The 57,671-nt window shown below is 36.8% G+C and carries 53 protein-coding genes and 1 riboswitch (2 of these 54 cut by a window edge); of the genes, 38 read left to right on the top strand and 15 right to left on the bottom strand.

Annotated features, from left to right (window positions below):
* Positions 1 to 152, bottom strand: the 5' end (the start) of a protein-coding gene (locus F4V44_RS22565; protein ID WP_150442264.1) for a CPBP family intramembrane glutamic endopeptidase. It extends 544 nt beyond the left edge of the window; the window shows 152 of its 696 coding nt (coding positions 1–152); the start codon lies at positions 150 to 152; its stop codon lies off the left edge, out of view.
* 467 nt (positions 153 to 619) lie between these two features.
* Here F4V44_RS22565 and groES point away from each other — a divergent pair, with 467 nt between their 5' ends.
* Both groES and groL read left to right on the top strand, forming a co-directional pair.
* On the top strand, positions 620 to 904 hold the full coding sequence (gene groES, locus F4V44_RS22560; RefSeq protein WP_150442263.1) for a co-chaperone GroES: 285 nt from the start codon (positions 620 to 622) through the stop codon (positions 902 to 904).
* Positions 905 to 1,016: 112 nt separating this feature from the next.
* Entirely contained in the window at positions 1,017 to 2,645 is a 1,629-nt protein-coding gene (groL, locus tag F4V44_RS22555) for a chaperonin GroEL (RefSeq protein ID WP_150442262.1), read from the top strand.
* Positions 2,646 to 2,832: 187 nt separating this feature from the next.
* Here the strand turns inward: groL and F4V44_RS22550 are convergent, their stop codons facing one another.
* Positions 2,833 to 3,687: a malate synthase gene (locus tag F4V44_RS22550; RefSeq protein WP_150442261.1), complete on the bottom strand. Its 855-nt coding sequence runs from the start codon at positions 3,685 to 3,687 to the stop codon at positions 2,833 to 2,835.
* Between the two features lie 930 nt (positions 3,688 to 4,617).
* On the opposite strand from F4V44_RS22550, the gene F4V44_RS22540 reads away from it, so the two are divergent.
* The 7 genes from F4V44_RS22540 (at position 4,618) to fsa (ending at position 10,053) form a co-directional block, all read left to right on the top strand.
* Positions 4,618 to 6,108, top strand: coding sequence for a BglG family transcription antiterminator (locus tag F4V44_RS22540; RefSeq protein WP_150442259.1), 1,491 nt, complete (start codon positions 4,618 to 4,620; stop codon positions 6,106 to 6,108).
* Positions 6,098 to 6,535, top strand: a complete 438-nt coding sequence (locus tag F4V44_RS22535) for a PTS sugar transporter subunit IIA (RefSeq protein WP_150442258.1) — start codon at positions 6,098 to 6,100, stop codon at positions 6,533 to 6,535. Before F4V44_RS22540 ends, F4V44_RS22535 begins: the two co-directional genes overlap by 11 nt.
* 11 nt (positions 6,536 to 6,546) lie before the next feature.
* Positions 6,547 to 6,864, top strand: a complete 318-nt coding sequence (locus F4V44_RS22530) for a PTS fructose transporter subunit IIB (protein ID WP_150442282.1) — start codon at positions 6,547 to 6,549, stop codon at positions 6,862 to 6,864.
* 23 nt (positions 6,865 to 6,887) lie between these two features.
* Positions 6,888 to 7,343, top strand: a complete 456-nt coding sequence (locus F4V44_RS22525) for a PTS sugar transporter subunit IIA (RefSeq protein WP_223882007.1) — start codon at positions 6,888 to 6,890, stop codon at positions 7,341 to 7,343.
* A 29-nt stretch (positions 7,344 to 7,372) separates the two neighbouring features.
* Positions 7,373 to 8,461, top strand: coding sequence for a PTS fructose transporter subunit IIC (locus F4V44_RS22520; RefSeq protein WP_150442257.1), 1,089 nt, complete (start codon positions 7,373 to 7,375; stop codon positions 8,459 to 8,461).
* Between the two features lie 137 nt (positions 8,462 to 8,598).
* Positions 8,599 to 9,300 carry a D-allulose 6-phosphate 3-epimerase gene (gene alsE, locus F4V44_RS22510; protein ID WP_150442256.1) on the top strand — a complete coding sequence of 234 codons (702 nt, stop codon included), beginning with the start codon at positions 8,599 to 8,601 and terminating at the stop codon, positions 9,298 to 9,300.
* An 84-nt stretch (positions 9,301 to 9,384) separates the two neighbouring features.
* Entirely contained in the window at positions 9,385 to 10,053 is a 669-nt protein-coding gene (gene fsa / locus F4V44_RS22505) for a fructose-6-phosphate aldolase (protein ID WP_150442255.1), read from the top strand.
* 404 nt (positions 10,054 to 10,457) lie between these two features.
* Here fsa and F4V44_RS22500 read toward each other — a convergent pair whose 3' ends face one another.
* On the bottom strand, positions 10,458 to 11,765 hold the full coding sequence (locus tag F4V44_RS22500; RefSeq protein ID WP_150442254.1) for a sensor domain-containing diguanylate cyclase: 1,308 nt from the start codon (positions 11,763 to 11,765) through the stop codon (positions 10,458 to 10,460).
* 389 nt (positions 11,766 to 12,154) lie between these two features.
* Positions 12,155 to 13,015, bottom strand: a complete 861-nt coding sequence (locus F4V44_RS22495) for a dimethylarginine dimethylaminohydrolase family protein (protein ID WP_150442253.1) — start codon at positions 13,013 to 13,015, stop codon at positions 12,155 to 12,157.
* 314 nt (positions 13,016 to 13,329) lie between these two features.
* Positions 13,330 to 13,431, top strand: a riboswitch (purine riboswitch).
* Positions 13,432 to 13,557: 126 nt separating this feature from the next.
* Between F4V44_RS22495 and F4V44_RS22490 the strand changes: the two genes are divergently transcribed.
* The 4 genes from F4V44_RS22490 (at position 13,558) to F4V44_RS22475 (ending at position 18,475) form a co-directional block, all read left to right on the top strand.
* Positions 13,558 to 14,712: a BMP family lipoprotein gene (locus F4V44_RS22490; protein ID WP_150442252.1), complete on the top strand. Its 1,155-nt coding sequence runs from the start codon at positions 13,558 to 13,560 to the stop codon at positions 14,710 to 14,712.
* Positions 14,713 to 14,839: 127 nt separating this feature from the next.
* Positions 14,840 to 16,372 (top strand): ABC transporter ATP-binding protein, encoded by a 1,533-nt coding sequence (locus tag F4V44_RS22485; protein ID WP_150442251.1) that lies wholly within the window; start codon positions 14,840 to 14,842, stop codon positions 16,370 to 16,372.
* Positions 16,365 to 17,516 carry an ABC transporter permease gene (locus tag F4V44_RS22480; protein WP_150442250.1) on the top strand — a complete coding sequence of 384 codons (1,152 nt, stop codon included), beginning with the start codon at positions 16,365 to 16,367 and terminating at the stop codon, positions 17,514 to 17,516. The genes F4V44_RS22485 and F4V44_RS22480 overlap by 8 nt, the downstream gene beginning before the upstream one ends.
* Positions 17,516 to 18,475 carry an ABC transporter permease gene (locus F4V44_RS22475; protein WP_150442249.1) on the top strand — a complete coding sequence of 320 codons (960 nt, stop codon included), beginning with the start codon at positions 17,516 to 17,518 and terminating at the stop codon, positions 18,473 to 18,475. Before F4V44_RS22480 ends, F4V44_RS22475 begins: the two co-directional genes overlap by 1 nt.
* A gap of 132 nt (positions 18,476 to 18,607) precedes the next feature.
* Here the strand turns inward: F4V44_RS22475 and deoD are convergent, their stop codons facing one another.
* Complete coding sequence (gene deoD, locus F4V44_RS22470) at positions 18,608 to 19,306, bottom strand: purine-nucleoside phosphorylase (RefSeq protein WP_150442248.1); 699 nt, start codon at positions 19,304 to 19,306, stop codon at positions 18,608 to 18,610.
* 326 nt (positions 19,307 to 19,632) lie between these two features.
* Between deoD and F4V44_RS22465 the strand changes: the two genes are divergently transcribed.
* The 11 genes from F4V44_RS22465 to F4V44_RS22415 all read left to right on the top strand — a co-directional run bounded on the left by F4V44_RS22465 (position 19,633) and on the right by F4V44_RS22415 (position 29,716).
* Positions 19,633 to 20,931 (top strand): globin-coupled sensor protein, encoded by a 1,299-nt coding sequence (locus F4V44_RS22465; RefSeq protein WP_150442247.1) that lies wholly within the window; start codon positions 19,633 to 19,635, stop codon positions 20,929 to 20,931.
* Positions 20,932 to 21,110: 179 nt separating this feature from the next.
* Positions 21,111 to 21,863, top strand: coding sequence for a sulfite exporter TauE/SafE family protein (locus tag F4V44_RS22460; protein ID WP_191090810.1), 753 nt, complete (start codon positions 21,111 to 21,113; stop codon positions 21,861 to 21,863).
* A 312-nt stretch (positions 21,864 to 22,175) separates the two neighbouring features.
* Positions 22,176 to 22,616, top strand: a complete 441-nt coding sequence (locus F4V44_RS22455; RefSeq protein WP_150442246.1) for a CoxG family protein — start codon at positions 22,176 to 22,178, stop codon at positions 22,614 to 22,616.
* A gap of 684 nt (positions 22,617 to 23,300) precedes the next feature.
* Positions 23,301 to 24,143 (top strand): phosphate ABC transporter substrate-binding protein, encoded by an 843-nt coding sequence (locus tag F4V44_RS22450; protein ID WP_150442245.1) that lies wholly within the window; start codon positions 23,301 to 23,303, stop codon positions 24,141 to 24,143.
* Positions 24,144 to 24,194: 51 nt separating this feature from the next.
* Positions 24,195 to 25,094: a phosphate ABC transporter permease subunit PstC gene (gene pstC, locus F4V44_RS22445; protein WP_223882006.1), complete on the top strand. Its 900-nt coding sequence runs from the start codon at positions 24,195 to 24,197 to the stop codon at positions 25,092 to 25,094.
* A 1-nt stretch (position 25,095) separates the two neighbouring features.
* Positions 25,096 to 25,920, top strand: a complete 825-nt coding sequence (gene pstA / locus F4V44_RS22440; protein ID WP_150442244.1) for a phosphate ABC transporter permease PstA — start codon at positions 25,096 to 25,098, stop codon at positions 25,918 to 25,920.
* Positions 25,921 to 25,975: 55 nt separating this feature from the next.
* Complete coding sequence (pstB, locus tag F4V44_RS22435; RefSeq protein ID WP_150442278.1) at positions 25,976 to 26,746, top strand: phosphate ABC transporter ATP-binding protein PstB; 771 nt, start codon at positions 25,976 to 25,978, stop codon at positions 26,744 to 26,746.
* Between the two features lie 14 nt (positions 26,747 to 26,760).
* Entirely contained in the window at positions 26,761 to 27,420 is a 660-nt protein-coding gene (gene phoU, locus F4V44_RS22430) for a phosphate signaling complex protein PhoU (RefSeq protein ID WP_150442243.1), read from the top strand.
* Positions 27,421 to 27,743: 323 nt separating this feature from the next.
* Complete coding sequence (locus tag F4V44_RS22425) at positions 27,744 to 28,190, top strand: MarR family winged helix-turn-helix transcriptional regulator (protein ID WP_150442242.1); 447 nt, start codon at positions 27,744 to 27,746, stop codon at positions 28,188 to 28,190.
* A 221-nt stretch (positions 28,191 to 28,411) separates the two neighbouring features.
* Positions 28,412 to 28,939 carry a YceI family protein gene (locus tag F4V44_RS22420; protein WP_150442241.1) on the top strand — a complete coding sequence of 176 codons (528 nt, stop codon included), beginning with the start codon at positions 28,412 to 28,414 and terminating at the stop codon, positions 28,937 to 28,939.
* 234 nt (positions 28,940 to 29,173) lie between these two features.
* A complete protein-coding gene (locus tag F4V44_RS22415) occupies positions 29,174 to 29,716 on the top strand; it encodes an NADPH-dependent FMN reductase (protein WP_150442240.1) in 543 nt (180 codons plus the stop codon).
* A 138-nt stretch (positions 29,717 to 29,854) separates the two neighbouring features.
* Here the strand turns inward: F4V44_RS22415 and F4V44_RS22410 are convergent, their stop codons facing one another.
* Positions 29,855 to 30,862 (bottom strand): hypothetical protein, encoded by a 1,008-nt coding sequence (locus F4V44_RS22410; RefSeq protein ID WP_150442239.1) that lies wholly within the window; start codon positions 30,860 to 30,862, stop codon positions 29,855 to 29,857.
* 405 nt (positions 30,863 to 31,267) lie between these two features.
* Between F4V44_RS22410 and F4V44_RS22405 the strand changes: the two genes are divergently transcribed.
* Positions 31,268 to 32,686 (top strand): vWA domain-containing protein, encoded by a 1,419-nt coding sequence (locus tag F4V44_RS22405; RefSeq protein WP_150442238.1) that lies wholly within the window; start codon positions 31,268 to 31,270, stop codon positions 32,684 to 32,686.
* A gap of 125 nt (positions 32,687 to 32,811) precedes the next feature.
* Here F4V44_RS22405 and modB read toward each other — a convergent pair whose 3' ends face one another.
* From modB to F4V44_RS22390, 3 genes are all read right to left on the bottom strand, one after another.
* A complete protein-coding gene (gene modB / locus F4V44_RS22400) occupies positions 32,812 to 33,492 on the bottom strand; it encodes a molybdate ABC transporter permease subunit (RefSeq protein ID WP_150442237.1) in 681 nt (226 codons plus the stop codon).
* Positions 33,473 to 34,294 (bottom strand): molybdate ABC transporter substrate-binding protein, encoded by an 822-nt coding sequence (gene modA / locus F4V44_RS22395; protein WP_150442236.1) that lies wholly within the window; start codon positions 34,292 to 34,294, stop codon positions 33,473 to 33,475. The genes modB and modA overlap by 20 nt, the downstream gene beginning before the upstream one ends.
* A gap of 355 nt (positions 34,295 to 34,649) precedes the next feature.
* Positions 34,650 to 36,191: a GGDEF domain-containing protein gene (locus F4V44_RS22390; RefSeq protein ID WP_150442235.1), complete on the bottom strand. Its 1,542-nt coding sequence runs from the start codon at positions 36,189 to 36,191 to the stop codon at positions 34,650 to 34,652.
* A 448-nt stretch (positions 36,192 to 36,639) separates the two neighbouring features.
* Between F4V44_RS22390 and F4V44_RS22385 the strand changes: the two genes are divergently transcribed.
* From F4V44_RS22385 to F4V44_RS22365, 5 genes are all read left to right on the top strand, one after another.
* Entirely contained in the window at positions 36,640 to 37,425 is a 786-nt protein-coding gene (locus tag F4V44_RS22385; RefSeq protein ID WP_150442234.1) for a 3-hydroxybutyrate dehydrogenase, read from the top strand.
* 91 nt (positions 37,426 to 37,516) lie between these two features.
* The gene (locus tag F4V44_RS22380) at positions 37,517 to 38,950 is read left to right on the top strand and encodes a sigma-54 interaction domain-containing protein (protein WP_223882005.1); all 1,434 of its coding nucleotides are present in this window, start codon (positions 37,517 to 37,519) and stop codon (positions 38,948 to 38,950) included.
* A 168-nt stretch (positions 38,951 to 39,118) separates the two neighbouring features.
* Positions 39,119 to 40,069: a 3-hydroxyacyl-CoA dehydrogenase family protein gene (locus tag F4V44_RS22375; RefSeq protein ID WP_150442232.1), complete on the top strand. Its 951-nt coding sequence runs from the start codon at positions 39,119 to 39,121 to the stop codon at positions 40,067 to 40,069.
* Between the two features lie 111 nt (positions 40,070 to 40,180).
* Positions 40,181 to 40,882 carry a CoA transferase subunit A gene (locus F4V44_RS22370; RefSeq protein ID WP_150442231.1) on the top strand — a complete coding sequence of 234 codons (702 nt, stop codon included), beginning with the start codon at positions 40,181 to 40,183 and terminating at the stop codon, positions 40,880 to 40,882.
* Between the two features lie 33 nt (positions 40,883 to 40,915).
* Positions 40,916 to 41,569: a CoA transferase subunit B gene (locus F4V44_RS22365; RefSeq protein WP_150442230.1), complete on the top strand. Its 654-nt coding sequence runs from the start codon at positions 40,916 to 40,918 to the stop codon at positions 41,567 to 41,569.
* A 129-nt stretch (positions 41,570 to 41,698) separates the two neighbouring features.
* On the opposite strand, the gene F4V44_RS22360 is transcribed toward F4V44_RS22365, so the two are convergent.
* A complete protein-coding gene (locus F4V44_RS22360) occupies positions 41,699 to 42,859 on the bottom strand; it encodes an ROK family protein (protein ID WP_150442229.1) in 1,161 nt (386 codons plus the stop codon).
* Between the two features lie 146 nt (positions 42,860 to 43,005).
* On the opposite strand from F4V44_RS22360, the gene F4V44_RS22355 reads away from it, so the two are divergent.
* From F4V44_RS22355 to F4V44_RS22325, 7 genes are all read left to right on the top strand, one after another.
* A complete protein-coding gene (locus F4V44_RS22355) occupies positions 43,006 to 43,989 on the top strand; it encodes a Gfo/Idh/MocA family protein (RefSeq protein WP_317978359.1) in 984 nt (327 codons plus the stop codon).
* Positions 43,990 to 44,192: 203 nt separating this feature from the next.
* Positions 44,193 to 45,524, top strand: coding sequence for a xylose isomerase (xylA, locus tag F4V44_RS22350; RefSeq protein WP_150442227.1), 1,332 nt, complete (start codon positions 44,193 to 44,195; stop codon positions 45,522 to 45,524).
* Positions 45,525 to 45,728: 204 nt separating this feature from the next.
* Complete coding sequence (gene xylB, locus F4V44_RS22345) at positions 45,729 to 47,228, top strand: xylulokinase (protein WP_150442226.1); 1,500 nt, start codon at positions 45,729 to 45,731, stop codon at positions 47,226 to 47,228.
* 148 nt (positions 47,229 to 47,376) lie between these two features.
* A complete protein-coding gene (locus F4V44_RS22340; protein ID WP_150442225.1) occupies positions 47,377 to 48,417 on the top strand; it encodes an aldose epimerase family protein in 1,041 nt (346 codons plus the stop codon).
* A 65-nt stretch (positions 48,418 to 48,482) separates the two neighbouring features.
* On the top strand, positions 48,483 to 49,466 hold the full coding sequence (locus F4V44_RS22335; protein WP_150442224.1) for an aldo/keto reductase: 984 nt from the start codon (positions 48,483 to 48,485) through the stop codon (positions 49,464 to 49,466).
* Between the two features lie 91 nt (positions 49,467 to 49,557).
* Positions 49,558 to 50,178: a polysaccharide deacetylase family protein gene (locus F4V44_RS22330; RefSeq protein ID WP_150442223.1), complete on the top strand. Its 621-nt coding sequence runs from the start codon at positions 49,558 to 49,560 to the stop codon at positions 50,176 to 50,178.
* A 42-nt stretch (positions 50,179 to 50,220) separates the two neighbouring features.
* Positions 50,221 to 50,841, top strand: coding sequence for a YesL family protein (locus F4V44_RS22325; protein ID WP_150442222.1), 621 nt, complete (start codon positions 50,221 to 50,223; stop codon positions 50,839 to 50,841).
* Positions 50,842 to 50,923: 82 nt separating this feature from the next.
* Here the strand turns inward: F4V44_RS22325 and F4V44_RS22320 are convergent, their stop codons facing one another.
* The 5 genes from F4V44_RS22320 to F4V44_RS22300 all read right to left on the bottom strand — a co-directional run bounded on the left by F4V44_RS22320 (position 50,924) and on the right by F4V44_RS22300 (position 56,730).
* Positions 50,924 to 51,820 (bottom strand): carbohydrate ABC transporter permease, encoded by an 897-nt coding sequence (locus F4V44_RS22320; protein ID WP_150442221.1) that lies wholly within the window; start codon positions 51,818 to 51,820, stop codon positions 50,924 to 50,926.
* 20 nt (positions 51,821 to 51,840) lie between these two features.
* A complete protein-coding gene (locus tag F4V44_RS22315; protein WP_150442220.1) occupies positions 51,841 to 52,716 on the bottom strand; it encodes a carbohydrate ABC transporter permease in 876 nt (291 codons plus the stop codon).
* Positions 52,717 to 52,790: 74 nt separating this feature from the next.
* A complete protein-coding gene (locus tag F4V44_RS22310; RefSeq protein ID WP_396897512.1) occupies positions 52,791 to 54,095 on the bottom strand; it encodes an extracellular solute-binding protein in 1,305 nt (434 codons plus the stop codon).
* A 106-nt stretch (positions 54,096 to 54,201) separates the two neighbouring features.
* On the bottom strand, positions 54,202 to 54,987 hold the full coding sequence (locus F4V44_RS22305; protein ID WP_150442219.1) for a response regulator transcription factor: 786 nt from the start codon (positions 54,985 to 54,987) through the stop codon (positions 54,202 to 54,204).
* The gene (locus tag F4V44_RS22300; RefSeq protein ID WP_150442218.1) at positions 54,988 to 56,730 is read right to left on the bottom strand and encodes a sensor histidine kinase; all 1,743 of its coding nucleotides are present in this window, start codon (positions 56,728 to 56,730) and stop codon (positions 54,988 to 54,990) included. It lies immediately after the preceding gene.
* 400 nt (positions 56,731 to 57,130) lie between these two features.
* Between F4V44_RS22300 and F4V44_RS22295 the strand changes: the two genes are divergently transcribed.
* Positions 57,131 to 57,671: the 5' end (the start) of an endo-1,4-beta-xylanase gene (locus F4V44_RS22295; RefSeq protein ID WP_150442217.1), read on the top strand. It continues 614 nt past the right edge of the window; the window shows 541 of its 1,155 coding nt (coding positions 1–541); it begins with the start codon at positions 57,131 to 57,133; its stop codon lies off the right edge, out of view.

Genomic DNA, 57,671 nt, shown 5'->3' with positions numbered 1-57,671 from the left:
ATGACAATCCATAAGGAAACAGATAGTTCCGCCACTTCATGGTGGCTTTTACCTAATAGACTGCCGATGAACATGAGGAGCGGCACCCCAATGGCGCCGGAAAGCTGCATGACGATGTATGCAATCAAAATAAACCAATATTCTTTTTTCAAAATGGTAGTTCTCCTTTAACATATCTCCTTTTAAAGTACATCTATCCTATTTTATCAGTAATTATCTATAACCATCAAATTATAACCACTTTTAAGTCACAAGGTATATGTGAAAAGATTCATGGCGATAAATAATAGTTGTGGGCGGACATGCACTGTTCATATATTCTTGCTTTAATAAGCCCTATTGATGTACGAGTTGAGGCTGAGTTCGTTTTTTCAAGCATCAATAGCCTCTATTGATGCACGAGTTGGGCTACTGTTCATATATTCTTACATCTATAACCCCTATTGCTGTATGTTGATTGATCATTTACAGACAATTTAACTTTTTTAATAAAAATTTACATGTTGTGACTTGCAAAAGGAAATCAAATTTATTAATATAATAGATGTGTTAGCACTCGATAGAGTTGAGTGCTAATAAAAAAAATAAACTTACATATGATTTGAGGAGGTTGTTTCAATTGTTAAAGCCACTAGGTGATCGCATTATCATTGAACCTGTTGCATCAGAGGAAAAAACTGCAAGCGGTATCGTATTACCGGACACTGCAAAAGAAAAACCACAAGAAGGTAAAGTAGTCGCTGTAGGTACTGGTCGCATTCTTGAAAATGGTGAGCGTGTTGCTCTTGAAGTATCTGTTGGCGATCGCATTATCTTCTCAAAATACGCTGGTACTGAAGTGAAATACGATGGTACAGAATATTTAATCGTTCGTGAAAATGATATCCTTGCTGTAATTGGATAATGATATTTTTCCTGAGTCCGGTTTTAAGGCTCATGGCTTATGACTGCCGCCGATAGGCAGATATCCTATATTTTTTATTTTAGTTTGTACAATTTTAAGGAGGTAATTCATAATGGCAAAAGAAATTATGTTCAGTGAAGATGCCCGCCGCGCTATGCTGCGTGGGGTTGATGCTCTTGCAAATGCAGTTAAAGTAACTCTTGGACCAAAAGGACGCAACGTGGTTCTTGAGAAAAAATTTGGTTCACCTCTTATTACAAATGACGGTGTAACAATTGCGAAAGAAATCGAACTTGAAGATGCATTTGAAAACATGGGTGCGAAATTAGTTGCTGAAGTAGCAAGCAAAACCAATGATATTGCTGGGGACGGTACTACTACTGCAACAGTTCTTGCTCAAGCGATGATTCGTGAAGGTCTTAAAAACGTAACAGCTGGCGCTAATCCAATGGGAATCCGTAAAGGTATGGACAAAGCGATTCAAACAGCTCTAGAAGAGCTAAAAGCTATTTCTAAACCTATCGAAGGAAAAGAGTCTATTGCACAAGTTGCTGCGATTTCTTCTGCTGACGAAGAAGTAGGTCAATTAATTGCAGAAGCAATGGAACGCGTTGGTAACGATGGTGTTATCACAATTGAAGAATCAAAAGGATTCTCAACTGAGCTAGATGTAGTTGAAGGTATGCAATTTGACCGTGGATATGCTTCTCCATACATGGTAACAAATTCTGATAAAATGGAAGCTGTTCTTGACAATCCATATATCTTAATCACAGATAAGAAAATCACTAGCATTCAAGAAATCCTTCCAGTTCTTGAGCAAGTAGTACAACAAGGCAAGCCATTATTATTGATTGCTGAAGATGTTGAAGGTGAAGCACTTGCAACAATCGTTCTTAACAAGCTTCGCGGAACATTCAATGCAGTAGCTGTTAAAGCTCCTGGCTTCGGTGACCGTCGTAAAGCAATGTTAGAAGATATCGCTATCCTAACTGGCGGTCAAGTAATCACAGAAGATCTTGGACTTGATCTTAAATCTGCACAAATCGGTCAATTAGGACGTGCTGCGAAAGTTGTTGTTACAAAAGAAAACACAACTATCGTTGAAGGTGCAGGAAACAGTGAACAAATCGCTGGCCGCGTTAACCAAATCCGCGTTCAATTAGAAGAAACTACTTCTGATTTTGATCGTGAAAAATTACAAGAGCGCCTAGCTAAGTTAGCTGGCGGTGTAGCAGTTATCAAAGTTGGTGCGGCTACTGAAACAGAATTAAAAGAACGTAAATTACGTATTGAAGATGCATTAAACTCTACTCGCGCAGCTGTTGAAGAAGGTATCGTAGCTGGCGGTGGTACTGCATTAGTTAATATCTACAATAAAGTAGCTTCTATCCAAGCTGAAGGCGACGAACAAACTGGTATTAACATCGTATTACGTGCGATTGAAGAACCAGTACGTCAAATCGCTCACAACGCTGGACTTGAAGGTTCTGTTATCGTTGAGCGCTTAAAGCATGAGAAAGTAGGCGTTGGTTTCAATGCAGCTACTGGCGAATGGGTAAACATGGTTGATGCTGGTATCGTTGACCCAACTAAAGTTACTCGTTCTGCACTTCAAAATGCTGGATCCGTTGCAGCTATGTTCTTAACAACTGAAGCAGTTGTTGCTGACAAGCCTGAAGAAGGCGGCGGCGGTATGCCTGACATGGGCGGCATGGGTGGAATGGGCGGTATGATGTAATAAACATCATTCAACCCTGATATATCAAGGTATTAAAGGTCACGAGCATAGCTCGTGACCTTTTTTGACCTTATTGATCAATCTTCAGTATATTTTTCATTAGATTGCCCAACTTTTCAGTCTCTCTTTTTTGGACAGCATCGGTTGCGTGTAAATATACTTAATTCTAATTAGTAGGGGCTAAAGTTCAAATACGCATTAATGCGCCATTAGGCTCTGGTAACTCTTCTTTTCCAATCTGATTCATTTTACAAAAATGATTAAAAAACTTCTGTGTAAGTTCTCGTTCCTGTATGTCACTTTTCAATGCAACAATATCAAGTAAAATTTGAGCCATCCATACATTATCAAAATAACGGTATTTACCTGTATTCCAAGTGATTTTTTGAGGGGATTTTTCATTTATATAATATTTCCAAAAAGGCATCTTATCAGATTCCTGTTCTGTAAGTTGAAGTCTGTATTCTGAATGAGCAGGAATATATCCATCTTCACAAAACTTACCGATAAAATCTTCATTCACCATATAAACACCTATGATACGTCTATCTTTTTCAGGCATACCGGAATCTCTTGCTGTTAAAAGGCAAACACTATTTTTGAATATGCGGGTAGGTTTGTTTGGCTTTCCTTTGTTATTTCCGCCTTTTATTAATCCGGTGAAAACCTTCCACTCTGTAAAAGTCCTGCTCATTTCTTCGGTGTCACACCAAAAAACCATTTGTGATTCGGGATGGAGTTTATGATTCCTCATAAGTTTTGCATGTTCCAAGCGAAGTTGCTGTTCTTTCCGCTGTAGCTTTTTCTCTTCTTCCTTTTCCTGTTCTATCTTCTCCCGTTCTATTTCCTTTTCTTGTATAACCTTTTCAAGTGAATGGGAAGCAGTTTTATCATGTAGTTTTAGGTGTTTTCCAAATGCATCGGGAAAAACAAACTTTTTATTTTCCGTTGCAAAATGTATTTCTATGATAGAATCATCATGTTTAACAACACTTCCCTTGCCAAAACGCATGTGTGTTACTTCTTTATTGATTAGATTCATTATTTTTGTCCTCCTTATCATACTAAAACTTGGTTCACTCTATTAAAGTCACTCGTCAGTCCTCTTCAACTAATTTGCATTTCTAGATAAGTTCCCTTATTGTTTGAAGCTGAAGTTTCTGTGGTGTTTTTTCTCCTATCTGGTTGATTTCCTTTACAGGTGACTTTCAATATGTAAACTACTAGTTCCAGTACAATCTTCACTTTTTTCAGTTCCTTCGATTTAAAGAAGGAATAAAAAAAATCGCATTCATATTCTATCTGCAAAAAAATTACATAAGAATTTGAAATACGATTCAAAGAATAATTATAATATCATTGTAACAGATTTTTAGTAATATCACAAATTTTTTATTGACAATATAATTTATTTTGATGTAAAATAAAATTTTATTTCATTTTCTATGATTATATTCTCCTCTATATTCAATAATATTTTGCTAATAGAATCCCATTACAGACAGTCAGTTTACTTTAAAGATAATTATACAATTTCATCTTACGAGCGGCATGATGTAATAATCGTCCCCCAGCCCTTTAGGCTCTAAGTGTCTGTTAATCCTTAAAACTGAGAATTTAATATTTGTTTAACGGAGACCGCTAATAAGTTCATTGAACTTGCTGGCGGTCTCTTTTTCTTTCCTGTTGTTACATGGAGATACACATTCACAGTGGTTTCCTCTTTGGGATGACCTAAGCGTTCCATAATTTCTATTAAATCAAATTTAAGTTTGGCTAATATAGATGTATGACTGTGGCGGAGCGAGGGAGACAGGGACAATTGTCCTTGCCTCTATTAAGGTTTTAATAGAAGCGACGGCCTTAGAAAGATGTTATAGAATGTCTAAAAAAAAGTGACCGTTGCAACGGCCATTTTCCAGCGAATCGATAATTCTATTATGAGTTAATATAGTATCAAGGAGGCAAGGAGATGAGTTCAAAAAGTAACCATGAACAAGATCTGTTACTGTTCCTTTCGAAAAACCAAGGTTATGTTACTTCGAAGGATCTCCTAGAGGTACTAAATGTTTCTCAAAAAACAGTATATCGTTTAATAAATAAAATTAACAACGAGTACGTGGACGGTCCTTTAATTCTATCTGAAAGAGGGAGAGGATATAAACTAGATTACGAAAAATATATTAATTATCAAAAAGGAAATAAAAAATATAAAGAAAAACATTTTTCTCCTAGCGAGAGACGTAAACGAATTATGGAAGAATTATTGTTGTCTTCGCCTAAACCTATAAATATTTACCACTTATTTAGTAAGTATTATGTAGGAGACTCCGTTACTTTTAATGATGAACAAATAATGACCGAAGAGCTTAAAAAGTACAATTTAGTTTTAGAGCGAAAAAACAGAACACTAGCCATACTAGGGGAAGAAGTTAATATTCGGAAGGCCATTAAAGATATTATTGAAATCTTTAATACGATTGATATTGATGATTTAAAAAGGAATCAAGAACTTAATTTCAATCAGTACGATGTTTTGTTTATATTGGATCAATTAAGAAAGATTGAAGAAGATTTGGATATAACCATTCCGTATCCATATAATGTAAACATTTTCTCGCATTTATATATACTACTAAGTCGCTCAAGAAAAGTTCCTACCAAACTGTTTACTGATAACATTTCTAGTGAAGAAATGGAAAATATGAAAAAAGATATTTTGTATCCGGTTGCAAAGGCTATTGTCTATAATATTGAAAAATATTTGAACAGTCCATTGCCAGATAGTGAGATTTATTTTCTTTATCAATATTTAGTGTCATCAAGAATGCAGGGACCTCTTGCTATAACTTCCACTTTTTCATCAGAAGTTATCCAAGTAACCAAAACATATATTGAAGGGATGAGTACTAGCTTAGGAATTGATATAGACAGTCAGTCCATTTTTATTGATTTAGCCAATCATATTAAACCGATGCTTAATCGATTAGTGCATAAAATTCGGGTTAAAAACAGCTTGTTAAGTCAGATTAAGATAACGTATGAAGAAGTATTTTTGGGTGTAACAAACGTATCTGAATGGGTAAGTGAAAAATTCAACTTACCAGCCATAAATGACGATGAGAATGGGTTTCTCACCCTCTATTTTGCAAGAGCCATTGAAACAGCCCAACATCAACGCCCAATAAAAATACTAATCATGTGTACGACAGGAATTGGAACTTCAGAACTTTTAAAAGCAAAAGTTTCAAAGAAATTTCCCGAGTTGGAAATTGTTGATGTAGTAGCATCAAGAAATACACAAATGTTAAAAGAGAAATACTCGGATGCTCAATTGATCCTGAGTACTGTTCATATTAAGGAGGAAGTACCCATTCCTTATTTATTAGTGAGTGCGATGTTTACAATGGATGACCAGAAGAGACTTCAAGGAAAGATAGAGGAAATTTATCATGGAGATTAATTCAATCTATCAAGTTTATTTTAATTGTGAGTTAAAAACAAAAGAAGAAGTATACTCTTTTATTTCTGAAATCGCATGTCAGGATAATCCTTCGCAAAAAGAGGAAGTCATTAATCAATTAAATGAAAGAGAAAAAGTAGGCAGCACATTAATCGCTGAACATGTGATGTTGCCCCATATCGAAAGCAATCAGATAAAGAAGAGTCAAATCCTATTTATCCGTTTAGCCAATCCAATCCGATCATGGGATTACCAGACAAAGGATATCTGTTTATTGATTGTTATTTTATTAAAGGAAAATGAAAGCGTTCAAATAAAGAAGAAAATATCCTTATTCACTAGAACTTTAGCAGATGAAGAGTATTTAAACCGATTATTGAATAGTCATGAAAAGGAAAATTTTATTGAAGAAATTTTAAAAAATTAGGAGGAATAATGATGAAAATAGTAGGAGTTGCAGCATGCACAGTTGGGATCGCACACACATATATCGCACAGGAGAAATTAGAGAATGCTGGAAAGAAAGCAGGCCATGAAATTCATATTGAAACACAAGGAACGATTGGAATAGAGAATGAACTGACTCAAAAACAGATTGATGAGGCAGATATCGTGATCTTAGCTGCAGATGTTAAAATCGCTGGAAGAGAACGTTTTGATGGGAAGAGAATCATCCAAGTTACGACAGAAATAGCTGTTAAATCACCAAATAAATTAGTTGAAAAAGCGGCAGAAGTTGTAAATCAAAAGAAATAATGTAAGCAGGGAGAGAAAAATAAATGATGGAAGTAAAAGATATTGTAGATATAAACACAATCAAAACCAACATGAGTACTAAAAGTAAGGAAGAGGCTATCCAAGAATTAGCAGAGGTGTTGCTGCAAAATGAATACATTACAGATATCGAATCCTTTATAAAGGATATTTATGCTAGGGAAGAACTAGGGCAAACTGGAATCGGAAATTATATTGCTATTCCTCATGGTAAAAGTGATTCTGTAAGAAAAATAGGAGTAGCTATTGGGATTACCCAAGAAGAAATCGCTTGGGAGACTCTCGACGGGAAAGGAGTAAAAGGAATCATTCTTTTTGCTGTTGGAAATGACAATGATGGAGCACAAAATCATCTAAAATTATTATCATTATTTGCAAGGAAATTAGGTAATGATGAAGTAATTGAGAAAATGCTGCAGTCGAAAGATGCTGAAGATGTAAAAGAAGCTTTATGTAATTAAAAAGACTTGTAGTAATGGGAGTGGTAAAAATGAATGGAATAAAAAAATTAAATCTTAAAGGTCATTTATTGACGGCCATTTCATATTTAATTCCAATTGTTTGTGGAGCAGGTTTTTTAATCGCAATTGGTATGGGTTTTGGAGGTGATGGTGGTGCTGACTTAACACAACCTCATACCTTCTGGGATGCTCTAGCTAAGATGGGAGCCCTTGCTTTAGGTTTACTACCTGCAGTTATTTCAACAGGGATTTCTGCTTCAATTGCAGGAAAGCCAGGGGTCGCTCCAGGTTTTATTATTGGTTTAACTGCTAATGCCATTGGTGCTGGCTTCATTGGTGGGATTTTAGGAGGATTTTTATCGGGTTTTCTTGCTGTAGCTATTATTAAACATCTTAAAGTTCCTAACTGGGCTAGGGGATTAATGCCAACTTTAATTGTTCCATTTTTCACCTCGATTATTGGCGGATTAATCATGGTTTACGTTATTGGTATCCCTATTTCTGCTTTTACATCATTATTAACAAATGCATTAAACAGTTTAGGTACTTCTTCATTGTTAGTATTCGGTGGAGTTGTAGGCTTATTGAGTGGAGTTGACTTTGGTGGCCCAATTAACAAGACTGTATTTGCCTTCGTATTGACCATGCAGGCAGAAGGAATTAATGGACCCATTACAGCCTTACAATTAGTAAATACAGCAACACCAATTGGATTTGGGTTAGCTTACTTTATAGCAAAAATGTTTGGGAAAAATATCTATACACGATCAGAAGTTGAGACTTTGAAATCGGCAGTTCCAATGGGTGTTATTAATATTGTTGAAGGTGTCATTCCAATTGTTATGAATGATATTGTTCGTTGTGTAACGGCAGTAGCGATTGGTGGATTCGCAGGTGGAGCAACAACGATGGTGTTAGGAGCAGATGCAACTGTACCATTTGGCGGCGTATTAATGTTACCTACTATGTCGCAACCATGGACAGGAGCTGTAGCTATATTAGTGAATGTTCTTGTAACAGGGCTGGCCTTGGCTTTGATTAAGAAAAATGTGAAAGAAGACGCGCAAGTAGAAATTGAAGAAGAAGATATTGATTTAGATGATATTCAAATTATTTAAGAAAAATGTAAGTACAATTAAATGCTAGAGACAGTAAATGTAAGCGTATTAATACTTTAGGGCTAATGGATGGGGTGACGACAAACTCTACCATCATTTCTAAAGAGAATAGTAGTTTTGTGGAGGATAAATAGAGTATGAGAAAAGTAGAATTTTCACCATCATTGATGACAATGGACTTAGATAAGTTTAAAGAACAAATCACTTTTTTAAACAATCATGTAGATTCCTATCATATTGATATTATGGATGGGCATTATGTTCCCAATATTACATTATCCCCATGGTTTATCCAAGAAGTGCGAAAAATAAGTGATTTACCTGTGTCCGCTCATCTTATGGTAACGAATCCAAGTTTCTGGGTTCAACAATTAGTTGATATAAAGTGTGAATGGATTTGCATGCATGCAGAAGTACTTGATGGTTTGGCCTTTCGCTTAATTGATCAAATACATGATGCCGGATTAAAAGCAGGGGTAGTATTAAATCCAGAAACGAGGATTGAGACGATTTTCCCTTATATTGACTTAGTCGATAAGATTACAATTATGACAGTGGACCCAGGGTTCGCCGGTCAACGTTTTCTCGAAAGCACCCTAGATAAAATTGTAGCATTAAGAGAATTACGAGAAGAAAAAGGGTATCAATATGTTATTGAAATGGATGGATCATCTAGTCGGAAAACATTTAAAAGAATTGATACAGCCGGTCCTGATATTTATATTATAGGTCGCAGCGGTTTATTTGGATTAGATGAAGATATCGAAAAATCATGGGAAATTATGTGTAAAGATTATGAGGACATGACTGGAAAAGTAATATCGAAAGTAGTATCATAAAAATTTAAAGGGGATGGGACAAAACCCACCTCTTTCATTATTTTTATAAAAAGACAAATAAAATAGTCAAATATGGAGGCAAATATGAAATTTTTTATTGATACTGCAAATCTTGAAGATATTAAAAAAGCATATAAAATTGGTATTTTAGCTGGTGTTACCACAAATCCTTCTTTAGTAGCCAAAGAAGGTGTGAAATTTGAAGATCGGATTGCAGAAATCTGCCAAGCAGTTCCACGTGTAGAATCTGTATCAGCTGAAGTAACTCCAGATGCACTTACAGCTGAGGACATGATTGCCCAAGCTGAAGAATTAATTAAAATTAATGGCGGGGATGAAAAAGTTACGATTAAACTTCCTATGACATTAGCTGGTTTAGAAGCTTGCCGTTATCTTGCAGATAAAGGTGTTAAAACCAATGTTACACTTATTTTTACCGTAAACCAGGCGCTTTTGGCTGCACGTGCTGGGGCTACATATGTTTCCCCATTTTTAGGACGATTGGATGATATTTCTGAAGATGGTGTACAATTAGTAACCAAGATTGCTGAACTATTCCGCATTCAAAACTTAGACTCACAAATTATTGCAGCTTCTGTTCGACATCCCGATCATGTCACTCGTGTAGCTATGGCTGGCGCTCACATTGCAACTGTTCCTTATAGTGTCATTGAGCAGCTTTCTAAGCACCCACTAACCGATCAAGGTATGGAAAAATTTGCGGCAGATTGGGAAAAAGTGAATAATAAATAAGATAGCCATTTGATATGACTGGTATATGCATATCTCATGTGGAATTTACTTCATAAAGAGTAATGGAAAGAGGAAAACCGATCTCAATTCAGGATCGGTTTTTTATATGTATACAGTTTATTAAATAGCGTAGAACACTCGTGACTTGAAGTCATGAGTAGTTCAGAAAAAATGGTTGTCTAGTTTAGAGAAAGCGGGGAAACGGATAATTTCTTAGGTAATATACAGTATAAAGAGAAAAAGGCTGTAGAGATTCTAAGAAATCCACTTGGACGTTTGGGAATCCTTTTTTTCGCATTATAAAAATTTATTTTTAGTTATTAGCCATTTCTTCATAGTAAAATCAAGTGTTGAAACAATGAAGAAGGTTATATATAAAGTTGTAGGAAGGATGAAACCAAATTTTAGATCTCATATTGCGTTATACAATTTTTCCCTTTCTCCTTTGATTGATAGAGGGCGTGGTCAGCAAAAGAGATAAGATCATTTGGTGTAATCTCTTCATTAGGAATAACCGTGGCTACTCCGATACTTACAGTTACATTTTGATGTACTTGTGAGTTCTTGTGCGGAATTTTTAGTGCCAACACAGTATTACTTATTTCTTTAGCAATTTTTAATACTTCTTCCTTCGAATGATGGAGTACTATAATACAGAACTCTTCACCACCATATCTTGCTGCCAAGTTGAAGGGGCTTTCATTAAAGTTTTGGAGTGCTTGCGATATGATTTTTAGACAATCATCTCCGGCTAAATGACCATACGTATCATTATATTTTTTAAAATAATCAATATCAAACATAATCAAGGAAATTTGTGCGAATTGCTTCAGCATTATTTTCCATTGTTTTTGTAGAAAATCATCAAAAAATCTTCGGTTATAAAGACCGGTTAATCCATCAACATTTGCTTTTAACTCCAATGTCCTTATTTTCTTTGATAACTCATCCCGCATCGCATCCACATTTTCGATGAGAACGTTCAACTCATCCTTTTCATGGTAAACAGGTACATTTTTTTCAAAATCATGCTGGGCATATGAATTAACACAATCACTTAGATTGATAATTGGTTTAATAATCGACCTTAGTATTTTGAAGTTTAATAATAGGTTGATTAAGAGTGTCCCTATACTTATCACTACTAAAATGGTAAAGGTCAGATTAATCCTTGTTTTCATTTTTTCCCGCACAATGCTTCGTTGCTCTTCAATTTTTTCAGTAAAAGAAGCATATGATCTTCGAAAACCATCCAGTGCTAGTTTTTCGGCTTCTAGAAATTCGATGCTCGGTTGTTGACCTTTTAAGGACTGCTCAACAATGGGTGTGATAAATTGATTATGCCAGTACTCACCTTGTTGGATTACATCGTTAACCTCGTTTTGTATTTCTGGAAAATCTGCTGCATGCTTTCTTAGCTCTATTATATTTTCTGAAAAAACCTCTTCCGATTGATAGTAAGGTTTTAAGAAGGATTCATTCTCTGTTAAATTGTATCCTCTTTGCCCGGTCTCTTGATCAATAATAGATTTATAAAAGGTATTCATAGAATCATCAATACGATCCAATGCCATTTGTTCTTTAATATTTTCATTGAGAGAGAAACGTACCCCTACAATACAAAAAACAACCATTAACATAATGGTAATAGTGGAAAATAGCAAAGAATATTGAAGCCGCTTTCCAAGTTTCCCAAGAGAAAAATTAAGCATAAAGTCACCTTGTCTCTAGTATATTCTCACCTTATATTACCATAGTACTATTTAAGTTTTATTTTTTGTATATTAAAGACCTGAATTTTTTTGAAACTTTTGATAGAAAGAACGTTAATTAACTGAGGGGATTTCTTAAGATTAAAAGCTGAGAATCGTTTTAATTCTCAGCTTTTAATCTTAATATGACATATATTCAAAATGCTTTTGTTCCATAAGCACTGTAAATTATTTATTGGAGGTCGAGTATATTGAAGAAGATTTTTCCTGTTTTTTTAATGGAGGTTTCTCATAAGTTGAACAAACTTTTGAGAAGCCTCTTTTTTCATCTCTTGAGTTACATGGAGATTTATAGGAACAGTAAGACCCTTCGTCCTACTGTCTCATATTTATTCGCCCCTTAATAGCGGTAAGGTACAACAGCGGAAAGAGCCGCCTGATTTAATAATTTCTGTAATGTCGACTTCGATTATTTCGAAATTCCGTTTTCGTAGTTCATCGTTTACCTTTTTATTTACCGGCAAACTCAAAATACGGTTATCTCCAATGGACAACACGTTTGTACCAAGTGTAAATTGTTCTTCTTCCGTTACCTCAATTAATTCATATCGAGATTGAAGCATTTCGATGTCTTCTTTCTTTAATGCTTTTGAATAAATTAAGGCTACTTTTTCAGAGACGATGTTAAAAACACAATCTAGATGTAAAAATTTCTCTTGAAAATCAATAGGTGTGACTGTAAATTGTTTATCCAAGAGATCAGATAAATGATTGATTGCTTCTCTATTTGTTCGGTTGCTTATACCTATATAAATGGTATCCTGGTCAATAATGACATCTCCGCCTTCAATCATATCGCCAATGATGTTGTAATAAGAAATCCCTTCATCCTCAAGCCATTGCTTTAATACATTTTCTTCTCCTTGTCGAACCTCAGCGGCCATATCAGCTACAAAAATGGTTTTGCCAAGTGTAAATCCAATATCTCTTGTAAAAACCTGTTCGGGGAATTTTTTGTGATAAGGCAGTAAATAGACTTCTACCCCATTTTCACGTAACGTTTTGACGAAATAATCGTGTTGTTCCAAGGCAACTTCAATATGTATCCCTTCATCTTTAAAATGTTTCTGGGTTTCATTAATGACGTCCCTAATCGTCATATATTGAGGCTGGCATAAAATGACTTTCTTTAACGGAGCATATTCACTAAAACAGCTTATATTTGTATGACCTTGTTGAGTATTTTGCATATTGGTCTCCTTGTTTTTACTCCTATTATCTGCGAAAAAGTGGTGGAATATGTTGATTTTTATTACCTTCGCTAAAGCCATGAAAAACTTTTAAAGAGTAGTTAAAGATGCTAAAAATTTTGCATAAATTTGTTTTATTTTTATCATTGGGAAGTGAGGATTGGGATATACTATGTGTAAGTAAGTACATATAGGTTGTTATTTTGGTCAATAACTCAGATTATATGTGCAATTCACGAACATTAAAGTCTCTTTTTTAAAAAAGTATTCGTATTACGTTGACAGTGGTAACCTCTGATGTTAGTATGAATCAAGTATAAATGAATACTGGTTCTCGTATAATCCTGGGAATATGGCCCAAAAGTTTCTACCAAGCTACCTTAAATAGCCTGACTACGAGGTTGTGTACATAAATATGGCGATAAACGCATTCTTTATTTCCATTATCTACTTACCTAAAGTCAAGCTCCGGTGCATCTCGGGGCTTTTCCTGTTTTTTACAAGAAACGATTTCATCATGATAATCATAGGAGGAATAGGAAATGAAAAAAGGTACTAAGAAAATAGTAATGAGCTTATTCATTGCTTTACTGACTGCGGTAATGGCAGCGTGTGGCGGAAATGACTCAGCTAAAGAAAATGATGCTAAGTCTGATAAAGGGGAAGAAGGATTAAAAATTGCCATTGTAACAAGTCCTTCAGGCGTTGATGACGGAAACTTTAATGAAGATAACTATAACGGTATATTAAAGTTTATTGAAAGTCATCCAACAGCGACAGTAAAGGCGATTAGAGAAGAAACAGGTGATCCTGCTGCAGCTGTACAAGCTGTTGCTGATATTGTGGCAGATTATGATGTAATTGTAACACCTGGGTTTCAGTTTGCTGGAGTTTCTAGTATTGCTGTAGAAAATCCTGATAAAAAATTTATTATCAATGACTCTGAGCCAGCGCCTGTAGGTGATCAAAAAGAATTCGATAATATATATGCCATGAATTTCGCTGAACAAGAAAGTGGATTCTTTGCTGGAATGGCTGCAGCGCTTGAAACAAAATCAAATAAAGTAGCGGTTGTAAATGGTATAGCTTATCCTTCAAATGTAAATTATCAATACGGCTTTGAATCAGGTGTGAATTATGCTAATAAAGTTTATGGGAAAAAAGTTGAAGTTGTAGAATTATCAGGTTATGCAGGAACGGATGTAAATGGCACCGATGTGGGCGGTAACTATGCAGGATCTTTTGCAGATGCCGCAACGGGTAAGGTTATTGCCAATGCGTTAATTGATAAAGGTGTTGATATTATCTTCCCAGCAGCAGGTGGTACGGGCAATGGTGTATTCACAGCAGCTAAGGAAGCGAAAGGCGACGTAAAAGTAATTGGTGTGGATGTTGACCAATTTGATGAGGGTGTAAATGGTTCTGAAAATATCGTATTAACATCTGCGGTAAAATTCATGAGTATGAATATTGAAAAGGCATTAAATTCTGTTGTTGATGGAAGCTTTAAAGGTGGAAATGTCGTTCTTCACGCAGATACAGATTCAACTGGTTTTATAAAAGAAGAAGGTCGTCATCAATTATCAGAAGACACATTGAAAAAGCTTAATGATGCCTATCAATTGGTCAAAGAAGGAAAGATTACACCTGCATCTAATTTTAATGGACATACTCCAGAAAAGTTTCCAGGGTTATAATGCATAGTTAGAAACGAAAAAAAGAAATGAACCATTAGAAGTTTATCATTTCCCCATTTAAGGAAAACTAGGGAATGGTGAACTTCTTTTGAATTTTTTTCCTATTATTATATTAAGGAGACGAAAGATGTCTGATTATATTGTAGAAATGAAACATATAACCAAACGATTTCCTGGAATAGTGGCAAATGATGATGTAACCATTGGTATTAAAAAAGGAGAAATTTTTGCCTTACTTGGAGAAAATGGTGCAGGTAAATCAACTTTGATGAGTATGCTAGGTGGTATGTACGAGCCGGATGAAGGAGAAATTTATATTCGGGGAGAGAAAGTGCAAATTAGTTCACCTAACCATGCAGCAAAGCTTAACATTGGAATGGTTCATCAGCATTTTAAGTTAGTCTCTAATTATACGATTACAGAGAATATTATACTTGGTATAGAGCCTATAAAAAAATTTGCCGGTTTCTTTCCATATGTAGATATTCGAAATGCTAATCGTAAAATTGAAGAATTGTCTAAAAACTTTGGCTTAGAAGTCGATCCTACGAAAAAAATAGCTGATCTGACGGTTTCGATGCAGCAACGGGTGGAAATTTTAAAGGTGCTTTATCGTGAAGCGGAAATCCTTATATTTGATGAACCAACCGCTGTTTTAACGCCGCAGGAAATTGAATTCTTGCTCGGTATTATCGAAGGCTTACGAAACAGTGGAAAAACCATCATATTAATTACACATAAGCTGGAGGAAATTAAGAAAGTAGCCGATCGATGTGCTGTGTTGAACAAAGGGAAATTAGTAGATGTGTTGGATGTAAAAGAAACATCTACCAGGCAAATGGCCCGACTCATGGTCGGCAGGGAGGTAAACTTCGAATCAGACAAATCCCCTGCTGTATTTAAAGAGGAAGTATTAAAGCTAGAACATTTGACCGTTAAAAATGAAGATGGGTTTGAAGTGGTCAAAGATGTATCCTTTACCATACGCAGTGGAGAAATATTTGCTATCGCTGGAGTCGCAGATAATGGCCAAGTAGAAATAGCGGATGCCATTGCTGGATTAACGAAGGTGAGCAGCGGAAAAATAATCCTAGAGGGTAAGGATATTACAAATGAAAAGATAAGAAAAAGAACAGAAGCTGGAATCTCTTATATACCTGAAGATAGACAAACATTTGGACTCGTATTGGATTTTGATTTATCCACTAATTTAGCCTTAAAGCAGTATTATAGGGAGCCCTTTTCTAGAAAGGGAATCTTAAATAATGAAGAATTTGAACAGTTTGGCAGTAAGATGATTGATAAATATGATATTCGAAGCGGACAAGGGATTAAGACACAAGTTCGTTCGATGAGTGGCGGTAATCAGCAAAAAGCCATTATAGCCCGCGAAATTGAATTACAATCGCCGCTTATGATTTTCGTACAGCCAACGCGGGGAGTAGATATTGGTGCGATTGAAAATATTCATAAAATGATGATTCATGAGCGAGATCAAGGAAAAGCAATCTTACTTGTTTCATTGGAGTTAGATGAAATTATGAATGTAGCGGATACCATTGGAGTGATATATAATGGCCAACTTCAAAAAATTGCAAGTAGTGAAACATTAACGACGAATGAAGTCGGCGAATATATGATGGGGGCAAAGCATGAGTAAAGATAGTAAAAAAAATAGCTTAAGTAATAGTCTAATCCGACCGATAAGTAATGAGAAATGGCAGCCTATCTCGATTCCATTAGTCTCCATAATCATCAGTTTTATTGCTGCGGCTATTGTCATACTTGTCATGGGCAAAAATCCTTTACAGGCATTTTATAACTTATTTCAAGGGGCAGGAATCTTGCCTAAGCCAACTTATGCTGGCTATAAGAGCATGTTGACTGATTTTTTGAGTTTGCTAAATGCGATGACGCCGCTTGTGTTTGCCAGCTTAGCTGTTGCTGTTGCTTTTAAAGCGGGCCTATTTAATATTGGGGTTTCCGGTCAAATGCTCGTCTCTGGTTTTTTAGCGACGATTATTGTTGGTTATAGTGGATTAGATGCCATAATGGCAAAGCCGCTTGTTTTGTTAATCGGGATGATTGCTGGAGGATTAATGGGAGGACTAGTAGGGTGGTTAAAGTATAAATTTAACATTAATGAAGTCGTCTCTACGATTATGTTAAATTATATTGCCCAGTATGTCATAAGCTTTTTTATTCAAATGTATTATATTGATCCTGTTTCAAGACAATCCAAATATATTGCAGAAGTATCAAGATTAACTTTAGTCAATGTCGAAGTAGCCAACTTGAAAATGGATATTCCACTAGGCTTTATATTAGCTATCATTATCGCAATTTTAATCAAGTTTGTCATGGACAAAACAGTGGTTGGTTTTGAAATTAAAGCGATAGGTTCCAACCGTAATGCAGCAAAGTATGCAGGAATTAATGTCGGAGGAACTACGGTTTTAGCCATGGTGATTTCAGGCGGATTGGCAGGTCTTGCAGGTGTCACTTATTATCTAGGTTACTTTTCTTCCATCCAACCAAAAGTATTATCAAGTATCGGTTTTGATTCCATTGCTGTATCACTATTAGGAAACTCTCATCCCATTGGTGTTATTTTTTCATCATTTTTAATATCTGTTATTGATCAGGGCAACACATATATGAGTTCACAGGCTGGAATTAGACAAGAAATATCTTCTGTTATCATCGGGCTCATCTTATTGTTTAGTGCATGTGGTGAATACTTGAAGCATAAAGTCAGTCGGGTGAAGGAAAAAGAAGTGGATCGAAAGGAGAGTGAAGCATAATGGATACAGTAATTATTGATGGATTATCCTTTGCTCTGCCTCTTTTTATTATAGCAATAGGTGGGATTTATAGTGAAAAGAGTGGTATTGTCAATTTAGCGCTTGAAGGTTTCCAAGGCTTTGGTGCATTCATCGGAGCACTATCCGCTGTCTTAATCGCGAATGCTTCTGGTACAGATATTCAAAATCTATTTTACGTGGCGCTATTATTTTCGATGATTGGTGGAATGGCTTTTTCCATTATTCATGCTTTGTTATCTATCAAGTTTAAGGCGGATCAAGTGATAAGTGGTGTCGTCATTAACATTTTGGCGTTAGCCCTAACCACATTTTTAACGGCACAAATAAATGCACTTGTGTTTGGAGCGGCTTCTGACAAGTTTCAATTGGGTGTATCGGAGCGGTTTACGATTGAAGGTTTATCCAATATACCAGTGATTGGTGCAATCTTTACGAATGTTTATCCGTTTGAAGTGATTATCATCGTGATTGCCCTTTTTGCGTGGTATCTTTTATATAAAACAAAGTTTGGCATGCGTTTAAGAGCGAGTGGGGAAAATCCCCATTCTGTTGATGCAGCAGGTGTAAATGTATCGAAAATTAGATTTTCAGCGGTTCTCATTTCGGGGCTCTTATCAGGACTTGGAGGGATGTGTTTTGCCTATTCCATCTCTGCTAATTTTTCTTCCAGTATTTATATGGGGTATGGCTTTTTGGCTATTGCAGCATTAATTTTTGGTAACTGGAACATCCTCCCTACTTTAGCAGCCTGTCTTTTATTTGGTTTTGCAAGATCTGGAGGAACTTATATTGCCCAGTTTATGGAATTACCAAGTAGTTTTACGGATTTATTTATGACATTACCGTATGTATTAACCTTATTGTTATTAATCTTTTTCTCTAAATCGAATCGAGCCCCGAGAGCATTAGGTGAAATTTATGACAAAGGGAAGAGATAGCTGGATTATCTAAATAGTTACCTTTTGGGCAGGTAAACACGACTACAGATTAAGGTGTCTGAGATTACCTCAATTGCAGAAACATAAAGGGCGGCAAGTTGGTGTGGAGGATCAACTTGCCGCCCTTTATTATTATATGACAGTATCTAAAGCAACCTCGATCATTTGGTTAAAGGTTGTTTGTCTTTCTTCAGCTGAAGTCGCTTCACCTGTTAAAATATGGTCACTAACAGTTAGGATGGACAGTGCCTTTCTTCCATATTTGGAGGCTAATGTGTAGAGGGCGGATGTTTCCATTTCAACAGCTAAAATTCCATATTGTGCCCATTTTTCGTGTTCAGCATATTCATCGTAGAAAATGTCTGCACTAAATACATTTCCAACCTTTAAACTAAGTCCTTTTTCGGTGCCGATGTCATACGCTTTTTTCAATAATTCAAAATTAGCTGTTGGGGCATAATCCATCGCTCCAAAGATTTTTCGGTTCATTTGTGAGTCGGTTGAAGCACTCATTGCGATAATGACATCACGGATTTTGACACTTTTTTCAAAAGCTCCGCAAGTACCCACACGAACTAAATTTTGAACATTATATTCTTTCATTAATTCTGTTGCATAGATGGAGATGGAGGGAATCCCCATACCTGATCCTTGTACAGAAACTCTTTTCCCTTTATATGTACCTGTAAATCCAAGCATATTGCGAATTTCGTTATAGCAAACGACATTCTCTAAAAAATTTTCAGCAATATACTTTGCCCGTAAAGGGTCCCCTGGAAGTAAAATCGTCTCGGCGATATCACCTGATTTTGCTCCAATATGTGTACTCATAAATACCACTTCCTTATGTTGTGTTTTTGAATGTATAGAGAAACGAGGGAGGATTATTTTGATGTTCACTTATTAGTTTTAGGAAACAGTGAAAAAATATTATATATTTTTTTATGTCGGCATATGTAAGCTGTTTTTTGATTAAGCCAATCCTCTTTTCTTTTCTGTGTTAAACATGGTTCACAAAAATTTAATCGTTTTAGCTTAAATTATATAATATCTCGAATTGAGAGTTTTTACTACGGTTGTTATAGTAAAATTATATGAATAAAATAATAGGTTCTATTTGTATATAACGACTATGAAAATGATAGGAGCATCGAAAAGTGTATTTTTATAGACCAAAATCCCCGAAACAAACAAAGTGGATCCATCGGGCAAACGATCAAGACGTCTTATTCTCCATTTCTGATAGTAGTATTTCTAACCAGTTTAAGGCGCTTGGATTGTCTTTAGAAGAAATGAAGATTGCTAAAACCATTCAAGAGCTTGTCAAAAATCATTCGCAAAATATTGCAAGTGACTTTTACCATGCTATGTGTAATATTCCAGAATATAAGAATATTGTAAATGCTTATTCAACTAAGGACAGATGGATCCAAGTTCATGCTGCTTTTATCGTCACCATGTTTGATGGCTGTTATGATGATGCTTATATAAAGAGGCTTCAGACTATAGCAAAAGGACATCAGGCGTTAGGGGTATTGCCACAGTGGTATGTTGCTAGTTTTCAAATCATACTCCAGAATATTCAAAGCTGCTTATATCACTCAAACTGCGAGTTAGAGGAATTTTTCAAGATATCAACTAGTGTTTCAAAAATATTAAATTTTCATCAACAAATTATCATTGAGTCACTAGAGAAAGTGAACATCGAGAAAAAACAGGAAGAATTTCAAAATATAAAAGAGGAACTAAAAAATAAAATATTTGAAACAAGTAAGTCGTTAGTTTCCATTACTGAAGAAACAAGTGCTGGTGTGGAGGAATTAATTCAAAAAAGTAGAATGGTAAGTATTCAAGGGCAACAGACAGCAGATAAATCAAAATCTACTCAGCTGCTAGCAGAAAATGGTCAAAATCAACTATATTCACTTGAAAATCAAATTCAATCTATCTATCAAAGTACAATGGCTATGAGAGAGGCTGTAAGTTCACTTAATGAATTATCGTCAAAAATAATAGAAGTGGTTGAAATGGTTAAAGGTATTTCAAACCAAACCAACTTACTTTCATTGAATGCAACAATTGAAGCTGCTCATGCCGGTGAGCATGGAAAAGGATTTGCGGTTGTAGCAAATGAGGTAAGAAAGTTATCAGAACAAACGAAGGCATCAGTGGAGTCTATTCAAACACTCACCGAACAAATTACGAAACAAAAAGACAATGTCAGCTTAAGTTTACAGGAGGTTGAGGATTTAATTGAAAAAGGAAAAGATAAATCAGCCATGACGAGAGAAGCCTTTGACAGTATTGTTAGCGCAGCAAATGAAAATTTGCTTACTGTCCAACAAACTGAATCTGATATTAAAAATCTCGTTGAAATTATCAAGGAGATTGGAAATGATACACAAAAAATTGTTGAATCAACGGAAAGGTTAACGGAAGCGGCACATCTTGCATAATCCTTGTTTTTACATGTGCATGTTCTTCCAAAGGTTAATTTAAAAGGTAAAAACATATAAAATCTCATTTTCACCGTTGCTTTTTTTAATTACAAAAAGCGTCTTGCCATTTTCAAGTACTATAATATACTTGGATAAATATCATTAATGAAGTAATAGTGTGCTTGGGGGCGACATCTTTGATTATCACACTTACTATGTTCCTAATGGGAATATTACTAGGATTTATTGGGGCTGGAGGATCCGGTTTTATCATTGCGCTGTTAACCGTTGTTTTTGGAGTACCCATTCATACAGCATTAGGTACGTCTCTGGCTGCAATGGTGTTTACGACTATGTCCGGAGCTTACAGCCATTACCGGCAGGGAAATATTGATGTCAAAACAGGAATAACTGTAGGTGCCTTTGGGGCCATTTTGTCCTTTGTTGGTTCTAAGATTGCCGTATGGATTCCGGTTGATTCACTTCATTGGTTCACGGCGGGAATGTTGTTCCTATCGGCTGTTATGCTGATGATTCGGCTTTTTATAGTAAATAGGCTTAAAGAGAAAAATAAAAGGAAAGCGAGATCAACTGGCATTTTTCTAATGAGAGCAGCGGCTGTCGGTATAGTGACAGGTGTTTTATCTGGTACGTTTGGTATTGGCTCGGCTCCCTTCATCCAGCTTGGATTGATGGTTGTGCTAGGTCTTTCTGTACAAAAATCAGTCGGGACAACGATGTTGGTTATTCTCCCCATCGCTTTCGCTGGCGGGTCGGGTTACTATTTTGAGGGCTATTTCGACTTCTTGTTACTTTTCCAAGTACTGGCAGGAACGATGATTGGTTCTTATATTGGGGCCAAATTTACCAACAATGTTCCGTTGCCAATTTTAAAAAGTGCAATGGTTCTCACCCCTATTATGGCGGGGGCTATCTTGCTAATTCAATAAACTATTAATATAAAGTAGTTCAGGGATTGAGGTCAACGATCTAATTGGTACTTCCCGACAAGCCGGGGGGCTTTCATTGATATATGATTATAAAAAATATCGAAAATGTGTAGGACGGTTTTGATAACGATGGGATAACTATGGTCATTCCAATTTTGCAAAAAAATCCTCATTATGTTTAGTATCTCCTATCCAATTAATGCTTTCATTGCTAACACTATAATTAGTGATGTAAGTTTATACTTTTTATGTAATAATTGTTTAGTAGAAAGATAAAGTTACAATTTATATGCAGTGAAAGTGGGGACCATAATGGCAACGGGAACACATACAGTAGAAATTCCAGTAGATGTACAAGCAGTTTGGGATTATGTTAGCAACCTTGAAAAATGGGCAACGACCGTACCAGCCTATAAAGAACATAAAATCATAAATGACAAGCAATCGATTTGGACATTTGAAGGTAGTATCAAAGGGATTAAAAAAACAATACAAGCGCAGGTAGATATTACCGAATGGAATGAACCTTCAAATATTAAGTTTGAAATAAAAGGTTTATCGGATAATTTCACAGGAAGCGGTCATTTTACTGCAGAGGACGTCGATGGTAAAACAACAATGACTTGTACAGTTGAAGTCCATGCAGGCGGGTTATCGGGTGCGGTGTTAACACCCATCATTAAATGGGCTGTTCCAAAAGTGGCATCTCGTTTAACAGAATCTATCGCACGTAAAATTGCCGTATTCTCATAGTTTTCAAGGATTGAAAGCTGCTTCATTTTGGAGATAGTTCCTCTAAAGTAAAGCTAGTAATATTCTGCTGTAACCAACGTAATGATAGAGAGTTTTATTAGAAACTTTATATTTAGCAGAAAGGGGGCTGTCCAAAAATGGATGGCCTCTTTTTTCATTTCTTGTGTGATGTGGAAATATACATTTTTATCATTTAATCATCCGTATAGCCCGAGCCTGTTCATGGGGCAAACTCAGTAGCATTCTTCTTCATTATTTGTAGTTCTAATGCTTTTTGGAAAATCATTTTCCTATTCAAATGATTCCCTCTCTAGTGTACATTATTTTCTCTTCATCAATTGCCTTCAATATTTCCTCATTTTGTGTCTAGTTTCTTGAGTCTATTAGACCATTTTGGACCGATTAGCTTATGAATGCAGTATCGAAAATCCAGTTTCTCCCCAATCGCTGAACTTGTTAGGAGTACTTCTCCGTTTTTTTTGTTGTTATAATCATATATTCTGACTTGAAACAGCATATTAAGAACAGGCTCAAATTGCTTGTAAAGAAGAATGGTTTAAAGGTTTACATTTTTAAAAGGAAATTAATAAAATTTACAAAACCTTTACAAAGTAGGCGGTGAATCTTTACATACAGCGTTTATTCTTTAATTTCGAATGAAATCGATCTTTTGGGAGGTTAATTATGATGTTAAAAAGAAAAATAATGCTGGGATTATTAGTGTTAGTCTTAACTTCCTTTTTATCAGCATGTGGAAATAGTACAAATGATGGACAAGAAACATCAAATGAAGGTTCAGCTACCGTTTCTGTTTCGGGGTCCACATCAGTAGGACCTTTAGCTGAAAAAATTGCTGAAAAGTTTAAAGAGAAAAGTAATGTAAAAGTTGAAATAAATCAAATTGGATCATCAGCAGGAATCCAAAATTCGATAAATGGAGTATCGGAAATTGGAATGTCCTCTCGTGATTTGGAAGAGGAAGAAAAAGCAAGTGGGTTAGTTGAGACTATTATTGCTTACGATGGGATTGTTGTCGTGGCACACCCTAGTAACAAAGTGAAAAATCTTACGATAGAGCAAGTAAAGGCCATTTTTACCGGTGAGATTACAAATTGGAAGGAACTAGGTGGAGAAGACATGGAAATCGTCGTTGTTTCCAGAGAAGATGGATCCGGATCACGAGATGCCTTTCAAGAAATAGTAGGGTATTCATCAGGTGAATTGGTACGAAGTGCAATCATTGCGAGCGGTAACGGAAATATCAAAACGACGGTTGCAGGGAATAAGCATGCGGTAGGTTTTATTTCATTCGAATATATTGATTCCTCTATTTCAACTATAGATATCAATGGAGTGGAGGCTACAGCGGAGAATGTATTACAGAAAAAATATAGTCTGTCACGTCCATTTCTCTTTGTACATAAAATGAACAATATTACCGATGCCGGAAAGCAGTTTATCGAATATATATTAAGCCCAGATGGACAAGCCATTGTGGCTGAAACAGGCGCTATTCCAATTAAATAACTGCAAAGATAAAGACTAACAAGGGAAAAAGTGATTCATGGAGGAATGCATATGCCACAGCAGCTTGAAGAGGAAAAGAATCTAAATAAGAGGAAGTACATGTTAGAGAAGCTGTCATCAAGATTGTTTCAGTTCTGCGCACTTCTTTCAGTTATCAGTTTATTATTAATCGTTGGATTTGTATTTTATAAAGGATTACTTCCATTTGTAGTTGATGGATATAGTTTTATCGACTTTCTCTTTGGAGTGGATTGGGTTCCAAGTGAAGAGAAATTTGGTATATTGCCAATGATTATAGCATCTATTTACGCGACAATCGGTGCCTTAGTGATTGGAGTACCTATTGGTTTATTTACGGCTATTTTCTTGGCTGAAATTGCACCAAAAAGTGTAGCAAAATTGATTTCTCCCGCAGTACAGCTGTTGGCTGGAATCCCATCTGTATTATATGGTGTATTTGGACTTGCACTCATTGTCCCTTTTTTACAAAATCAATTAAACCTAGTAAAAGGACAAAGCTTAATTGCGGTTATCTTTGTTTTAGCCATCATGATGCTTCCGACCATTGTAACAGTTGCTGAAACAGCCATCCGTGCAGTCCCTAAAACATATCGTGAAGGTTCATTAGCGCTAGGTGCTTCTGAAATAGAAACCATTTTTAAGGTTGTTATCCCAGCAGCTAAGTCAGGGATAATGGCAGCCATTGTTTTAGGTCTGGGCAGAGCTATCGGTGAAACAATGGCAGTTATCTTAGTCGCAGGAAACAGTCTTATTTTACCAACAAGCCTCACAGACAGCGTCCGACCATTAACTACAAATATTGCATTGGAAATGGGTTATGCATTCGGTACACACCAAGAGATGTTATTTGCTACAGGTATTGTTTTATTTTCGTTTATTTTACTTTTAAATTTTGTGTTAGCAAAAATCAGTGCGAAGGGTGGTAAGTAAGTTGAGAAAGCTTAAAGATCATTTGTATCGTGGACTTCTTTGGGGATCGGCTTTCTTAACCGTTGCCGTACTTATCATGATTGTTGGTTATATCTTTTTAAAGGGTTACCGTTTAATCAGCTTTGATTTTATCTTCGGAAACTATTCTCCTGCTGGCGGCGGTGGAATTTGGCCGATGATTATTACAACCATTTATACCATTGCCATTTCATTAATCATCGCAACTCCAATTGGGATTTGTGCCGCAGTCTTTATGCAAGAGTATGCAAAACAAGGTCGATTGGTAAATATCATTCGTTTTGCAACCGAAAGCTTAACAGGGATTCCGTCGATTATTTATGGATTGTTTGGAGCAGTATTCTTTGTGACAACTTTAAAGATGGGGATGTCCATCATAGCTGCTTCCTTAACGTTAACTATTATTGTATTACCAGTCATTATCCGAACAACTGAAGAATCGTTAAAAACTGTTCCTAACTCCTATCGCGAGGGGTCGCTAGCCTTGGGAACGACAAAGTTGCAAACTTTATATAAAGTCATTTTACCAAGTGCCATGCCTGGTATCTTAACTGGAATCATCCTTTCAATTGGAAGAATTGTTGGTGAGTCTGCTGCGATATTTTTAACAGCTGGAACGGTTGCTGCCATGCCTTCTACTATCTTCTCATCGGCTCGAACATTAACCGTTCATTCTTTTTTAGTGACACAGGAATCAGGTGACATTGAATTAGCTTCGGCCATTGGGATTGTCTTAATTATCATTATCCTGGCGTTGAATCTAACGGCCATGTTTATCTCGAAAAAATTAAATAAAGCGGATTATTAAATGAGGTGTTGATATGAGTATAAATGGAATGAAAGTAAGGCCGAATACTACAACAATGACGCAGCCATCAAATACAGAAGTGAAAATTAGTGTAAAAAATCTTGATTTATTCTATGGGGATAAGCAGGCTCTTTACTCCATCTCCCTAGATATTCATAAAAACGAGGTTACAGCTCTAATCGGTCCATCTGGATGCGGGAAATCAACTTTCCTTCGAACGTTAAACCGCATGAATGATTTGATTGATGGAGTAAATATTAATGGCAGTATTATGATTGATAATGAGGATATATACAAAACCAATGATGTAATCAAATTAAGAACTAAAGTAGGAATGGTTTTTCAAAAGGCTAATCTATTTCCTATGAGTATTTATGATAATGTAGCATATGGTCCAAGGATGCAAGGAATTAAAAATAAAAAACAGCTAAACGAAATTGTTGAAAATAGCTTACGTGGTGCGGCCATTTGGGATGAAGTGCAGGATCGCCTTAAACACTCGGCACTTGGTCTATCTGGAGGTCAACAGCAGCGTGTGTGCATTGCACGTGCCATTGCTATGAAACCAGATGTGATTCTAATGGATGAGCCTACTTCCGCATTGGACCCTATCTCTACTTTAAAAGTGGAAGAGTTGATTGAAAATATGAAGAAGGACTATACGATTGTCATTGTTACCCATAATATGCAACAAGCAGCGAGGGTTTCAGATAGAACAGCATTTTTCTTGAGTGGGGAAGTCGTCGAATATGATGAAACAAATAAAATCTTCTCCATGCCAAGTGATCAGAGAACGGAAGATTATATTACAGGCAGATTCGGTTAAGGGAGGATAAATAAATGGTTACTCGTGAAAGCTTTCATAATAGTATAAAGGAACTGGAAGAAAAAATGAAAACGATGTCCGACTTAGCTATTTCATCACTTGAAAATGCTTTTGAAGCCTTTAAAGCAAAAGATGTAGAATTAGCGTTAAAAGTAATTGAAGAGGATGAGGTCGTGGATGACCTTGAAATTGAAATTAATCATTTTATCATCTGGCTTATGGCGAAAGAACAGCCTGTTGCTAGAGATTTACGCAGAATTATCGGAGCTTTAAAAATTAGTTCGGAAATTGAGCGAATTGCAGATTTTGGAGTTAATATTGCCAAATCGACGATTAAAATTGGGAATTCCCATTCGTTAGTGAATATCACGAGTCTTGAGAAAATGAAGGATATCTCAGTTATCATGCTTCAAAAGGGATTACATTCATTTTTGGATGGAGATATCAAGCTTGCCGAAGAAGTTGGAAAATTGGATGATGAGGTGGACGATTATAGCAGCGAGGCTTATAAAACAATCACAGGCTATTTAAAAGAGCATCCTGAGGAAACAGACCAATTAGTACAACTTTTATTAATTAATCGCTACCTCGAAAGAACAGCAGACCATATCACAAACATTGCAGAAAGCGCAGCCTACCTAATCAAAGGACAAATGTATGATTTGAATTCATAAAGTGAAACTTCCATCAGTGGGGCTTTTCTTCATCTGGACCTTAACGGGCAGTTGATCCCCCGCCTATCTTTTCTTCTATACTCAGAATCTTGAGGTGGGGACTTACTGCCCGTTAAGAGTGGGATAAAAGTTACGATAGCTAAAGTAGTTTGGTTATAAGGCAGGAAGAATCATTTTACAAGCAGAATAACTTAAAGAAGGCTTCTCATAAGTTGAACAAACTTTTGGGAAGCTTCTTTATAAATTCTTGTATGTAATTGACAAAAGGAAACAATAAATTATATAATTACCTCGAATTCGAGATAATGAAGGGGATGATATTCATGACTAACTTAAAAAGCCAAGAAGAATTGTCTCTAAAGTTATTTGTAGTTTTAACTCGAACTTTAGAATCAATTAAAAAACGTGTGGAAGAAGATATTAAATGTTTAGGGCTAAACCCAACGGAGTTTGCTGTTTTGGAATTGATTTATCATAAAGGTGAACAACCTATCCAGAAAATTGGCGAGAAGGTTTTGATAGCCAGCAGCAGCATTACTTATGTAGTAGATAAGTTAGAAAAGAAAAAACTATTAGAGAGAAAACCATGTCCAAATGATCGCCGTATTACCTATGCAGCCATAACAGTAAAAGGTATGGAGTTAATGGATGAAGTTTTTCCTAAACATAAAAAGGCTATTCAAGAAATACTATCTGGTTTAGACATAAATGAAAAAGAGAACATGATTCAACAATTAAAAAAATTAGGATACTATGCAAAAGGTGTCTAAATTTTTTTTGAATAAATATCTCGAGTTCAATATATTTTTTAAAAAAATCTTATAAAAGAGTTGACATAGATTAAGCAAATATGATAAATTTATCTCGAATTAAAGATAAATCATTTGGAGATATATGATTTAAAAATATATTTAAACAATCTAATATTTTTTTTGTTATATATCTCGAAATCAAGATAAAAGTAAAAATAAAGAATTTGGGGGAATATAAAATGGCAAAATGGATAGTCGATCAATCGCATTCATCAGTAGGATTTGAAGTAAAGCATATGATGGTATCAAAAGTAAAAGGTCAATTTGATTCATATACAGCGGATGTTGAGGCAGAAGATTTAACCGATTTAACCTCTGCAAAGGTTGCATTCAAATTTGATGTGGCGAGCATTAATACACGAAATGACGATCGCGATAATCACTTAAAATCAGCAGATTTCTTTGATGTAGAAAATAACCCATCAATTGAATTTATATCTACAAGCATTACAAGAGATGGTGATGATTACAAAGTAACAGGTGACTTAACAATCAAGGATGTAACAAAACCAGTAACATTTGATGTTGAATTTGGCGGGAAAGGAACCAACCCATGGGGTGTTGAAGTATATGGTTTCGAAGCAGCTGCAAAAATTAACCGCGAGGAATTCGGTCTTACTTGGAACGCAGCACTTGAAACCGGTGGTGTACTAGTAGGAAAAGATATCAAAATCAAAGTGGAATTAGAATTAAATCCAGCAGAATGAGATAGTTTCAGAGATTAAGCTTAGTCAAACGATTGAATGATTAAAACGAGTCGGTCTGAAGGAAAAAAGCAGGTTATTTTTTTGGTAAAAGTCTTTAATTCAAGATAACCTAATCAGAGAGATTTATCTTGTCTTGTAGTATATGGATACTTGAAAAGGAATAATTGTAAGTGGGTGAGGTAAGTGAGATTTTTAAATAAACTATTTGGAGCAAAAAATGAGGAGGAAGAAACAATGACAAAATTAAACATCGGGATTATTATCGGATCTACGCGTGAAGGACGTGTGAGCCCACAAGTAGCTGAGTGGGTAAAAGAAATAGCGGATAAGCGTGGGGACGCGAATTATACTATTATTGATATTGCAGACTATAAACTGCCATTACTTGGTGAGGCAGGAGCAGACGCTTCAGGTGCAGCAGCATGGTCAGAAAGTATTGCAGCTCAAGATGGGTTCGTATTTATTGTTCAAGAATATAATCACTCAATTACAGGAGCACTTAAAAATGCATTAGATTATCTTCGTGAAGAATGGAACAATAAGGCAGCTGGAATCGTATCTTATGGTTCAGTAGGTGGTGCGCGTGCGGCTGAACATTTACGTGGTATTTTAGGTGAATTGCTAGTTGCTGATGTTCGTGTACATCCTGCATTGTCATTATTCACTGATTTTGAGAATGGTACTGACTTTAAACCAAAGGCGGTACAAGAGGATTCTGTTAATCAAATGTTAGATCAACTAATTCCTTGGTCAAAAGCATTATTCACAATCCGATAAGAACAAAAGTCCTTTAGGTAAATAATGGCTTCAAGCAATCACGATAAAGGAAAGTTCTGTAGAGATTCGTGTTTTCTCACAGAGCTTTCCTTCATTATTTTCCTTCAGGGATACAGGACCTGTTCCCTGCCGTCCTTATTATTTTTGTACATTCAATACATAGACAATTTCATTCTCACCGTTTTCATTTACGACAAGATTTCCTTGAAGCTGTTCCCCGTTTTCACCATAGGTTTCATAAATATAAGGAAAGCTATTTGAATCAGAAGGGGAGAATTTTAGTCGTATTTCATATCCTTGTAGATCTTCTATTTTCTTCTTTGGATGGTTGATAACCAGGTGGAACGAACCATCAGGATTTGTATTGTCCCTGTCTGAATAACCTGAGGTAATATAACCTTCAATATCTAGCATTCCGTGTATCGATGTTCCTTCCAGTAAGTTGCTTTTTCCAGAAATATAGATAAAATTTTCATCCTCTTGTACTTCTGCTTCCATCCAAACATTCGGTGAACCGTAATCCTCCGGTATATTCCATGACGGTGCTTCTATAGGAATAACGGTCTCTGTGTTGTCGAGTGGAATCTCCGTACCCACTGAAATTTCCTTCCTTAATTCATTACCTTCCGTATAAAGGCGGACGAAAGGTCCTGTCAGAGGCTCACCCATTTCTGTATAGTGGCTTGTAATTTTATCATCCGTACTTGAAGCCGGATTAAAAACAATTCTACTATTTACGACAGGAAAGTCATAATTGCTAGGAAGCTTTTGTTCCAATTGAAAAGACCCATCATTTTTTACGAGAGTAGTAGCAGAACTCCCGATAATCACACCATCCAATGCATCTATTTGGAAGAAGAGCTTCGAGCCTGGCAGTAAATTGGTGGTTCCAGAAGCTGTTAGCGTATTATCCTTTACTTGAATGTCCCCGTCAAATAAGACATGATAATCGCCTTGTCCATCCTTTTTAGTAACAGGCTCCGCCTTAACCTTTTTCTTTTCTTGAACTTGCTCGTCATCAGTTGCCGGTTGTTTGTCAGCCTGTTTCGTTCCTTCTTCTTCTTTTCCTTCCACGCTGGTGGCTGAATCATTACCACAGCCCGCTAAAAATAATAAAAAACAAAGACTTGCAAAAAGTTTCTTCAAAACGATAAATCTCCTTTCATTGGGTACATACCTAAGAATTAGTCTAAAGGATAAGAAATGGAATGATTAGAATCTTAATATTTATGTAAAATATTCTATTGTATCAACGACTATATTCATTGTAACTTAATCGGAATTATCTAAAAATGAACACTTATACCCAAAAGTAATCTTGAGGTATCAGGTTTTCTTTGTGGAATTCAGGAATATTTGTAGTATTAGACCTTTTTTTCTGAATGAATATATTTCTTTTTTCTCATTAGGTTTACATAGATAGAGGATAAAAAGCACTAGAAATAGAGTGTTGTCGATTCATTGGAAAATTTGACTGAAGTTCCGCTTGGTTAGATAGTAGTAGGTGGATAAGTCTTATTGTTAGTCCTACATATTGAGGGGTGGTTGAAAATGAGGAAGCGAGGATTCTTAATCGGATGTATTTGTTTTACTTTTGTCTTATTACTTGCGGGGTGTGGAGAACAAACTCAAACGGAGGACAAAAAGGAACCTAGTGAAAACGTTGAGGAAGCAACTAAGGAAATCCCGAAAGCGGCAAGGACAATGGAGGAAATGATTGAACAAAAAGAAGGAATTCTCATTCAAGAGCATATGGACAAGGAGATAGAAATGGTTACCGGTTGGAATATCGGTGATTATAATGCTTTCTATGAAGAAACCTTTAGGCCGATTATGGAAAAAGAATTACGTGATTATTTTAAAGAAAATACTGATTTAACAAAGGAAGAAGTCTATGATTATCTTATTTATCAGATTGGCTCCGGTCAGTATAAAGAATATTATGATCAGTTAACTAACTACGAGCATGGGTTTGAAATGCCAGAGCTGCCAGATGGGGCCAATCAAACGGAAACTGCTAATAAAAAGATGAACGCAGTGGTTTTGATTGATGCGAGCGGAAGCATGAAGGCAGAAGTAAGCGGAGGCAGTAAAATGAGTCTTGCGAAGGAAACAATCGGCAAGTTTATGGAGCAAATGCCGGAAGATGCAAATATCTCGTTATTAGCCTATGGTCATGTTGGTACTGGCAGTGATACGGATAAAACATTATCCTGCGGCGCTGTTGAATCCGTTTATCCGCTGCAGCCGTATGATGCAGGTTCCTTTAGCCAGGCTCTAAATTCATTCAATGCAAGCGGGTGGACTCCTCTTGCCGGAGCTATTGAAAAATCCTATGAGTTACTGGCACCATATAATACGGAAGACTATTATAATATCGTCTATATTGTTAGTGACGGAATTGAAACCTGCGGCGGAGACCCTGTTGCAGCAGCGAAGAAATTACAGGAAAACAACATTCAAGCAAAGGTGAATATTATAGGCTTCGATGTAGATGATGAGGGTCAGCAGCAGTTAAAGCAGGTAGCGGATGCAGGAGGCGGTATTTATGCAACGGTTCGCGATAAGTCAGAATTAGAAACACAGGTATTAAAAAAATGGCGCCCGACCATTGGACAGCTTGTCTGGACAAACGGTGTTGATTTGAAAGATACAACAGATGCGATGCAGAGAATGAACGATATATACAATCCATTATATTTTGCATCCGACCGCGAGAGGAATAGGATCAAAAATGCAGCTTATTTCCTCAATGATGAAAAACTGATATCGGATGAAACAGAAGAGTACGTATTGTCATTAGCAGATGAAAATGAGGACATAAGGGCTAGTGATTTTAAAGCAATAAAAGAAGAAAAAGAGAAGGAAATGTGGTCTGCTCACAAGGAGATTAATGATAAGGTCAAGGCGTGGCGTGAAGAATGGGAAGAGAAATTGGGGAAGGATGCCTATAATCCTCTTAAGCAATAATTAGCAGTTTGCAGGGGACGTGAATCCTCAAGTGCCATTTTTTTGCTATGGACAATAATTATTTTAAAATTTGATAAAACAGACAGATGAAAGAGGCTTGAATTTCTCAAGCCTCTTTCATGGCATTATTCTTGTTTTGCCCGGACAGTCAGCAGCATGATAAAGGAAAGAATGACGATGGAAATGACCCACAGCCATGCCATTGTCATATTACCAGAATCAATGGCTATATAAATGGCTGTAGGAATAGTCTGAGTTTCTCCTGGAATGTTTCCAGCGAACATTAAGGTAGCACCAAATTCGCCCAAAGCCCGTGCAAAGCTTAATATACTCCCCGAAATAAGGGCCTTTGAAGCGAGAGGAATAGAGATAAATAATAAAACTCCCCATTCATTCGCTCCATCTACCCTTGCAGCTTCCTCAATATCAAGGTTTATTCCTTGAAATCCTGATTTTGCGGACTGATACATTAGTGGAAAGGCTACAACAATTGAAGCAATGACAGCAGCCCACCAAGTAAAAATAATCGGCTGTTTAAAAAGCCACTCAATAGCCTGTCCAACTATGCTATTCTTTCCGAAGATGACAATAAGAAAGAATCCAACAACTGTTGGCGGGAGTACCATCGGAAGCATGAGAAACGTCTCCAAAACGGCTTTCCCCTTAAAAGACTTTCTAGCTAGCAGTCGCCCTGCCAATGTTCCTAATAGAATAACGATTACCCCAGATACAGTTGCTATTTTCAAAGATAAATAAATGGGACTCAAAAATTCTTGGATGAACTCTTTATTTACTAGTAAATCCATATTCTTCAAAGACCTTTAAGGCATTGTCACTTTGTAAATACTCGTAAAAATCTCTTGCTGTTTCGTATTGTTTAGAATCTTTAATGATACCGACAGGATAAATAATAGGAGTGTGTGTCGAAGGATCGGCAGATGCAACAATTTCTACTTTATCAGAAACCAATGCATCTGTTTTGTACACAATTCCAGCGTCAACATTACCCGTTTCAACATAGGTTAATACTTGACGGACATCTTTGGCATAAACTATTTTTGACTCAAGCTTTTTCCAAATATCCATCTTTTCAAGAGACTCTTTTGCGTATTTTCCCGCAGGTACTGTTTCAGGAGTTCCGATTGAAATTTTACCAACCTCTTTTTTTACAAGATTGTTGAAACCTTTAATCGATTGATCCGCCTTTGGGACAATTAATACAAGTTCATTTCCAAGGAGGTCCAATCCATCTTCATTTGCAATAGTTCCTTTCTCAACCAATCCATCAAATTTATCTTCTGCTGCTGAGAAAAATAGATCAATCGGCGCTCCTTGAGAGATTTGTTGCTGCAAAGAACCAGAAGCTCCAAAGTTAAATTTCAGGCGTACTTCGGGATGTTCTTCTTGATATGTATGCCCAATAACATCCATTGCCTCTTTCAAACTGGCTGCTGCTGAAATGGTTAATTCAACATTTTCCTTTTTTTCAGTTTCTGTTTGTGTTTCCTCTTTGTCTGAAACTTTATCGGTGTTCCGGTTATTAGAACACGCCGCTGTTATCATAAGTAAAAGTAAAAAAATACTGACGAACTTAAACTGTTTTTGCATATTGCCACCTCTATTCTGCAGATATAATTAGTTGTAATTTTACTATCTTCATTATAACTAATTATAAAACTGAATGTGTTTCATCAAAGTTTTTTAGAAAACTTATTTATGCTAAAAACCAACCTGTTCATTTTTTTATTCTTTCTCCAGGGGAAATACGATTTTCTGTTTGGTAATAGAAGAAGTGAGCTTAATCGTATAGCGAATAGGGGCTGTCCTGTAGATGTCAGACACCTGCAGGACAACCCCTATTTGTTGAAATTTATTTATCAAGCTTTAGAAATAAGTCTAATATAAAATAAGTGAATACACTTTTTAAAAATTAACCATTAATTTTTGAATTAAGCACGGTCATTTATTCTATTTCATCTGACTCTTTCACCAATTCCCAATCAAATATCTTATAAACGTTTTTTCCAGAATGTTTGGCATAGTATAGAGCGCGGTCAGCATTTTTATAAATCGTTTGCGAATCTTCCCCATGTAGCGGTGCAATAGCGATACCGATACTTGTAGTGACTCCAACTTCTTTAACGACATCTTTACCATTAATTAATATCGGTCTGGTGGATTCAGATAAAATACGTTCCGCAATTTCAACAGCTTGCTTTTCCACGCTGAAATCGGTTAAGATGATGGCAAATTCATCTCCACCCAATCGGGCAGCAAAAGCAGAACTGCCAATAGCAGCTTTAATCCTTTTAGCATACTCCATTAACAAAAGATCTCCTCCGTCATGACCAAGAGTGTCATTAACCGATTTAAAGTGATCTAAGTCTAACGTTAGAACAGCGAATGGGCTTTTGTTTTTCTCTATGTATTTGAAACTTTCTTCTAATTTTGTCTGAAAAGACGCTCGATTCGCTAATCCGGTTAATAAATCATGAAAAGCAAGGTACATTGGTTTGGCAACTAGCCGGGCGATAGTATAGGAAATAAGAAATGCAATAATGATTGTTAATGCTAATTGCAGAATGAAAATCTTTTTATTTTCTTTAAGTAGCTGGTTGAACTGGCTTTCATTATAAACGATTTCAACCATTCGAAAATCAGCATATTTTAGAGTTTGATCTGTTTTCTTTCCTATGGTATAAGGGACAAACTCATGAACAATATTTGGATTATCAGGATTAGGGACGACCGTTTTTCCCTCACTATTTGTTCTGGAACGTTCAAGTATAGTACTGTGCTTCTTGTCAAGATAAAGCGTATTCCCATCAGGGTTCAATTTGCCAAGAGCCAGTCCATCCTGAGTATAAACAGTGATTTCGTCCACCATTGAATATTTTTTTTCCAACTGTTCTGTAACCTTCAAAAAACTTAACATTTCGAAAAGCTCATTGTTGGTTAAAGGAAAACCTAATTCAATGACATAATTGTGATCATGTGTGGGATAATAGCTATATTTCCTTAGATTTCCTGTCAGAGTTTCTAAATCCATATTATCAGCAACAAATTGGCTGCTATCCATTATCTTCATTAAATTCTCAGAGAACTTAGGATACAGTTTGAAGTCTATTCCAACATCAGTTTTGTAACTGCTGTGAGTAATAATCAGATCGCGGTTGATAATATAAATATCAATACCTTCAAAATCCTGTTTTAGTTGTTCAAAATCCCAATCATCAAAGTTTGGATTCGATTTATATTTCTCCCCTAACATGGTTGAATACTTCAGCATTTTTGCTTCCAAATCACTATCCAATACTTGATAAGCCTTATCTATGCTTGATATGGATGTAATGATATTATCTTGAATCAATGATTTTTGAACTTCTCTTTCTTCTATTAAACTTTTATATAAACGTTTTTGATCTATAAAGGAAACTGTGAAGGTAAGAAGAAGAGTAAATACCCCCATAATTACCATTAGTTTTGTTCTAAATCCAATCCTCACCACTTGCACTCCTTATAGGGGATAGTATGAGTTTAATTACAATTTTTTCTATAAAAAAGATTAGTGAAGTTTTCCATATTATATAGTTCTATTATACCAGTTACATCCTAAAATTGATGAATGGATTCTTAAAACCTCAATGATTTGTTTATTTATACATTCCGGATTTTAGGAATTACTTGTATTTTATTCCGGAAAATTGGAATTTTCCGTTTTGTCGGAATTGTCACTAGTGACTAATTCTTTTTAAATCAGTTTTTTGTGTTGGCATAATCTTTGCTTATTAAACAGGCGAGGGAATTTCATTTTCTCCTGTCACTTCATAATCATACAGATTTAGATGAGTTAAAAAATCAACTATGTTAATAAACAAAGCTTTTTTAATCGGAGACTTATTTCAAGGATTAACAAAGGTTCAATTTCTAGAGAATAAAGGGGGAACTCGAGGATGACAAACCTATTACAAGGAAAAACAGCATTTATAACAGGAGCAGCCAGCGGAATTGGGTTGGAAATGGCAAAAACATTTGCCAAAGAGGGAGCAAGTGTGGTGATTTCTGACTTAAATGTGGAAAAAAGTGAACAAGCTGCTACGGAATTAAATGAACAGGGATTTAATGTATTGGCTGCTCCTTGTGATGTGACCAATGAGGAAGCTTTTAAAAATAGTATTCATTTAGCAAGAGATGCGTATGGGAAGATTGATATTCTGGTTAATAATGCTGGTCTTCAATATGTTGCACCGATTGAAGAGTTTCCAACGGAAAAGTTTGAGCTGCTAATAAAAGTCATGCTGACTGCTCCGTTTATTGGGATTAAAAATGTATTCCCAATAATGAAGGAGCAAAAGTTTGGACGAATCATCAATATGGCTTCAATTAATGGAGTCATTGGTTTTTCCGGTAAAGCAGCCTACAATAGTGCCAAGCATGGGGTTATTGGTTTGACAAAGGTAGCCGCATTGGAAGGTGCTGAGCATGGAATTACGGTTAATGCCTTATGTCCGGGCTATGTCGATACACCGCTTGTCAGAAATCAATTAGCTGATTTAGCCAAAACAAGAAATGTAAGCTTGGATCGTGTGATTGGAGAAGTGCTCTTACCGCTAGTCCCGCAAAAAAGACTTTTATCCGTAGAGGAAATTGCTGACTATGCCGTCTTTTTGGCAAGTGATAAAGCAAGTGGCGTAACGGGGCAGGCTGTGATTCTGGATGGAGGATACACAGTCCAGTAATTACAAATAACGGACCCTTGAAAACGTTTCAGACCAAGATTGTTTTCTTGATATAATAATAGTCAAAAAGGTAACAAGGATGGGAAGAACAGTGAATCAAGGATTTGAAAGAATACCCTATAGTTGGCATGAACAAATAATTAATTTACTGGCCGAACGAGTCGTCATCGTCGACCGGGATGGCATGATTCTATATATTAACAAGGGCTATTGCGATTTTATTGGAACAACGGTAGATCAGGCACTAGGTCGTGATGTTCAAGATGTGATTGCAAATTCACGTATGCACATCGTGGCAAAAACAGGGGAAAAGGAGTTAGCAGCTCTGCAGCCGATTAATGGCAGTGAAATGATTGCCAACCGTTTTCCCCTTTTTGAGAATGGAGAAGTAGTAGGCGCCTTGGGTACCGTAATGTTTCGCAGTCCTGAGGAATGGCGGATGTATAAAAGCAAAATTCAGCATCTTGTCGAAGAATTGAAGTATTATCAAACGAAAGTTCAAAGGGACATGAAAAGCAAATACAGCTTCCATGATTTAATTGGGAATAGTTCTACCTTTCTTGCTGCGAAAAAATTAGCAGAGCGAATTTCTGATAGTCAATCTTCCGTATTATTGATTGGGGAATCTGGGACAGGGAAGGAATTATTTGCTCAGGCAATCCATGATAACAGTGTGCGCTGTTCTTCTCCATTTGTAGCGATTAATTGTGCTTCAATTCCAGAACATTTACTAGAATCAGAGTTATATGGATATGAAGATGGAGCCTTTACGGGAGCTAAAAAGGGCGGCAAGATGGGACAGTTTGAACTTGCAAATGAGGGAACGCTTTTTCTAGATGAAATTGGTGACATGCCACTGCCGATGCAAAGCAAACTTTTAAGGGTTTTGCAGGAGAAAGAAGTACAGCGTATCGGTGGACACAAATCCATTCCTGTGGATGTCCGGGTCATTGCCGCAACCCATCGGGATTTAGAAAAGATGGTGGAAGATGGGGAATTTCGCCAGGATTTATTTTATCGGTTAAATGTGATAAAAATTGATATTCCCCCACTGCGAAAACGTAAAGAGGATATTCCATTAATTTCAATAAGCCTTTTAAAAAAATTGGAAAAGAGATTTTTCCGAAAAGGAATTGAACTATCTGATGAAGTGATGGAAAAACTTATGGAGCATAAGTGGCCAGGAAATATTCGGGAATTGGAGAATGTACTGGAACGCTGCATTAATGTCATCGATGGCAATACGATTCAATTAGATCACTTGCCATTATATTTACACGAACAACAGCGTGAGCGCAAAATGCAAACTCAGTCAATTTCAAATGACAATGATGCAGTAAGCCCAACTTCAATACCTTTGCCATTGTCCGTTAAGCCATTAAAAGAAACAGTGGCTCTAGCTGAAAAACAAGCGATCCAACATGCGCTTGCTCTAACGAAGGGTAATAAATTAGAAGCTGCAAAACTTCTTGAAATCGGTAAAACGAGTTTCTATGAGAAATGTAAGTTATATGAGATCAAATAAGAAAGTAAATCAGATAAAGTAGTTTACCAAATGGAAATATATGAAAGTACTTTCGTGGTTTGATTTGGGTGACTCATCCCGCGCATGAGGTGCTGATTTGTCTCAAGCAAATGAATAAATCACTTATGACCCATATAAGATGAAAACATTAAAGAAGGAAGTCATTATATGATAAAGAATATTGCAATCATTGGTTCAGGTGTAATGGGAAGCAGTATTGCCCAATCTTTTGCAGTTAGCGGGTATAGGGTTACCTTAAATGATGTTAGTGAAGAATTGCTGCAAAAAGCAAAAAAGCGAATTCAAGAAAATTTATCCCTCATAGTCGAGGAATCAGGACTTGATGAGCAACAAAAACAAGTGGCATTAACAAATATCTACTATAAGGCTGATTTAGAAGAAGCTGTCCGCGAGGCTGATTTTATTATTGAGGCTATTCCAGAAGTGATTGAGTGGAAATGGGAGCTGTATCAAAACTTAGAAAAACTGATGAAGGCGGACGCCATTGTCGCCTCCAATACATCGACCTTTCCTATCTCTCGTTTGATGGAAAAAGCATCTTTTGCCGACCGGATGATGATAGTCCATTTCTTTAATCCGGGCCATTTAGTCCCTTTAGTTGAACTGGTGAAGCATGACCAAACCAAAGCAGCAGTCGTTGAGGAGACAACCGACCTTATTCGTCGGATTGGAAAAACACCGATTCTCCTTAAGAAGGAAATCTCCGGTTTTATTGCAAACCGTTTGCAAACGGCTTTAATGCGTGAAGCATTTTATTTACTAAATGAAGGTGTAGCCAGTGCACAGGATATTGATACAGCGATAACGGCAGGACCGGGATTCCGGTGGGCATTTACGGGACCGATTGAGATTGCTGATTTTGGAGGACTTGATACATGGCAGCGCGTATTTGATAATGTAGCTCCCGATTTGGATCAAAGCGTGGAAGCTCCTGCAATCATTCGTCAATTGGCTGAAGAGGGCAAGCTTGGAATAAAGTCAGGTGAAGGTATTTATGAGTATGACGATCAAATCATTTCTCAAAAGCTTGATGAACGGGATCGCAATTTTATCAAACTAGGCAAAATTAAAGCCGGGGTTAAAGAGACAAAAAGCTAAATGTTTTATTTAAAATCAGTGGAGTTACGTAGTGTTGTAAAAGTTAGAATATTCCATATATAAAGGGAATTCCGTATATGGAAAGACTATTTTGAAAGGGTGAGGAAATCTATGAAAAAGGATAAAATCATAGATTCATTTGCAAAAGCAATAGAGGATGTTCAAGATGGTGCAACAATTATTGTTGGTGGATTTGGCTTGAGTGGTATTCCAGAAAAGGCGATTCTTGCCTTACGCGAAAAAGGAACGAAGGATTTAACCATTGTCAGCAATAACTGTGGCGTTGACGATTGGGGCTTAGGTCTTTTATTAGAGAATCGTCAAATTAAAAAAATGATTTCATCGTATGTTGGTGAAAACAAGCTTTTTGAACGTCAATACTTGAGTGGGGAAATTGAAGTAGAATTAGTACCCCAAGGAACGTTGGCTGAGAGAATTCGTGCCGGCGGTGCAGGAATTCCTGGATTCTATACAGCCACCGGCGTAGGGACAGCGATTGCAGAAGGAAAAGAACATAAGGTTTTTGATGGACGGACCTATATCCTTGAAAAAGGGATTGTGGCAGATTTTTCTCTAGTGAAAGCTTGGAAGGCAGATCCAATTGGAAATTTAATTTACCGTAAAACGGCCCGCAATTTTAACCCGTTGGCAGCTATGGCTGGAAAGGTTACGATTGCAGAAGTGGAGGAAATCGTTCCGCTTGGTCAATTAGATGCTGATTCTATCCATACACCAAGTGTTTTTGTACAAAGAGTCTTACTTGGAACAAACTATGAAAAAAGGATTGAAAAACGAACTGTCATTCCTGTTTAGAGAGGATAGAAAATATATGGGAGGAGAATTGATATGAGTGATAGTCGACTAAGAATTGTAAAACGGGCGGCAAAAGAGATACAGGATGGGATGAACGTCAACCTTGGAATAGGAATGCCAACGCTATTAGCAAATGAAATACCGGAAGACTATAATGTCTTGCTTCAATCCGAAAACGGATTATTAGGAATTGGGCCCTATCCGGTTGCAGGAGAGGAGGATCCTGATCTCATTAATGCGGGGAAAGAAACAGTTACGATTGTGCCAGGTGCTTCCTTTTTTGATAGTGCAGAATCATTTGCCATGATTCGGGGTGGACATATTGATCTTGCTATTCTTGGTGGTATGGAGGTTTCTGGAAAAGGTGATTTAGCAAACTGGATGATTCCGGGGAAAATGGTAAAGGGAATGGGCGGGGCAATGGACCTTGTTCATGGTGCTAAACGTGTAATCGTTATTATGGAGCATGTGAATAAACATGGAGAATCCAAAGTGAAAAAGGAATGTTCTCTGCCATTAACAGGTCAGCAGGTCGTTCATCGGTTAATCACGGATCTTGCAGTCTTTGACTTTACTCCAGAAGGTATGGTTTTAGTTGAGACACAAGAGGGAGTCTCAGTGGAAGAAGTAAAGGAAAAAACAGAAGCTTCGTTTATCGTTAGTCCGGATTTACTTGCAGCACAGTAAACAATAAAAAAGGTGCACTATTAAAAGTGCGCCTTTTGTGAGCATTATTTTTCAAGGTTTGGGGATTACAGGGTTTTGTTCAAATCTGTCTCCTCGAACCTGCAACTCCACAAACCCTCTCATAATGTTCTATGAGGGGGTTGTTTCTTCTTTAATAAAGCTATCAACGACAAAAGCGGATACACCTAATGCGGTTGAATATTTATTAAGTTTAGTAAATTGTAATTGCATTTCATTTTGATGATACCCAAGTGTGTGGTGTTGAATAGTAGTTAGGATGGGTTCTTCAATCCATTCTTTAGCTAAAGACAGGCGATTCCCAATGATTACTAGGTCCGGGTTAAATGTATTAATAATGTTATTTATACCAAAACCTAGGTAATTGCCGATTTTTTTAAACAGATTTTGGACGATAGGATCTCCATTTTCAGCTAGTTCAATTAATGACTCTAAAGAATCAATCTCTTCATCAGCCATTTCTAGCAAGGCATGTTCGGAGGCATAGGCTTCCCAGCATCCTCTGCTCCCACAATTACATCGTTTTCCGTTCATATCAATAATCATATGTCCCATTTCACCAGAAAACCCGTTATTACCGTGATATAATTCATTATCTAAAATAATCCCAACACCAATCCCAATTCCTGCGCTAATATAAATAATGTTTTGATAGTCTACTCCAGCTCCAAACTTTTGTTCACCAACAGCGCCGGCATTTGCTTCGTTTACAATCGTAACCGGTACATGGAATAAATGTTCAAGCTCCTCTTTTAACTTGATATTTTTCCATCCTAAATTCGGTGCAAGCAGGATAGTGTCCTCCTTATTTACAAGACCAGGTACACCAACACCTATCCCCACTATTCCATACCTGCTCTTAGGCATTTCTGCTATTAATGACTGTATCATTTTTTGAACGATACTAATGATTGCAGGATATGGGGTTTCATGTACTACTTGATTTTTTTTAATAAGAATATTTCCTTTTAAATCCGTTAAGACACTTAATACATAGTTTACGCCGATATCAATTCCAATTGCGTATCCAGCATCTTTATTGAAGTGAAGGATGACAGGGCGCCGGCCTCCGCTTGACTCTCCTGGGCCGGATTCATAGATAAGTTCCTCTTCTAATAATTCATTTACTAGTGAAGAAACCGTTGCCTTGTGTAAACCAGATACTTGAGCGATATCAGCCCTTGAGATAGGGTCTTTTTCAATTATTAGCTGTAAAACAAGTGCTTTATTATTTTTTTTGACAATATGTTGATTCCATGTCTTGGTTTCCACTTAAAAAAACTCCTTATTGGGTAGTGTTTATATTTTATCATAAACTTAGTTTGTCAAATATACAAACTTTCTTCTAGGTGCTATAATCATCCTGAAGTCCATTAAGGTAATGATATATCAATTCATTTAGAAAGGAACTATCTATTATGAAGCGAGTTCGTTGGGGAGTCATAAGTACAGCAGATATTGCCCAAACCCAGGTAATTCCAGCAATCTTACGATCAGAACATGCAGAATTGGCAGCAATTGCAAGCAGGAGCAGTAAAGTAAAGGAAGTTGCGAAGGCATTTTCGATTCCATATGCCTATGATTCCTATGAAGAGCTTCTTATAAACCCAGAAATTGAAGCCATTTACATACCGCTTCCGAACCATTTACATAAGAAATGGGTCATTGAAGCTGCAAAAGCTGGAAAGCATATTCTTGTTGAAAAACCAGCTGCTTTAACAGCCGCGGAAGCAGAAGAAATGGTTGCCATTTGTCAGGAGAAAAATGTGAAGTTCATGGAAGCTTTTATGTATCAATTTCACCCTCAGCATAAACGAGTGCAGGAAATTATCGCCTCTGGAGAGATTGGTGAAATCAAATTCATGAGGACTGGCTTTTCCTATTTATTAGAGAATCGTAAAACAAATATTCGAATGAACAAGGAGATGGGCGGCGGCAGTATTTATGATATTGGCTGTTACTGTATTCATGCGATTCGTAACCTTCTAGGTTCCGAGCCAGTTACAATTAAGGCATTTGCAGAAATTGACCCAGAGACTCAAATTGATGTATCAGCAGTTGTCCATATGAAACTGGAAAACGGCATCACCTGTGTGTTTGATTCTAGTTTTGAGATGTCTTTTAGAAATGAATATGAAATAGTCGGAACGAAAGGCAGGATTATTGTACCGAATGCCTATCGTCCTGATGTGGTCGGACCTGATGCTGTCATTCATATTGGGGAACGGTCGGAGAGAATCGCCGGTGATTCCTATAAGCTGCAAATTGACCATTTTTCAAAAGCAATTATAGAAGACTTTGAACCTTCTTATTCTATTAATAATACCCTTCAAAATATGCGTATTATTGATTCCTGTTATCAATCCATTAAAAGCAAGCGGGCTGTTTCGTTATCTTCATAAGAAATAGGAAGAGTGGACTTAACTGACGATGCCCATCAAAAAAACAGACAAAAAAAAGACAAAAAAACTTAGTTTATTGTGTAGACAAACTAAGTTTTGAAAGCTATAATTTGATTAAACAAGGGATACAAAAAAGTAGTGTCCTATTGTAAGCATTTACAAATTATAGTATGAATCATAATACTTTTAGGAGGAATAACCCCATGGCTTATTTCGAATCAATTAACAAAATCAAATACGAAGGAGCTTCATCAAAGAACCCTTTGGCTTTTAAATATTATAATCCAGAAGAAAAAATAAATGGCAAAACAATGGAAGAATTACTTCGTTTCTCTGTAGCATACTGGCACACATTCAATGCAGATGGTTCTGATCCATTTGGTGTAGGCACTGCTATTCGTCCTTGGGATCATCTCAAAGGCTTAGATTTAGCGAAAGCACGTGTAGAAGCAGCATTTGAACTTTTCGAGAAGTTAGATGTTCCATTCTTTGCTTTCCATGATGTGGATATCTCACCAGAAGGAAGCACGTTAAAGGAAACAAATGAGAATTTAGACGTTATTGTTGCAATGATCAAAGATTATATGAAAACAAGTAAAGTAAAGTTACTTTGGAATACAGCTAATATGTTCACAAATCCAAGATATACACATGGTGCAGCTACATCTCCAAATGCTGATGTATTTGCTTTCTCTGCAGCGAAAGTGAAAAAAGGCTTGGAAGTAGCAAGAGAACTTGGTGCAGAAAACTACGTGTTCTGGGGCGGCCGTGAAGGATATGAAACACTTCTTAACACAGATATGAAGCTTGAGCAGGACAACCTAGCACGTTTCTTCCATATGGCAGTAGACTATGCGAAGGAAATTGGTTTAAATGTTCCGTTCTTAATCGAGCCAAAACCAAAAGAGCCAACTAAACACCAATATGATTTTGATGTAGCTACTGGTATCGCATTCTTGCAAAAGTATGGTTTAACAGACTACTTCAAGTTCAATATTGAGGCTAACCATGCTACTCTAGCTGGCCACACATTCGAACATGAATTAAGAACAGCTCGTATTAATGGAATGCTTGGATCTGTTGATGCAAACCAAGGGGATACGTTACTTGGCTGGGATACAGATGAATTCCCAACAGACCTATATACAAACACATTAGCGATGTATGAAATCTTGAAAAATGGCGGTTTAGGCAATGGTGGCTTAAACTTTGATGCAAAAGTAAGAAGAGGTTCATTTGAGCTGGAAGATTTATTCCATGCACATATTGCAGGAATGGATGCATTTGCTGTTGGTCTAAAAGTGGCAAACAAATTAATTGAAGATAGAGTTCTTGATAGCTTCATTGAAGAACGCTATAGCAGCTATACAAAAGGAATTGGTTTGGATATCGTGGAAGGCAGAACAAATTTCCGTGAACTTGAAGCTTATGCCCTTCAATTAACTGAAGTTAAAAATCAATCAGGTAGAACAGAACGCTTAAAAGCTTTAATTAATCAGTATTTACTGGAGACTGTTTCCAGCATAAATGCGTAATCCCTCTAGATAATAAGAATGAAATGTGCTGGAAGTATTATACTCCAGCACATTTTTATAGAACGGTTTGTGTATTAACATTGTTGATTTTTGAATCATCTCAAGCTGTATGACGTGAGGAATAGACAATTCTCATGGATGAGTCAAAAGTCTGACTTATCAACATTATTTGTTAACATAGCCTTATAGAAAAGGATGAGACGAATGAAATACGTAATTGGTGTTGACCTCGGTACGAGTGCGGTAAAGATATTACTAGTCAATCAAAAAGGAGAAGTATATAAGGAAGTTTCTAAATCCTATCCCCTAATTATTGAAAGATCTGGTTATAGTGAACAAAATCCAGAGGAATGGGTTGAAAAAACAAAAGCAGGTCTAGCAGAACTAATTGAGCAATTTGATGGAGATGTAAATGACATCGAGGGCATTAGCTTTTCCGGACAAATGCATGGCCTTGTTCTATTAGATCAAGAAAATCAAGTGCTAAGAAATTCCATTTTATGGAATGATACAAGGACAACGAAACAATGTGAGGAAATCTATGACGTTGTCGGCAAGCAGCAGCTCTTAGAGATAACAAAGAACCCTGCTCTGGAAGGGTTTACATTACCAAAGATTCTTTGGGTAAAGGAAAATGAGCCTGAAGTTTTCGAACGTTCCAGTGTGTTTATGCTTCCTAAGGATTATTTACGTTATCGCATCACAGGCCATATTCATATGGAATACTCGGATGCGGCGGGCACACTATTATTAAACGTAGCAAAACGTGAGTGGAGTCAGGAGATACTTACTCAATTTGGTCTTTCTTCTGAGTTTTGTCCGCCATTAGTGGAATCCCACGACCTTGTTGGTAATGTGACGGCTGAATTTGCCCAGGAGACTGGTTTATCAGAAGGAACAAAAGTCTTTGCCGGCGGTGCGGATAATGCATGTGGTGCTATTGGTTCTGGGATATTATCAGAAGGTAAAACCTTATGCAGTATTGGAACATCTGGTGTTGTCCTTTCTTATGAAGAAAGAAGTGATCTTGATTTTGAAGGAAAGGTCCACTACTTTAACCACGGGGAAGAAAATACCTTCTATACAATGGGTGTGACCCTTGCTGCAGGTTATAGCTTAAGCTGGTTTAAAGATACGTTTGCGAAACAAGAAGCCTTTGACCAATTTTTAGAAGGCGTGAATGAGGTGCCTGCTGGAAGCAACGGACTGTTATTTACTCCTTATATCGTGGGGGAGAGAACACCGCATGCGGACTCCAATATACGCGGCAGCTTTATAGGTGTGGATGCTGCGCATGAACGTAAAACTTTTGCACGTGCAGTTCTTGAAGGGATTACATTCTCGTTGCATGAGTCAATTGAAATCTTTAGAAATAGCGGCAAAACAATTGATTCGATTATTTCCATCGGCGGCGGGGCAAAAAATGAAACATGGCTGCAGATGCAGGCAGATATTTTTAATGCAAAAATTGAAAAGCTGACAAGTGAACAAGGTCCAGGAATGGGAGCGGCCATGTTAGCTGCGTATGGATGCGGATGGTTTAATTCTTTAAAAGAATGTGCGGAAGTATTTATTCAAACGGCCAAAACCTATCACCCGATTCCTGAAAATGTGGAAACATATAAGAAACTCTTTTCACTCTATCAGCAGGTATATACTCAAACTAAAGAATTGAATGAGCAATTAAGAGAGTTTAGGAAATAGTATCAGTAGTATCTTAGTTTCGTTATCAATATTACAATTATAAGACCCCACAGTTGTGGGGCTTTCTTTTCATCTACTCGTAGAGGGAAATGAAGGACTACATAATCATCTCTAGTTTTGTCAGAATTTAAAAGGAAGGAAGATAATCATGAATGTTATTCAAGAGAGTCTAGGTCAAATTAATCATCAGCCTGTCTTTTCTTTTACTTTGAAAAATGACCTTGGCTTGGAGGTAACAGTTATTAATTATGGCTGCATCATCACTAAAATTATGGCTCCGGATCAAAACGGACAATTCGAGAACATCGTTCTTGGCCATGACACACTAGAGGAGTATATGGAGGATTCTAGTTTTCTTGGAGCTATTGTAGGCCGTGTGGCAGGGCGGATTCAAGGGGGCTCATTTGAACTTGATGGAAAAACATATACTCTGGCACAAAATAATCATCCCAATCATCTGCACGGTGGTATGAATGGATTTAATAAAGTGGTTTGGGATGCGGAAAAACTCGAAGATGGGGTTTGTTTTTCGTATACAAGCAAGGACGGGGAAGAAGGGTATCCTGGAAATCTTGCCATGAAGGTTATTTATAAGCTGACGAACGAGAATGAATTATCGATTCAATATGAAGCTCAAACCGATCAGAAAACACCAGTAACCGTTACTAACCATTCGTATTTTAACTTAAGTGGGGATTTGAGAAGAGATGTATTAAACCATACGTTAACCCTAAAAAGTGATAAATTTCTTGAGCTGGATCAAACCTTTATCCCAACAGGGCATTTGGCAGATGTCAAAGGTACGCCGTTTGATTTTACTAGTGAAGGGTTAATTAAAACGGGGGCTGTTTCAGAGCATCCGCAAAATGTTCTAGTAGGAAATGGATATGACCATCCATTTGTATTAAATGAGAATCATGAACATGAAGTTATATTGAAGGATCTAGAAAGCGGGCGGACGCTAACGGTTGAAACAGACGAACCTGCTGTTGTTGTCTACTCTGGAAACTCTTTGAGCTCGGAAGGAAGCTTTCGCGGTGTTCCATCGAGAAAATACTTGGGAATTTGTTTGGAAACACAGGGGTTCCCTGATGCCATCCATCAGCCGCATTTTCCATCCATCGTTCTTGATGAAGGTCAGAAGTACTCCTCTGTTACAAAATATAAATTTGGACTAATCGAGAGATAGAATATCTGGATTCATTGTAAAGGGAAAGTGAAAAAATAAAGTGATGATGAAAGGGAGCTAAAAATATGAATTATCGTGAATTAGGAAATACGGGAATCAAGATTAGTGAAGTCAGCTTTGGTACTTGGGCAATAGGCGGTGCATGGGGAAAGACAAATGATACAGAGGCACTTAAATCCTTAGAATTTGCCATTGAGCAGGGTGTTAATTTTTTTGATACAGCAGACGTCTACGGAGATGGACATAGTGAAGAGCTGCTGGCCAAGGCCACAAAGGGTAAGGAAGATCAAATCTACATTGCGACAAAGTTTTGCCGACAAGGTGATATTTTCGATCCGAAGAATTATAGTTATGAAAAAGTAAGTGCTTATTGTGAGGATAGTCTGCGCCGTTTGAATCGTGAATCCATTGACTTGTATCAGATTCATTGCCCAGCAACTGAAATTTTAAGAGACGGCAGTGTATTTGAGGTGCTTGACCGCTTGCAGGGCGAGGGGAAAATTCGTCACTATGGTGTCAGTGTGGAAACCGTTGAAGAAGGGTTAATTTGCTTGGAAAATCCAAATGTTAAGAGCTTGCAGATTATCTTTAATATGTTCCGCCAGAAACCATTGGAAAAGTTAATGCCAGAGGCTTATCAAAAAGGTGTCGGACTATTAGTCAGATTACCGCTTGCCAGCGGACTGCTTACGGGTAAATTTAAACAAGATCATGTTTTTGAAGAAGATGACCACCGCCGTTTTAATGAAAATGGAGAGGCGTTTAATGTCGGAGAAACGTTTGCAGGTCTTGGTTTCCAAAAGGGTGTAGAATTAGCTGATCAGTTAAAGTGGATTGCAGAGGGCCGTCCATCCATGGCAAGTGCAGCATTACGCTGGATATTGGACCAAAAGGAGATTACTGCCGTGATTCCTGGTTTTAAAAATGTTAAACAGGTCGAGGGTAATCTTATCGCACTGGATACAAAGTCATTCTCTGAAGATGAAAAGCAAGAAATTCAACGTTTTTATAATGAGAAAGTGATGGATTTTATAAGAGGTCCTTATTAATAAAAGAATTTACTCTTATTTAATAAGGAAAACGAGACTGTCAATGGATAGTCTCGTTTCATTTGAAAGATAGTAAAAAGGAGGAATATAAATGACTGGGGTCATGATGATAAATGAAGTTCCAACCAAACAAAAGGTCGTTGCGATTACTTTCGATGATGGACCCAATCCGATTTATACACCTCAAGTGCTGGATATCTTTTTAAAGGCAAAAGGGAAAGCGACATTCTTTGTGGTTGGAGAGCAGGCAGAACAAAATCCTGAGATTGTAAAAAGGGCTTTTGACGAAGGACATGAAATAGGAAATCATACATATACACACTTTAAATTGTCCCAATTACGACAACAACAGTGTATAGAAGAAATAGAACGGAATGAGCAATTGATACAGAGCTTGACCGGCCAAAAGCCTGTTGTTTTTCGTCCTCCTTATCTTGATTATCATCAAGAGTTAACTGCAATCCTAGAGGAAAAAGGTTACTCAATGATCGGAGCGTTAAATCTGGAGGCTCGGGATTGGGAACAGCCCGGAACCGAACATATTCTGTCAGCATCAAGAAGCTGTATAAAAAATGGCAGTATATTAATTTTCCATGACGGCTTTAATGACCGCTCACAAACCGTCGAAGCGGTTCAGATACTTGTATCAGAATTAACAACACAGGACTATCAACTTGTGACTGTTAGTGAACTTTTAAAGCAAACTCGGTAATAATATAAAGAAGCATTATGGAACTTTGTTTGGAGGGATTACATGAGTAAAACGGCTAATCGTGCTTTTGCTGCGACCGAATGGATCACTAGATTTGCCTATATTAATCTATTATGGATAGGGCTTACACTAATGGGACTAGTCGTCTTTGGTTTCTTTCCAGCTACGATTTCGATGTTTGCGGTCATCCGAAAATGGCTGATGGGTGAAACGGACATTCCAGTTTTCCGAACCTTTTGGGAAACCTACAAATCAAATTTTTTTAGAAGCAATGGATTAGGACTTATCATTGTTATCGTTGCTGGACTGATTGTTCTTGACTTAGTTTTTATGAGAAATGCAGGGGGAAGTTTTATAAATGTCATTCAAATTCCTATCTATTTATTTATGTTTGCCGCAGTCATGACTATGTTGTATCTGTTCCCGATTTATGTTCATTATGAGTTGAAACTGACCCAAATGATCAAAAACTCATTTTTAATGATGCTGATTAATCCAATTGAAAACCTCGTCATGATTGCTGGAATTGTTTCCATATTCTTTGTCGTAAAATTTCTGCCTGGTTTAGGCTTTTTCTTTGGCGGGAGTCTCTCGGCAGCTGTTATCATGTCTACCTGTTTTATCGTCTTTAAAAAGATGGATAAAAAGAGACAATTAACTTAATGAAGACAAATGAAAAAGACAGAGAGGAGAGTTTCACTTTTAAGGTGAGAACTTTCCTCTCTGTCTTTTGTCTTTTAACCAATCAACCTTTTACAGAACCTGCAGCCATACCCTCAACAATTTTATCGCTTAAGAATAAGAAAGCAAGCAGGATAGGAACAATACTGATAACAAGAGTAGCACCAATGGCGCCCCAATCAGTTAAATATTGACCTACGAAATTGTTGATTCCAACTGTTAATGTTTTCCATTTATCAGAACTGATAAAGGTATTAACGAATACAAACTCGTTCCAGTTGTAAATCATGTTAATAATTCCTGTTGTTGATAATACCGGTACCGTCATCGGCAGGGTAATTTGGAAGAAAATTCGGTGAATCGAACAACCATCCACTACTGCAGCTTCTTCAATTTCACGTGGGAAAGTCTTATAGAAGCCTAGTAAAATCATAATCGTTAATGGTAAGTTAAAGGCCGTATAAGATAATACAATTGATACAGGACTGTCAATCAAATTCATGCTGTTATACATGTTAAACAATGGAATTAACGTAGAATGTAATGGAATCATGTAGGCTACTAAAAACAATCCAAGAACAAGTCCGCTAAATTTCCAACTCATTCGTGTAACAGCAAATGTTACGAAACTAGCTAGAATAAGAGTAAGAGCGACTGATAATACTGTAATCCAGACACTATTAAAGAAATAAAGACCAATATTACCGGAAGTCCAAGCTTTTGTATAGTTTGCCCACTGTGGGTCCTGCGGTAAAGAGAAAGGAGACATTCCAAACACTTCTTGATTTGTTTTGAGTGAAAAGAAAACCAGCCAAACTAATGGGTAAATCTGAATAATAGCAAATATTCCTAGTATAAGATAAAGAAATCCAAATCCGATTTTGTTCAGGAAAGATTTCTTTGATTTATCGGGAACGGAAAGGTCCAGTGTTGCTGCTTGTGGTGAACTAACCTTACTCATTTGTTTCTTCCCCCTTAATGTTATTGAACATCATCTTTAGATTTCGTTAATTTCGAAGTTAACCAAGTCATAACAAGACAGAGTACTAATAGTCCAAAGCCGATTGCACTACCATAACCGAAGTTATTTAATTTGAATGCTTCTTTGTACATATAGGAGGCAATTACTTCACTTGCTCCGTTTGGACCGCCGCCAGTCATAACGTAAATCAAATCAAAATATTTTAATGATCCTACAACTGCTAGCATAACTGTTACTTTAAAGATTCCAGAAATTAGAGGTAATTTAATTTTAAAAGCAATTTGTAATGGACTGGCACCGTCAATTTTCGCTGCCTCAATCACTTCATCAGGTACATTTTTTAATGCTGCGTAATAAATAAGAATATAAAATCCTGCATATTGCCAAATAACCGGAATGAAAATAGCGAAAAGAGCAATAGCTGGATCTGCTAACCAAACCGGTGTATTTTCTACACCAAACATTTCAAGCAATTTATTTGCCATTCCGTTTGTTGGGTCAAATATCTTCATCCACAATTGTGCAATGGCAACAGATGATAATAGCATTGGGATTAAGTAAATTTTACGTAAAAGGTCAGAACCTTTAATTTTACTGGCTAACACAAGAGAAATGGCTAAGTAAAGCAATAAGCTGGCTGTTGAGAAAACAGCTAACAGCAGGGAATGCCAGGTGCTTGTCCAGAATACTTTATCTTGAATTAATGTTACATAATTATCTAAGCCAATAAAGGTCATTTGACCAATACCGTCCCAATCCATGAGACCGTAATAACCTGACAATACAATTGGAATATAGATAAGAGCTAGAACGAGAAATAAAGCAGGGAGTGTATATAGAGCGATAACGAATTTATTTGACATTACCTTCTTCATGTCGGTATAGTCCCCTTCCTTTCTATAAAGAAGAGGACATATTTAAAGCAATATGCCCTCTTTCAATGCAATGATTATTTCTCAGCAGCAAGAGCGTCTTCTTGGGCTTTAGTAAATTGTTTTGGAGTTGATTCTCCTCCGAATAATGATTGAATCTGATTTAAGTGAACATCAGCTACTTTGGCAGACATTTGAACATCAGCATAAAGTGTAAGGTTTGTAGCATTCTCTAAATCTTTAAGAATATCAATGTACATTGGGTGAAGTTCACTATTGTTTGTATCAACGAATGTTGCAGGGATAACACCAGCATCAACAACTGAACGCTTGCCCCATTCTTCAACTAAGTAAGAAACAAATTCTTTTGCTTCTTCTTTTACTTTTGATTGCTCAGATACGAATAGACCTACACCAGGACCACCTACATAACTATCAACGTTTCCTTTTCCGCCTTCATAAGCAGGGAACTTGAAATAACCCACTTTGTCTTTGAATTCTTGAGCAACATCTGGAGTTGTTGTATAGTTTGGAAGCTCCCAAGTTGCCATCATGTACATTGCAGCTTGTTCATTCATGAAGTAACCTTTTGCTTCATCATTTGATAATCCATTGAAACCTTTAACAAATGCTCCCATATCAACTAGGTTTTTAACCTCTTCAGCTGCTTTAACTAAAGCTGGATCTTCAAAGCTTCCAGTACGATTGATAGCATTATTTAATACTTCAGGTCCGCCAATACGGTCTGCAAGATACATATACCACATAGAGCCTGTCCAGCGGTCTTTGTTTCCAAGAGTAATCGGAGTCACTTTGTTATCAGTTAGTGTTTTAACAACTTTTAAGAATTCATCATACGTTTTTGGAGCTTCTAGATTATACTTTTTAAAGATTTCTTTGTTGTAGTACACTGGAGTAATGTTTAACTCAAGTGGTAATGCATATGTCTTTTCTTCAAAGGAGAAAGCATCAAGTGTACCGGCAACGAATTTGTCTTTTTGTGTAATATCATCTAATGAAGCGAACATATCTCCTTCAACGAATGGTTTCATATAACCAGCTGCCCAAGTAATCCCTACGTCCGGAAGTTCATTTGAAGCAGATAATACTTTAATTTTTTCTTTGTACTGCTCGTTTCCTAGAATCTCTGTTTGAATATCTACATCAGGGTTTTCTTTTTCGTAAGCTGTGATAATGTCATCAACAATTGTATATTGAGCATTTGAACTGCCTTCAGGCCATAAATGCATCATTTTGACAACGGTTTTATCGCCGCTTGCTTCACTTGATTCATCTGATGAAGAGGAAGAGCAGCCTCCTAAAATTAAACCGCCTGTTAATGCCAAAGACATTACGGCGGAAAACGCTTTCTTTTTATTCACTATTAAAACCCCCTATTGTATATTCTTCTCTGCCTTACGAGATTTAGTTTACACTAGGGGGGGTTTTTAAAAAAGGGAACTATGATTGGGAAAAATACTACTATTTTTAGAAAGCCCTTTCATTGTTTGTTTTTCGGTAAACGCTTGGTGTTACACCTTCATTATCTTTGAATAGTTTAATGAAATATTTAGCAGTTTTATATCCTACTTCTTCAGCGATTTCATTGATGGGAAGATTGGTTGAAATCATTAATTCCTTTGCCCGCTGGATCCTTCGTCTTGTTACATATTCGCTAAATGTAAGCTTGACTTGCTCCTTAAACAGCACACTAAAGTAGCTTGGATTCAAATGGACATGACTAGCGACGTCCTTTAGCGTTAACTCATCTTTAAGATGCTGGTCAATGTAGGTAATGGATTCGCGAATGGTATCTTTGGCTGAATCGATTTTGGTGTTGGCATCAACAATTTTTTCATCTACTACCTTTTCGATCATTCCTACTCGCAGCTGTTTCTCTAACACCTGAACGGCTTCTTCCACCGCTTCAATCAGCTTCTTTTTCCCAACCGGTTTTAGAAGATAGTTCACTACACCGAGTCTTAACGCTTCCTGAGCATACTCAAACTCGGAATAGGCAGAGATTACAATGACAACAGGAGACATGCCTTTTTCTTTAATATTCTTTAATAGCTGCAGTCCGTTCATCTCAGGCATCCGGATATCAGTAAGCAAAAGATGAATTTTTGTCTCTTCCGCAATCCGGAGTACATCCTCTCCGCTTTCAGCGGTGTGGATGGTAAATTCACCATTACTCCAGCGTTCCAATGTTCTTTGTAAACCCTGTCTTGTTGTTGGTTCATCATCAACTATTACAATATTTTTGGTAATCATTTAGTTCCCCCCATCAACCGGTATTTCAAAAGATATCTTTGTTCCTTTTGTTAATTGACTTTCAATCAAAAGCTCTGAATGTGAAGTTTTCTTGTAATATAATTGCAGCCGTTTATAAACATTCGAAAGGGCCATTCCTCTCCCGCTTGATGAGGAGGTACCGCCTGTCTTTAAGGATTGAATCACCCACTGAAGGCGATTTTGATCCATGCCATTTCCATCATCTTGAACGGTAATGATAATGCGTTCTTTCTCTTCATGTTTGACTGGCTTAACCGTTACAGCAATATGACAGTCACCCACTTTGTTTCCGGCTCCATGGAGGATTGCGTTTTCAACTAAAGGCTGAATGATTAATTTGGGAATTCTTACAAGCTCATATTCTTTTGGAACAGAGGCTTGCCAATGCAATCTATTCCCAAACCGCATTTTCATGATTTCCATATAGTTGCCGATATGCTGGATTTCGTCTTTTAAAAATACCCAATCTTCATCCGTTTCTTTTGTTATGGTATAACGAAATAAATTCGACATCGCTAACACAAGCTCCGACAACTCTTCTTCCTCTTTTTCTTCAAGGGACCAATGGAGCGCATCCAATGTGTTGAAAAGAAAATGTGGATTGATTTGCGCTTGCAGGGCCTTCAATTCACTTTGACTCCGTAAAATCTCTTTTTGGTAAACCATTTGGATTAGATGATTCGTTTCTTTCACAAGCTGATTATACGTACTGTTTAATTTATTAATTTCATTGACTGAAGGAACACTTGGGTTTAGTGATAATGAACCTTCACTTGCATGCTGCATGGTTTTTGTTAATCGCAGGATTGGTCTTGTTATCATGGTTGAAAGGAAGAAGGAGCAAATGGTAAAAATCAATACGCCAACCACACCAGATAAAATAATACCTGTCCGAATTCCAGACATTCCTTCTGTTAATTCACTTACAGGAGTTAGAATAAATACAGTCCAGCCAGTAAGGAGAGATGTTTGCTTTATCACCATATAATCTCGCTCGTTTAGTTGAACGGTACGTTCGTTGTTTTTGATAATATTAGATAAATCTCCAGAATAATTTTGGATAATTGGTTTTTCATCTTGATCAATTAGAATGGAGTATTGATCGTTTGCATGCGGTTCATTTGCAAAATGAAAGTGGTTCCGGTCAATACTAATCAAAAGATACCCCCCATTCCGATATTGTCTTTCCATTAAGCTAACCCTGCGAATGGCAAGAAAGTTGTTTTTGTCATATGGGTCGTCCCCAATCCAAACCATTCTGCCTTTTGCTTTATTCGCCTCATCAATCCATTTTAGATTAATTCTGTTTGCTAATAGGCCTTCACCAAGGGGGAGAATACGCTCTTGATTGCCTGAATAAAGCTGTACCGAAAATATCCCCTCTGTATTGCCCATTATTCTATTCACATGCCCCATTAATTGCTGGCGTTCACCAAACGTTAGTGTGATACCGTCATAAACATTGGTTAGCAACTGTTGGACCTCTTCATCTGAAATTACAAGTTTAGACGAGATGTTAATTTGCTGGTAGAGGGTATCTATTCTGCCGTTTGCTTCAATGGCTACTTGCTGAAATTGTTTTTCGGCATTATTTTGCAATAATGTGGAAACTTGTCTCAATGTTAGAAGACTGACAATCAACAGAACGATGATCATAACAAGTAAAAAGATAAACAAAATTTGGTTCCGTAATGTATTCCATTTCTTTAGTTGTTTCAGCATCAATTGTTCGCCTTTCCTTGTAAAGATAAACTTTATTTATTAATTATACAATGTTTGATAAAAACCTGTCCTATTTTACAAATACATGACTATTTTCCGATGTGAATGATTAATTATACCCTGATATTAATAATAAATAGGAGAATAAATCTGGTTATATTTTATTATTTTTGTGAAAAGTCTAAAAAGTTAGTTTATTTAGTAGATAAACCAAGAAAAGAGCTGTTATAATCGGGTTACGTCAGGACAAACATCCGGTTCAAGTTTTTATTACTCTATATGTAAGCCCTTACTTTTTTATTCTTTGACGAGAAGATGATTAAAGAGGGGGGAAAGTTAAAGTTTTTTCAGCAGCTAAAAAACTACTAAAATACTTTGAAAAATAAGGAGAGAAGAAATCATGCTTAAAGTATTACGTAAACCACTTGTTTCTGGATTAGCTTTAGCACTTTTATTACCTACTGGACTGTCTAGTGTATCCGCAGCGGAAAATGAACCGGTTAGTGCATTAAATGCGCCGGTTGAGCTTGATGAGAGATATGCGAAACTATTCGATATAGGGGCAGCTGTTGAACCTTACATGTTTGAAGGGAAAGATGCTGAAGTCTTAAAGCGTCATTTTAACAGCCTAGTTGCTGAGAATGTTATGAAACCGATTAATATCCACCCTGAGGAAGGAAAATTTAATTTCGAAGAAGCGGATAAAATCGTTAAATTTGCCAAAGAAAACAATATGAAGCTGCGTGGCCATACCCTTATTTGGCACAGCCAAGTACCAGATTGGTTCTTTATGGATAAAGACGGAAACCCAATGGTTGAAGAAACAGATCCAAAAAAACAAGAAAAGAACAAGAAACTTTTACTAAAACGTCTTGAAACTCATATTAAAACAATCGTTAAGCGATATAAAAATGATATTAGCTCTTGGGATGTAGTCAATG

Origin of the sequence: Niallia endozanthoxylica (assembly GCF_008710145.1) — a bacterium.
GTDB classification, from domain to species: Bacteria; Bacillota; Bacilli; order Bacillales; family Cytobacillaceae; genus Bacillus_BD; species Bacillus_BD endozanthoxylica.
This window is presented reverse-complemented; position numbering and strand designations above follow the sequence as displayed.

What these genes read in the sequence shown, in the direction of transcription:
- F4V44_RS22420 (WP_150442241.1), top strand. Translation starts at nt 28,412, where the DNA reads ATGGCAAAATGGATAGTCGATCAATCGCATTCATCAGTAGGATTTGAA.
- F4V44_RS22520 (WP_150442257.1), top strand. Translation starts at nt 7,373, where the DNA reads ATGAATGGAATAAAAAAATTAAATCTTAAAGGTCATTTATTGACGGCC.
- F4V44_RS22340 (WP_150442225.1), top strand. Translation starts at nt 47,377, where the DNA reads ATGAATGTTATTCAAGAGAGTCTAGGTCAAATTAATCATCAGCCTGTC.
- F4V44_RS22495 (WP_150442253.1), bottom strand. Translation starts at nt 13,015, where the DNA reads ATGCAAAATACTCAACAAGGTCATACAAATATAAGCTGTTTTAGTGAA.
- groL (WP_150442262.1), top strand. Translation starts at nt 1,017, where the DNA reads ATGGCAAAAGAAATTATGTTCAGTGAAGATGCCCGCCGCGCTATGCTG.
- F4V44_RS22450 (WP_150442245.1), top strand. Translation starts at nt 23,301, where the DNA reads ATGATGTTAAAAAGAAAAATAATGCTGGGATTATTAGTGTTAGTCTTA.
- F4V44_RS22525 (WP_223882007.1), top strand. Translation starts at nt 6,888, where the DNA reads ATGATGGAAGTAAAAGATATTGTAGATATAAACACAATCAAAACCAAC.
- F4V44_RS22540 (WP_150442259.1), top strand. Translation starts at nt 4,618, where the DNA reads ATGAGTTCAAAAAGTAACCATGAACAAGATCTGTTACTGTTCCTTTCG.
- F4V44_RS22365 (WP_150442230.1), top strand. Translation starts at nt 40,916, where the DNA reads ATGAGTGATAGTCGACTAAGAATTGTAAAACGGGCGGCAAAAGAGATA.
- alsE (WP_150442256.1), top strand. Translation starts at nt 8,599, where the DNA reads ATGAGAAAAGTAGAATTTTCACCATCATTGATGACAATGGACTTAGAT.
- F4V44_RS22375 (WP_150442232.1), top strand. Translation starts at nt 39,119, where the DNA reads ATGATAAAGAATATTGCAATCATTGGTTCAGGTGTAATGGGAAGCAGT.
- F4V44_RS22330 (WP_150442223.1), top strand. Translation starts at nt 49,558, where the DNA reads ATGACTGGGGTCATGATGATAAATGAAGTTCCAACCAAACAAAAGGTC.
- modB (WP_150442237.1), bottom strand. Translation starts at nt 33,492, where the DNA reads ATGGATTTACTAGTAAATAAAGAGTTCATCCAAGAATTTTTGAGTCCC.
- xylA (WP_150442227.1), top strand. Translation starts at nt 44,193, where the DNA reads ATGGCTTATTTCGAATCAATTAACAAAATCAAATACGAAGGAGCTTCA.
- F4V44_RS22425 (WP_150442242.1), top strand. Translation starts at nt 27,744, where the DNA reads ATGACTAACTTAAAAAGCCAAGAAGAATTGTCTCTAAAGTTATTTGTA.
- F4V44_RS22315 (WP_150442220.1), bottom strand. Translation starts at nt 52,716, where the DNA reads ATGAAGAAGGTAATGTCAAATAAATTCGTTATCGCTCTATATACACTC.
- F4V44_RS22530 (WP_150442282.1), top strand. Translation starts at nt 6,547, where the DNA reads ATGAAAATAGTAGGAGTTGCAGCATGCACAGTTGGGATCGCACACACA.
- xylB (WP_150442226.1), top strand. Translation starts at nt 45,729, where the DNA reads ATGAAATACGTAATTGGTGTTGACCTCGGTACGAGTGCGGTAAAGATA.
- phoU (WP_150442243.1), top strand. Translation starts at nt 26,761, where the DNA reads ATGGTTACTCGTGAAAGCTTTCATAATAGTATAAAGGAACTGGAAGAA.
- modA (WP_150442236.1), bottom strand. Translation starts at nt 34,294, where the DNA reads ATGCAAAAACAGTTTAAGTTCGTCAGTATTTTTTTACTTTTACTTATG.
- F4V44_RS22490 (WP_150442252.1), top strand. Translation starts at nt 13,558, where the DNA reads ATGAAAAAAGGTACTAAGAAAATAGTAATGAGCTTATTCATTGCTTTA.
- F4V44_RS22320 (WP_150442221.1), bottom strand. Translation starts at nt 51,820, where the DNA reads ATGAGTAAGGTTAGTTCACCACAAGCAGCAACACTGGACCTTTCCGTT.
- F4V44_RS22370 (WP_150442231.1), top strand. Translation starts at nt 40,181, where the DNA reads ATGAAAAAGGATAAAATCATAGATTCATTTGCAAAAGCAATAGAGGAT.
- F4V44_RS22480 (WP_150442250.1), top strand. Translation starts at nt 16,365, where the DNA reads ATGAGTAAAGATAGTAAAAAAAATAGCTTAAGTAATAGTCTAATCCGA.
- F4V44_RS22325 (WP_150442222.1), top strand. Translation starts at nt 50,221, where the DNA reads ATGAGTAAAACGGCTAATCGTGCTTTTGCTGCGACCGAATGGATCACT.
- deoD (WP_150442248.1), bottom strand. Translation starts at nt 19,306, where the DNA reads ATGAGTACACATATTGGAGCAAAATCAGGTGATATCGCCGAGACGATT.
- fsa (WP_150442255.1), top strand. Translation starts at nt 9,385, where the DNA reads ATGAAATTTTTTATTGATACTGCAAATCTTGAAGATATTAAAAAAGCA.
- F4V44_RS22335 (WP_150442224.1), top strand. Translation starts at nt 48,483, where the DNA reads ATGAATTATCGTGAATTAGGAAATACGGGAATCAAGATTAGTGAAGTC.
- F4V44_RS22485 (WP_150442251.1), top strand. Translation starts at nt 14,840, where the DNA reads ATGTCTGATTATATTGTAGAAATGAAACATATAACCAAACGATTTCCT.
- F4V44_RS22500 (WP_150442254.1), bottom strand. Translation starts at nt 11,765, where the DNA reads ATGCTTAATTTTTCTCTTGGGAAACTTGGAAAGCGGCTTCAATATTCT.
- F4V44_RS22415 (WP_150442240.1), top strand. Translation starts at nt 29,174, where the DNA reads ATGACAAAATTAAACATCGGGATTATTATCGGATCTACGCGTGAAGGA.
- F4V44_RS22550 (WP_150442261.1), bottom strand. Translation starts at nt 3,687, where the DNA reads ATGAATCTAATCAATAAAGAAGTAACACACATGCGTTTTGGCAAGGGA.
- F4V44_RS22535 (WP_150442258.1), top strand. Translation starts at nt 6,098, where the DNA reads ATGGAGATTAATTCAATCTATCAAGTTTATTTTAATTGTGAGTTAAAA.
- F4V44_RS22300 (WP_150442218.1), bottom strand. Translation starts at nt 56,730, where the DNA reads ATGCTGAAACAACTAAAGAAATGGAATACATTACGGAACCAAATTTTG.
- F4V44_RS22405 (WP_150442238.1), top strand. Translation starts at nt 31,268, where the DNA reads ATGAGGAAGCGAGGATTCTTAATCGGATGTATTTGTTTTACTTTTGTC.
- pstB (WP_150442278.1), top strand. Translation starts at nt 25,976, where the DNA reads ATGACGCAGCCATCAAATACAGAAGTGAAAATTAGTGTAAAAAATCTT.
- pstC (WP_223882006.1), top strand. Translation starts at nt 24,195, where the DNA reads ATGCCACAGCAGCTTGAAGAGGAAAAGAATCTAAATAAGAGGAAGTAC.
- F4V44_RS22355 (WP_317978359.1), top strand. Translation starts at nt 43,006, where the DNA reads ATGAAGCGAGTTCGTTGGGGAGTCATAAGTACAGCAGATATTGCCCAA.
- F4V44_RS22475 (WP_150442249.1), top strand. Translation starts at nt 17,516, where the DNA reads ATGGATACAGTAATTATTGATGGATTATCCTTTGCTCTGCCTCTTTTT.
- F4V44_RS22385 (WP_150442234.1), top strand. Translation starts at nt 36,640, where the DNA reads ATGACAAACCTATTACAAGGAAAAACAGCATTTATAACAGGAGCAGCC.
- F4V44_RS22305 (WP_150442219.1), bottom strand. Translation starts at nt 54,987, where the DNA reads ATGATTACCAAAAATATTGTAATAGTTGATGATGAACCAACAACAAGA.
- F4V44_RS22455 (WP_150442246.1), top strand. Translation starts at nt 22,176, where the DNA reads ATGGCAACGGGAACACATACAGTAGAAATTCCAGTAGATGTACAAGCA.